The 55,618-nt window shown below is 67.5% G+C and carries 53 protein-coding genes (1 of these 53 cut by a window edge); 22 read left to right on the forward strand and 31 right to left on the reverse strand.

The window, feature by feature from the left end; all coding sequences use genetic code 11:
* Window positions 1-366: 366 nt before the first annotated feature.
* Genes HWX03_RS36135 through phnS form a run of 7 tightly spaced genes read right to left on the reverse strand, consistent with a single transcriptional unit; the run spans window position 367 to window position 7,658 of the window.
* Window positions 367-921, reverse strand: a complete 555-nt coding sequence (locus tag HWX03_RS36135) for a phosphonate degradation HD-domain oxygenase (protein ID WP_175874606.1) — start codon at window positions 919-921, stop codon at window positions 367-369.
* A 4-nt stretch (window positions 922-925) separates the two neighbouring features.
* Complete coding sequence (gene phnY, locus HWX03_RS36140) at window positions 926-2,380, reverse strand: phosphonoacetaldehyde dehydrogenase (protein WP_175874607.1); 1,455 nt, start codon at window positions 2,378-2,380, stop codon at window positions 926-928.
* Window positions 2,377-3,684 carry a phosphonoacetate hydrolase gene (gene phnA, locus HWX03_RS36145; RefSeq protein ID WP_175874608.1) on the reverse strand — a complete coding sequence of 436 codons (1,308 nt, stop codon included), beginning with the start codon at window positions 3,682-3,684 and terminating at the stop codon, window positions 2,377-2,379. Before phnA ends, phnY begins: the two co-directional genes overlap by 4 nt.
* Entirely contained in the window at window positions 3,681-4,541 is an 861-nt protein-coding gene (gene phnV / locus HWX03_RS36150; protein WP_175874609.1) for a 2-aminoethylphosphonate ABC transport system, membrane component PhnV, read from the reverse strand. Before phnV ends, phnA begins: the two co-directional genes overlap by 4 nt.
* The gene (phnU, locus tag HWX03_RS36155) at window positions 4,531-5,451 is read right to left on the reverse strand and encodes a 2-aminoethylphosphonate ABC transporter permease subunit (RefSeq protein ID WP_027806028.1); all 921 of its coding nucleotides are present in this window, start codon (window positions 5,449-5,451) and stop codon (window positions 4,531-4,533) included. Before phnU ends, phnV begins: the two co-directional genes overlap by 11 nt.
* Window positions 5,429-6,532 carry a 2-aminoethylphosphonate ABC transport system ATP-binding subunit PhnT gene (gene phnT / locus HWX03_RS36160; protein ID WP_174390955.1) on the reverse strand — a complete coding sequence of 368 codons (1,104 nt, stop codon included), beginning with the start codon at window positions 6,530-6,532 and terminating at the stop codon, window positions 5,429-5,431. Before phnT ends, phnU begins: the two co-directional genes overlap by 23 nt.
* 34 nt (window positions 6,533-6,566) lie before the next feature.
* Window positions 6,567-7,658: a 2-aminoethylphosphonate ABC transporter substrate-binding protein gene (gene phnS, locus HWX03_RS36165; protein ID WP_175823456.1), complete on the reverse strand. Its 1,092-nt coding sequence runs from the start codon at window positions 7,656-7,658 to the stop codon at window positions 6,567-6,569.
* A gap of 261 nt (window positions 7,659-7,919) precedes the next feature.
* On the opposite strand from phnS, the gene HWX03_RS36170 reads away from it, so the two are divergent.
* On the forward strand, window positions 7,920-9,029 hold the full coding sequence (locus HWX03_RS36170; protein ID WP_175874610.1) for a 2-aminoethylphosphonate--pyruvate transaminase: 1,110 nt from the start codon (window positions 7,920-7,922) through the stop codon (window positions 9,027-9,029).
* A 102-nt stretch (window positions 9,030-9,131) separates the two neighbouring features.
* Here the strand turns inward: HWX03_RS36170 and HWX03_RS36175 are convergent, their stop codons facing one another.
* The 3 genes from HWX03_RS36175 to aroQ are packed head-to-tail and all read right to left on the reverse strand — an operon-like array spanning window position 9,132 to window position 11,819.
* Window positions 9,132-10,475 (reverse strand): MFS transporter, encoded by a 1,344-nt coding sequence (locus HWX03_RS36175; RefSeq protein ID WP_175874611.1) that lies wholly within the window; start codon window positions 10,473-10,475, stop codon window positions 9,132-9,134.
* 37 nt (window positions 10,476-10,512) lie between these two features.
* Window positions 10,513-11,367: a shikimate dehydrogenase gene (locus HWX03_RS36180; protein WP_175874612.1), complete on the reverse strand. Its 855-nt coding sequence runs from the start codon at window positions 11,365-11,367 to the stop codon at window positions 10,513-10,515.
* A complete protein-coding gene (gene aroQ, locus HWX03_RS36185) occupies window positions 11,364-11,819 on the reverse strand; it encodes a type II 3-dehydroquinate dehydratase (RefSeq protein WP_175874613.1) in 456 nt (151 codons plus the stop codon). The genes HWX03_RS36180 and aroQ overlap by 4 nt, the downstream gene beginning before the upstream one ends.
* 257 nt (window positions 11,820-12,076) lie before the next feature.
* Here aroQ and HWX03_RS36190 point away from each other — a divergent pair, with 257 nt between their 5' ends.
* Together HWX03_RS36190 and HWX03_RS36195 are read left to right on the forward strand one after the other, a co-directional pair.
* Window positions 12,077-13,969 carry a sugar phosphate isomerase/epimerase and 4-hydroxyphenylpyruvate domain-containing protein gene (locus tag HWX03_RS36190; protein ID WP_175874614.1) on the forward strand — a complete coding sequence of 631 codons (1,893 nt, stop codon included), beginning with the start codon at window positions 12,077-12,079 and terminating at the stop codon, window positions 13,967-13,969.
* Between the two features lie 286 nt (window positions 13,970-14,255).
* The gene (locus HWX03_RS36195; protein ID WP_089470656.1) at window positions 14,256-14,519 is read left to right on the forward strand and encodes a hypothetical protein; all 264 of its coding nucleotides are present in this window, start codon (window positions 14,256-14,258) and stop codon (window positions 14,517-14,519) included.
* Between the two features lie 86 nt (window positions 14,520-14,605).
* Here HWX03_RS36195 and HWX03_RS36200 read toward each other — a convergent pair whose 3' ends face one another.
* Entirely contained in the window at window positions 14,606-15,400 is a 795-nt protein-coding gene (locus HWX03_RS36200; protein WP_175823463.1) for an AraC family transcriptional regulator, read from the reverse strand.
* Window positions 15,401-15,697: 297 nt separating this feature from the next.
* On the opposite strand from HWX03_RS36200, the gene HWX03_RS36205 reads away from it, so the two are divergent.
* From HWX03_RS36205 to HWX03_RS36215, 3 genes are all read left to right on the forward strand, one after another.
* Window positions 15,698-16,018: a hypothetical protein gene (locus HWX03_RS36205; RefSeq protein ID WP_175874615.1), complete on the forward strand. Its 321-nt coding sequence runs from the start codon at window positions 15,698-15,700 to the stop codon at window positions 16,016-16,018.
* A 2-nt stretch (window positions 16,019-16,020) separates the two neighbouring features.
* Entirely contained in the window at window positions 16,021-17,157 is a 1,137-nt protein-coding gene (locus HWX03_RS36210; protein ID WP_175874616.1) for a branched-chain amino acid ABC transporter substrate-binding protein, read from the forward strand.
* A 317-nt stretch (window positions 17,158-17,474) separates the two neighbouring features.
* The gene (locus HWX03_RS36215; protein ID WP_175874617.1) at window positions 17,475-18,785 is read left to right on the forward strand and encodes an MFS transporter; all 1,311 of its coding nucleotides are present in this window, start codon (window positions 17,475-17,477) and stop codon (window positions 18,783-18,785) included.
* A 107-nt stretch (window positions 18,786-18,892) separates the two neighbouring features.
* Here the strand turns inward: HWX03_RS36215 and HWX03_RS36220 are convergent, their stop codons facing one another.
* From HWX03_RS36220 to garD, 4 genes are all read right to left on the reverse strand, one after another.
* The gene (locus HWX03_RS36220; protein WP_027781508.1) at window positions 18,893-19,330 is read right to left on the reverse strand and encodes a DoxX family protein; all 438 of its coding nucleotides are present in this window, start codon (window positions 19,328-19,330) and stop codon (window positions 18,893-18,895) included.
* A gap of 180 nt (window positions 19,331-19,510) precedes the next feature.
* Window positions 19,511-19,966 (reverse strand): RbsD/FucU family protein, encoded by a 456-nt coding sequence (locus HWX03_RS36225; RefSeq protein WP_174434526.1) that lies wholly within the window; start codon window positions 19,964-19,966, stop codon window positions 19,511-19,513.
* A 79-nt stretch (window positions 19,967-20,045) separates the two neighbouring features.
* The gene (locus tag HWX03_RS36230) at window positions 20,046-20,438 is read right to left on the reverse strand and encodes a nuclear transport factor 2 family protein (RefSeq protein WP_175823467.1); all 393 of its coding nucleotides are present in this window, start codon (window positions 20,436-20,438) and stop codon (window positions 20,046-20,048) included.
* 219 nt (window positions 20,439-20,657) lie between these two features.
* Complete coding sequence (gene garD, locus HWX03_RS36235; RefSeq protein WP_175874618.1) at window positions 20,658-22,211, reverse strand: galactarate dehydratase; 1,554 nt, start codon at window positions 22,209-22,211, stop codon at window positions 20,658-20,660.
* Window positions 22,212-22,439: 228 nt separating this feature from the next.
* Here garD and kdgD point away from each other — a divergent pair, with 228 nt between their 5' ends.
* A complete protein-coding gene (gene kdgD / locus HWX03_RS36240) occupies window positions 22,440-23,354 on the forward strand; it encodes a 5-dehydro-4-deoxyglucarate dehydratase (RefSeq protein ID WP_175823469.1) in 915 nt (304 codons plus the stop codon).
* Between the two features lie 98 nt (window positions 23,355-23,452).
* On the opposite strand, the gene HWX03_RS36245 is transcribed toward kdgD, so the two are convergent.
* Window positions 23,453-24,007, reverse strand: a complete 555-nt coding sequence (locus tag HWX03_RS36245; protein ID WP_175874619.1) for a hypothetical protein — start codon at window positions 24,005-24,007, stop codon at window positions 23,453-23,455.
* 541 nt (window positions 24,008-24,548) lie between these two features.
* On the opposite strand from HWX03_RS36245, the gene HWX03_RS36250 reads away from it, so the two are divergent.
* The 8 genes from HWX03_RS36250 (at window position 24,549) to HWX03_RS36285 (ending at window position 30,982) form a co-directional block, all read left to right on the forward strand.
* The gene (locus tag HWX03_RS36250) at window positions 24,549-25,058 is read left to right on the forward strand and encodes a DUF1269 domain-containing protein (protein ID WP_174391129.1); all 510 of its coding nucleotides are present in this window, start codon (window positions 24,549-24,551) and stop codon (window positions 25,056-25,058) included.
* A gap of 105 nt (window positions 25,059-25,163) precedes the next feature.
* Window positions 25,164-25,676, forward strand: coding sequence for a hypothetical protein (locus HWX03_RS36255; RefSeq protein ID WP_175823471.1), 513 nt, complete (start codon window positions 25,164-25,166; stop codon window positions 25,674-25,676).
* Window positions 25,677-25,983: 307 nt separating this feature from the next.
* Entirely contained in the window at window positions 25,984-27,138 is a 1,155-nt protein-coding gene (locus tag HWX03_RS36260; protein ID WP_175874620.1) for a c-type cytochrome, read from the forward strand.
* A gap of 13 nt (window positions 27,139-27,151) precedes the next feature.
* Window positions 27,152-28,906 carry a cytochrome c oxidase subunit I gene (gene ctaD, locus HWX03_RS36265; RefSeq protein ID WP_175874621.1) on the forward strand — a complete coding sequence of 585 codons (1,755 nt, stop codon included), beginning with the start codon at window positions 27,152-27,154 and terminating at the stop codon, window positions 28,904-28,906.
* Window positions 28,903-29,514, forward strand: a complete 612-nt coding sequence (locus tag HWX03_RS36270; protein WP_175823474.1) for a cytochrome c oxidase subunit 3 — start codon at window positions 28,903-28,905, stop codon at window positions 29,512-29,514. The genes ctaD and HWX03_RS36270 overlap by 4 nt, the downstream gene beginning before the upstream one ends.
* Complete coding sequence (locus HWX03_RS36275) at window positions 29,511-30,218, forward strand: heme-copper oxidase subunit III family protein (RefSeq protein WP_175823475.1); 708 nt, start codon at window positions 29,511-29,513, stop codon at window positions 30,216-30,218. Before HWX03_RS36270 ends, HWX03_RS36275 begins: the two co-directional genes overlap by 4 nt.
* Window positions 30,219-30,226: 8 nt before the next feature.
* Window positions 30,227-30,568: a cytochrome C oxidase subunit IV family protein gene (locus tag HWX03_RS36280; protein WP_175874622.1), complete on the forward strand. Its 342-nt coding sequence runs from the start codon at window positions 30,227-30,229 to the stop codon at window positions 30,566-30,568.
* Window positions 30,569-30,667: 99 nt separating this feature from the next.
* A complete protein-coding gene (locus HWX03_RS36285) occupies window positions 30,668-30,982 on the forward strand; it encodes a high-potential iron-sulfur protein (protein WP_175874623.1) in 315 nt (104 codons plus the stop codon).
* Window positions 30,983-31,045: 63 nt separating this feature from the next.
* Here the strand turns inward: HWX03_RS36285 and HWX03_RS36290 are convergent, their stop codons facing one another.
* Window positions 31,046-32,623: an aldehyde dehydrogenase (NADP(+)) gene (locus HWX03_RS36290; protein WP_175874624.1), complete on the reverse strand. Its 1,578-nt coding sequence runs from the start codon at window positions 32,621-32,623 to the stop codon at window positions 31,046-31,048.
* Between the two features lie 247 nt (window positions 32,624-32,870).
* Between HWX03_RS36290 and HWX03_RS36295 the strand changes: the two genes are divergently transcribed.
* Window positions 32,871-34,262 carry an MFS transporter gene (locus HWX03_RS36295; RefSeq protein ID WP_175874625.1) on the forward strand — a complete coding sequence of 464 codons (1,392 nt, stop codon included), beginning with the start codon at window positions 32,871-32,873 and terminating at the stop codon, window positions 34,260-34,262.
* A gap of 64 nt (window positions 34,263-34,326) precedes the next feature.
* Here HWX03_RS36295 and HWX03_RS36300 read toward each other — a convergent pair whose 3' ends face one another.
* On the reverse strand, window positions 34,327-35,052 hold the full coding sequence (locus HWX03_RS36300; protein ID WP_175874626.1) for a site-2 protease family protein: 726 nt from the start codon (window positions 35,050-35,052) through the stop codon (window positions 34,327-34,329).
* The gene (locus HWX03_RS36305; protein ID WP_175874627.1) at window positions 35,049-36,002 is read right to left on the reverse strand and encodes a DUF2167 domain-containing protein; all 954 of its coding nucleotides are present in this window, start codon (window positions 36,000-36,002) and stop codon (window positions 35,049-35,051) included. Before HWX03_RS36305 ends, HWX03_RS36300 begins: the two co-directional genes overlap by 4 nt.
* A gap of 255 nt (window positions 36,003-36,257) precedes the next feature.
* On the opposite strand from HWX03_RS36305, the gene HWX03_RS36310 reads away from it, so the two are divergent.
* Both HWX03_RS36310 and HWX03_RS36315 read left to right on the forward strand, forming a co-directional pair.
* Window positions 36,258-37,106, forward strand: a complete 849-nt coding sequence (locus tag HWX03_RS36310; protein WP_175874628.1) for a helix-turn-helix transcriptional regulator — start codon at window positions 36,258-36,260, stop codon at window positions 37,104-37,106.
* Window positions 37,107-37,312: 206 nt separating this feature from the next.
* Entirely contained in the window at window positions 37,313-38,341 is a 1,029-nt protein-coding gene (locus HWX03_RS36315; RefSeq protein ID WP_175874629.1) for a hypothetical protein, read from the forward strand.
* Between the two features lie 33 nt (window positions 38,342-38,374).
* On the opposite strand, the gene HWX03_RS36320 is transcribed toward HWX03_RS36315, so the two are convergent.
* The 11 genes from HWX03_RS36320 to HWX03_RS36370 form a co-directional block, all read right to left on the reverse strand.
* Window positions 38,375-39,751, reverse strand: a complete 1,377-nt coding sequence (locus HWX03_RS36320) for a dihydroorotase (protein WP_175874630.1) — start codon at window positions 39,749-39,751, stop codon at window positions 38,375-38,377.
* Between the two features lie 3 nt (window positions 39,752-39,754).
* A complete protein-coding gene (locus tag HWX03_RS36325) occupies window positions 39,755-40,315 on the reverse strand; it encodes a carbonate dehydratase (RefSeq protein WP_175874631.1) in 561 nt (186 codons plus the stop codon).
* Complete coding sequence (locus tag HWX03_RS36330; protein WP_175874632.1) at window positions 40,312-40,893, reverse strand: 6-carboxytetrahydropterin synthase; 582 nt, start codon at window positions 40,891-40,893, stop codon at window positions 40,312-40,314. Before HWX03_RS36330 ends, HWX03_RS36325 begins: the two co-directional genes overlap by 4 nt.
* Complete coding sequence (folE2, locus tag HWX03_RS36335; protein WP_175874633.1) at window positions 40,887-41,807, reverse strand: GTP cyclohydrolase FolE2; 921 nt, start codon at window positions 41,805-41,807, stop codon at window positions 40,887-40,889. Before folE2 ends, HWX03_RS36330 begins: the two co-directional genes overlap by 7 nt.
* A 60-nt stretch (window positions 41,808-41,867) precedes the next feature.
* Window positions 41,868-43,076, reverse strand: coding sequence for a zinc metallochaperone GTPase ZigA (gene zigA, locus HWX03_RS36340; protein WP_175874634.1), 1,209 nt, complete (start codon window positions 43,074-43,076; stop codon window positions 41,868-41,870).
* A gap of 154 nt (window positions 43,077-43,230) precedes the next feature.
* Window positions 43,231-44,442 carry an acyl-CoA dehydrogenase family protein gene (locus HWX03_RS36345; RefSeq protein WP_175874635.1) on the reverse strand — a complete coding sequence of 404 codons (1,212 nt, stop codon included), beginning with the start codon at window positions 44,440-44,442 and terminating at the stop codon, window positions 43,231-43,233.
* Window positions 44,439-45,281, reverse strand: a complete 843-nt coding sequence (locus HWX03_RS36350; protein WP_175874636.1) for a hypothetical protein — start codon at window positions 45,279-45,281, stop codon at window positions 44,439-44,441. Before HWX03_RS36350 ends, HWX03_RS36345 begins: the two co-directional genes overlap by 4 nt.
* Before the next feature lie 53 nt (window positions 45,282-45,334).
* Window positions 45,335-45,991, reverse strand: a complete 657-nt coding sequence (locus HWX03_RS36355; RefSeq protein ID WP_175823490.1) for a methionine ABC transporter permease — start codon at window positions 45,989-45,991, stop codon at window positions 45,335-45,337.
* Window positions 45,984-47,168: an ATP-binding cassette domain-containing protein gene (locus HWX03_RS36360; protein WP_175874637.1), complete on the reverse strand. Its 1,185-nt coding sequence runs from the start codon at window positions 47,166-47,168 to the stop codon at window positions 45,984-45,986. Before HWX03_RS36360 ends, HWX03_RS36355 begins: the two co-directional genes overlap by 8 nt.
* Before the next feature lie 18 nt (window positions 47,169-47,186).
* Window positions 47,187-48,599 (reverse strand): LLM class flavin-dependent oxidoreductase, encoded by a 1,413-nt coding sequence (locus tag HWX03_RS36365; protein WP_175874638.1) that lies wholly within the window; start codon window positions 48,597-48,599, stop codon window positions 47,187-47,189.
* A gap of 11 nt (window positions 48,600-48,610) precedes the next feature.
* Window positions 48,611-49,450: a MetQ/NlpA family ABC transporter substrate-binding protein gene (locus tag HWX03_RS36370; protein WP_175874639.1), complete on the reverse strand. Its 840-nt coding sequence runs from the start codon at window positions 49,448-49,450 to the stop codon at window positions 48,611-48,613.
* Window positions 49,451-49,872: 422 nt separating this feature from the next.
* On the opposite strand from HWX03_RS36370, the gene HWX03_RS36375 reads away from it, so the two are divergent.
* The 4 genes from HWX03_RS36375 (at window position 49,873) to HWX03_RS36390 (ending at window position 54,972) form a co-directional block, all read left to right on the forward strand.
* A complete protein-coding gene (locus tag HWX03_RS36375; protein ID WP_175823494.1) occupies window positions 49,873-51,237 on the forward strand; it encodes a 2-hydroxycarboxylate transporter family protein in 1,365 nt (454 codons plus the stop codon).
* A gap of 121 nt (window positions 51,238-51,358) precedes the next feature.
* Window positions 51,359-53,254 (forward strand): ATP-binding protein, encoded by a 1,896-nt coding sequence (locus HWX03_RS36380; RefSeq protein ID WP_175874640.1) that lies wholly within the window; start codon window positions 51,359-51,361, stop codon window positions 53,252-53,254.
* Complete coding sequence (locus HWX03_RS36385) at window positions 53,244-54,605, forward strand: sigma-54 dependent transcriptional regulator (protein WP_175874641.1); 1,362 nt, start codon at window positions 53,244-53,246, stop codon at window positions 54,603-54,605. The genes HWX03_RS36380 and HWX03_RS36385 overlap by 11 nt, the downstream gene beginning before the upstream one ends.
* 25 nt (window positions 54,606-54,630) lie before the next feature.
* Window positions 54,631-54,972, forward strand: a complete 342-nt coding sequence (locus HWX03_RS36390) for a DUF3579 domain-containing protein (RefSeq protein ID WP_175874642.1) — start codon at window positions 54,631-54,633, stop codon at window positions 54,970-54,972.
* 20 nt (window positions 54,973-54,992) lie between these two features.
* Here HWX03_RS36390 and HWX03_RS36395 read toward each other — a convergent pair whose 3' ends face one another.
* Window positions 54,993-55,618: the 3' portion of a GSU2403 family nucleotidyltransferase fold protein gene (locus HWX03_RS36395; RefSeq protein ID WP_175874643.1), read on the reverse strand. The gene runs 220 nt beyond the window's last position; only the last 626 of its 846 coding nucleotides appear in the window; the start codon falls outside the window, past its right edge — the gene reads right to left on this strand; it ends in the stop codon at window positions 54,993-54,995.

Genomic DNA, 55,618 nt, shown 5'->3' on the forward strand with positions numbered 1-55,618 from the left:
TCCATCAAGCGCCCACACTTATCGGCTGTTAATTTTTAAAGAGCATTTCTGCGAGGAACCTGAAGTTTCTCAGCAGCGCTGCGTTTTCAGCAGCAGAGAAGCGAGATTATGAACCGTGTTTCGCAGTTCGTCAACAACTTTTTACCTGCTTCGTTGCGACTGCGGGGCTCAACTTCCGTACCGCCAAGGCTCGCTACATCCCGAACCTCAACAGCACCGCTTCCCTTCCTTCCGCGCCGCGTTTCCGTTAGCGCGAAAGAGGCGTGATTCTATGCATCCCCCGGCAATCGCGCAAGGGGTTTCGCAAAAAATATAAGGCGCCGCACGCTGCCGCGTGCGGCGCCTTATATAGGAGCAGCCGAACCGTCAGGAAGCCGCGCGCACCTGGCGCGCGACGATCTCCATATAGTGATCGAGATCCGGCGTCACCTTGCCCTCCTCCTTCGCCGTGTCGTCCCAGCGGCGCAGGCGCAGCGCGTCCTCCGCGAACGGGCGCTGCAGGAACGCTGCCGTCTCCTCTTCACTGAACATGCCGCCCTGCAACGCCAGACTGCGCACCGAGTCTGGCGACAGGCTCTCGAAGTAGCCGGCGTCCGTGCGGCACAGGCAGCGCTTCGCGTCGACGTGCAGCCGGATCGGCTCCAGCACCGCTTCGGAAAACAGCGGCCGCAGGAACGGCAGCACGTAATACTGATGCAGATCGTCGATCCCGCGCGCGCTCGGCGTCTCGCCCTGGCGATTCAGCAGATGGCCGAGGTCGTGCAGGAACGCCGCCGCGACCAGCGCTTCGTCCGCCCCCGATTCCTCGGCCAGCAATCCGCTCTGCAACGCATGCTCGAGCTGCGTGACCGGTTCGCCGCTATAGGCCACATGGCCATGCTCGCGATACAGCCCGTGGATCTCTTCCACCGTCAGCGCCATTCGTTTACTCCCAAGGCAGCGAAAACGTCTTCAGGTTCGTGAAGCTCTTCATCGCCTCCTGGACGCCTTCCTTGTAACCGAGCCCCGAATCCTTGATCCCGCCGAACGGCGACAGTTCGATCCGGTATCCCGGCACTTCCCACACGTTCACCGTGCCGACGTTCAGCTCGTTCACGAACCGCACGACCGCCGCGGTGCTGTCCGTACAGACGCCCGACGACAGCCCGAATGCCGTACCGTTGCTGATCCGGATCGCGTCGTCGATCGTGTCGAACGCGATGACCGGCGAGACGGGGCCGAACGTCTCGTCGCGCACGATCGTCATCGACGGATCGACATTGTCGAGCACGGTCGGTGCATACAGCGCACCGCGCCGCACATTGCCGGTCAGCAGACGCGCGCCCTGCGCGACCGCTTCGTTCACGCGCGCCTCGAACAGCCGCGCCGCCGCTTCGTCGATCACCGTGCCCATTTCGTTCGCGGGATCGAACGGATCGCCGTATTTCCATGCGCGCGTCTTCTCGACGAGCAATTCGGTGAACGCGGGCGCGATCGAGCGCTGCACCAGCATCCGCTTGACGGCCGTACAGCGCTGGCCCGAATTCCGGTACGAGCCGAGCACCGCCAGCGACGCCGCGCGATCGAGATCGGCATCGGCGAGGACGATCAGCGGATCGTTGCCGCCCAGCTCCAGCACGATGCGCCGGTAGCCGGCCCGTGCAGCAATCGCCTTGCCGATCGCGACGCCGCCCGTAAAGGTGATCAGCGACGCATGCGGATGCGTGACGAGTTCGTCTGCGATCTCGGCCGGGTTGCCGGTCAGCACCTGCAGCATCGGCTCCGGCAGCCCGGCTTCGACCAGCAGATCGGCCAGATAGAACGCCGACAGCGGCACCTTCTCCGATGGCTTCACGATCACGCGGTTGTTGGTCGCGATCGCCGGCGCGATCTTGTGCGCGACCTGGTTCATCGGATGATTGAACGGCGTGATCGCGACGATCACGCCGTCGAGCGGCTGGCGCTGCGAGAACACGCGCCGCGCCTTGCCGTGAGGCGTCAGGTCGCACGAGAAACTCTGCGCGTCGTCGCGCAGCGCCTCGACCGCCGCGAACTTCAGCACGTCGGCCACCCGGCCGATCTCGTAGCGTGAATCCTGTTTCGACAGCCCCGACTCGAGCGTGATCAGGTCGGACGCTTCCTCGGTGCGCTCGCGCAGCAGCGCGGCCGCACGTTCGAGGATCTGCGAACGCTCGTAGCGCGTGAGCGTCGGCCGGTAGGCCATCGCGTAATCGAACGCCGCGCGCACGTCGTCGACGCTGGCAAGCGGCGCGGTGCCGACGCGTGTGCCCGTGTACGGATCCGTGACGTCGAGCGTGCGTTCGCGCATCGCGCGCGTGCCGCACCAGCGCAACGCTTCGGCACGAAACGACGGATGATCTTGCCGCGGATGAGCCATCATGTCGCGATCCGGTTCAACACGAAATCGAACACGTCGAAGTTGCGCGGGCGACGTGCGGGATCGTCCCGCTCGATACGGCGATTGAACAGCAGCGGCACTTCCTGCTCGGACACGCCGCCATGCGAACGCAACGGCACCGTGAGGCCCGACAGGTCGTGTTCGCGCTCGCGGGTGCCGAGCGTCATGTCGCGGCGGCCGATCACGACGAGATCGCCGATCCGGTCGGCCGGCAGCTCGAAGCGGGCGGCGGCTTCCGCGTTGTCGAGCACGAGTTCGACGCCGTCGAGCTCGCCGACGCGCCACATCGCGTCGGCCCGGTCGACGCCCGGCGCCAGGTAGATCGTCGCAAACGAACCGAGCGCACCGTGGTGCACGACGTACGGATCGGTAATCGGCAGGATCACGCGCGCAGCCTGCGCGCCGTACCAGCCGTCGAAGGCATCCTGCAGATAGATCACGTTCGGCCGGCCCGTCGTCGGGTCGTGCTTCGCGTTCATCCCGTGGTCGGCCGTGAGGCCGATCGCCCAGCCGAGCGCATCGAGCTGCGCGAGGTAGCCGTCCATCATCGCGTAGAACGCGTTCGCGCCGGCACTGCCCGGCTCGCACTTGTGCTGCACGTAGTCGGTGGTGGACAGGTACATCAGGTCGACCTGCCGCGTCTGCGCGAGCCGCACGCCGGCCGCGAACACGAATTCGGACAGCGCCGCGCTGTACACGTCGGGCGACGGCAGACCGACCCAGTCGAGCACGTCGACGATCCCGTTTTCCGCGAGATTGGCCTGTGCAGCCTTCTCGGCTGAAAAGCAGATGCCGTTCAGCCGCCAGCCGAGCAGCCGGCGCAGCTTGTCCTTCGCGGTCACGACGGCCACCCGCGCGCCGGCGTCGGACGCCGCCGCGAGCAGCGTGCCGGCCCGCAGGTAGGCCGGGTCGTTCATCATGACTTCGGCGCCGCGCCCGCCGTCGGCGGCCGGGTCCCAGAAATAGTTGCCGCAGATGCCATGGACCGACGGCGGCACGCCGCAGACGATCGACAGGTTGTTCGGGTTGGTGAAGGTCGGCACGACGCAATCCGCGCGCCACGCCGTGCCTTCCGCGATCATCCGGCCGATGAACGGCGCGACGCCCGCTTCCACCGCCCGTTCGAGATAGTCGTACTCACAGCCGTCGACACAGACGACGACGGTCGGCTCGACCGGCAGCCGGTAGCGCCGGCCGTTGACGTCGATCGAGCGTCCGGCGAGACCGGTCGACGCGCCGGCGGGCGACGCATCACCGGGATGGCGCAACGCGAACGCGGCGTTCATGATGCCGCCCGCTTGCCGCGCGGCACACGCGCGGCGATCAGCAGCAGCGCCGCGAGCGACGCGCCGAGCATCAGCAGCGACAGCGCCGATGCCGGCAGGTAATAGCCGCGCTCCACCTGCCCGATCACGACGATCGGCACGGTCGCGAAGCCGGGCGGATACACCGTGAGCGTCGCGCCGAGTTCGCCGAGCGACAGCGCAAAGCCGAGCGCGAGGCTCGCACGCAGCGCCGGCACGAGCTGCGGCAGCAGCACGCGGCGCAGCACCATCGCGGGCGGCGCACCGAGGCTCGCCGCGGCTTCGCGCAGCACGGTCAGCTCCGGACGCAGCGCGGCGGCTGCGCAGCGATAGCAGAACGGCAGAATCAGCGCGAGCTGCACGAGCACGACGATCGCCGCCGAGCTCGACAGGTCGAGCGGCTTCTGGTGATACGCGATCAGCACCGCGAGCCCGAGCACGACGCTCGGTACTCCGTTCGGCACCATCACGAGCGCGTCGACGACCGCGCCGAGGCCGCGCCGGTCGCGCCCTTCGAGCGCGAGCGCCAGCCACAGCCCGAGGATCGTGCCGAGCGCCGAGACGCCGAAGCCGATTTCGAGGCTCGTCAGCAGCGCGTCGTATTCCGGCGAGCCGAGCCGCCCGAACCAGCGCAGGCTGTAGCCGGCCGGCAAAATCGTGCCCGACCATTGCGTCGACACGCTCGACAGCGCGACGACGATCACCGGCAGCACGAACAGCCAGAAGCACGCGAATGCGGCCAGCGCGAGCGCCGCGCGCGACGCATGCTTGAGCAGTGTGTCGGTCCAGCCGATCTGGTGGCGCGGCACGGCCTGCCCGATACGGAATTCAGCGGACATCGTTTCCTCCCGTCGCACGCCGGTTCACCCGGCGATAAACCGCATACAGCGCCAGCGACAGCGACAACATCACGACCGCGCCGGCCGACGCGGTCGGCAGGTCGAGATCGACGGTCGCGCTGCTGTAGATCGCGACCGGCAGCGTCACGAGCCGCGCGCTGCCGAGCACGAGCAGGATGCCGAACTCGTTCAGCGTCAGCAGGAAGCACAGCACGGTGCCGGCGGCGATGCCCGGCCACGCGATCGGCAGCACGACGCGGCGCGCGAGCATCCAGCCGGGCGCGCCGAGGCTGCGCGCGGCTTCGATCAGCCGCAGGTCGAGCGTCGCGAACGACGCGAGCGTCGGCCGCACGACGAACGGCGTGTAGAACACGGTCTGCGCAAGGATCACGCCGCCGATCCCGAACAGGAAGTCGAGCGGCGGATTCTCGAGATGGAACAGGTGCTGCAGCGCGATGCTGATCGAGCCTTGCGAGCCGTACAGGAAGATCAGCGTGAACGCGACGAGGAACGACGGAAACGCGACGTACAGCTCCAGGAAGCGCGTGACGAGCGACGCCCCCGGGAACGGCCTGAAGAACAGCAGCGCAGCCAGCAGCACGCCGAGCACCGACGCGGTACCGGCGCTCGCGAACAGCACGCCGAGCGTGGTCAACAGCACGTTGCGCGTGTCGGGATTGCCGAAGAAGGTCCGGTACGCGGCGAAACTGAGCCCGTGATCGCCCGACACGCTCAGCAGCACGAGCCGCACCAGCGGATAGACGACGAGCGGGCCGAGCACGACGATCGCGAGCGCGGCCAGGTGCAGGTCGCCCATGCGCCTGCGGCGCCGCGCGGCGGCGGCATGCGCGGCGGCCGACGCGAGCACGTGCGGCGGCAGGCCGGCTTCAGGGCTCGATAAGGACGACATCGTCTGCCTCGCAATGCAGGGACACGCGCGCACCGCGCTCGGGAGCCGCGCCGCGGCCGCGTTGCATCGTGACGCGCACGGGCTCGTCGGGCGCCGCGTCGATCACGACCGCGATCGACAGGTCCGCGCCTTGCCATTCGACCGACGACACCGTACCGTGCAGGCCGCCCGCCGCGAGCGGCATCACGGTCAGGCGCTCGGGGCGCACGCACGCGACCTTGTCGCGCACCTCGTGGCGCGGATCGCCGAGCGGGAAGATCACGCGCGGCGGCAGCAGGTTCGCCGGGCCGAGATAGCGCGCAACGTAACCGTCGCGCGGCGCGTCGTACAACTGCTGCGGCGTGCCGAGCTGCGCGATGTGGCCGTCGCGCAGCAGCAGCGCGCGGTCGGACAGCACGAGCGCGTCGTCGCGGTCGTGCGTCACGCAGACGACGGTCAGGTTCGGCAGGCGCTCGTGCAGCGCCTTCAGTTCGCTGCGCACCGACGCGCGCAGGTTGGCGTCGAGCGCCGACAGCGGCTCGTCGAGCAGCAGCACGTCCGGCTCGATCACCAGCGCGCGGGCCAGCGCGACGCGCTGCTGCATCCCGCCCGACAGTTGTGCGGGCAGATGGTGGCCGGCATCGCCGAGCTGCACGAGCTTGAGCGCATCGGCGACGCGGCGCGTCACTTCCGACGACGCCATGCCGCGTGCGCGCAGCCCGAATGCGACGTTCTCGAACACCGACAGGTGCGGGAACAGCGCGTAATTCTGGAACAGCAGACCGAGGTTGCGCTTGTGCGGCGGCGCATAGGTCAGGTCGCGTCCGGCCACGGTCAGCGTGCCGGTCAGGCCGTCGGCCTTCACGAACCCGGCGATGAAGCGCAGCAGCGTGGTCTTGCCGCAGCCGCTCTTGCCGAGCACGGTCAGAAATTCACCGGCGCCGATCGACAGCGACAGATCTTCGAGCACCGTGCGTGCGCCGTAGCGCACGCTCAGGTGTTCGATCTGCACGCCGCCCGGCGCGCCGGACCGCAGCGTCGCGTGCGGTTCGGCGGCGCCGAATGCGCCGGGATGGGTCAGGGTGGTTTCCACCGGGTTCATCCTCTTGCTCGCTGATACAGGCGGCGTGCGCCGATCACTTCGGCTTGACGACGTCGAGCTGCTTGCCCGAGCTGCCGATCACGTCCTTCTTCCAGCGCTCGATCCACACCGGCTTCTTCGCCATCACCTGGGTCCAGTCGACCGGAATCAGCTTCACGCCCGCGATCGCCTTCTTGACCGCTTCGCCGTTCTTGCCGGCCAGCGGCACGTCGGTGCGGCCCGGGATGCCGTACATGTCCGGCACCTTCGACTGCACTTCCGTCGACATCAGGTAGTCGATCAGCTTCTTGCCGACGTCCTGGTTCGGGCCGCTCTTGATCAGGCCGATGCCGTACGGGAGCTGGAACGTGGTCGGCTGGTCGCCGTCCTTCGCGGCCAGGAAGATCGGCTTGACGGACAGTGCGCCGTGTTCGGCGTCGTCGAGATCCATCTGCAGGTCGCCGTTCGCGACGCTGATCTCGTTACGCGACAGCAGCACGTTCAGGTAGCCGGTGCCCTTCGTGTGGAACTTCACGCTCTGCGACAGCTTCGCGAGGTAGTCGAACGCCTTGTCCTCGCCCATCAGCGACGTCGTCAGGATCAGCACGGCCATCCCGTCGCCGGCCGTGGCCGGGTTCGAGTACGCGACCTTGCCGGCGTAGGTCGGCGCGAGCAGGTCGGCAAACGTCTTCGGCTGGTTCTTCACGACGTCCGGGTTGATCGCGAACGAGAAGTAGTTGTTCACGAACGTCGCCCATGTGCCGTCCTCGGCCTTCGCGATGGCCGGCACGTTCTTGTAGTTCACGCTCTGGTACGGCTGCAGCAGGCCCATCTGGCCGGCTTGCTGGATGAACGGCGGCAACGTGACGATCACGTCGGCCTTCGGGGAATTCTTCTCGATGTTCGCGCGGTTCACCACCTCGCCGCTGCCCGCCGTCACGATCGCGACCTTCACGCCCTCCTTCTTCTCGAACGCCGGCAGCACATCGCGATAGAGATTCTCGAGACCGTCCGCCGTGTACAGCACGACCGCGTTCGCCGCATGCGCGGGCATCGCGGCGCCTTGCAGCAGACCGGCGGCGCAGGCGGCCAGCGCGAGCTTGCGGAACGCGCCGGCGGCGGCGCGCGAGGGTTTCTGCAGTGTCATCTCACTTCTCCGTAGGCGGAACACCAAACGGCCGGGGCACGATCCGGCTCTCCTGTTATCTCCGGGCAGGCCGCTGGACGGCCCGCCGCGCTACCGCGCTCAGGCTGGGTGTCGCGCGGCAACCGAAGGATCACAGCGTTCGATGACAAAGCCGTGACGAATGCCACAATTTCCAAAAAATGACACATTTTGCCACTATCATGCAAGTCATTCAGAAATGCCGTCCGGCGTTTCGTTCGCCCTTCGCTGGAGACAAAAGCCATGCCCGACCCGATCCTGCTCACGCCCGGCCCGCTCACCACGTCAGCCACAACACGCCACGCAATGCAACATGACTGGGGGTCGTGGGACGCCGCTTTCAACCAGTTGACGGCCAGCGTCTGCGCCGACCTCGTCGCCATCGCGGGCGGCGGCGACGCGTACGTGTGCGTGCCGATGCAGGGCAGCGGCACGTTCTCGGTCGAAGCCGCGCTCGGCACGCTGGTGCCGCGCCACGGCGTCGTGCTGGTGCCCGACAACGGCGCATATTGCGCGCGCATCCTGAAGATTCTCGGCCGGCTCGGCATCGACGCGATCGCGTTGCCGTTCGGCGAAGACGCGGCCGTCGACGCGGCGGCCGTCGAGGCCGCGTTCGCGCGCGAGCCGCGCATCACGCACGTCGCGCTCGTGCACTTGGAAACGAGCGCCGGGATCCTGAATCCGCTCGATGCGATCGCGGCCGCGTGCCGACGGCACGGCAAGCGGCTGATCGTCGATGCGATGAGTTCGTTCGGCGCGTTGCCGATCGCGCTGGCGGACAGCGGCATCGACGCGCTGATCTCGGCCAGCGGCAAATGCCTCGAAGGCGTGCCGGGAATGGGGTTCGCGATCGTGCGGCGCGACGCGCTCGACGCGAGCGAAGGCAACTCGCCGTCGCTCGCGCTCGATCTCCACGATCAGTACGCGTACCTGCGCAAGACGGGGCAATGGCGCTTCACGCCGCCGACGCACGTGATTGCCGCGCTGCGCGCCGCGCTCGACCAGTACCTCGCCGAAGGCGGCCAGCCGGCGCGCGGCGCACGCTATGCGGACAACTGCCGGACGCTGGTCGAATCGATGCGCGCGCTCGGCTTCGTGCCGTTCCTCGACGCGAGCGTGCAGGCGCCGGTGATCGTCACGTTCCACGCGCCCGACCATCCGGCCTACGATTTCCGCCGCTTCTACGACGCGGTGCGCGACGCGGGCTTCATCCTGTATCCGGGCAAGCTCACGCGGCTCGAGACGTTCCGCGTCGGCTGCATCGGCGCGATCGATGCGGGCGATATCCGGCGCGCGGTCGCCGCCATCGCGGCCGCGGTCGAATCGCTCGGCATCGCGATGCAGCACGCGTAAGGTTGCGTACATGCCGGCACGCCCACCGGCACGCGCCAATAAAAAAGCCCGGCGGCCGATTGGCCGCCGGGCGAACGCACCGAGTGTGCGGGGAACCGGTACTTACAGCTCGATCCGCTTGATGTCGCCGACGACGAAGATGTACGACAGCGCGCCGACCAGCGCGATCACGCCGATGAACACGAGCGCGCCGACGAACGAGCCGGTCGACGCGACGATGAAGCCGACGACGAGCGGCGTGATGATGCCCGCGAGGTTCGCCGCGAAGTTGAAGATGCCACCCGTCACGCCGAGCAGGCCGTCCGGCGCGATATCCGACACGAGCGTCCAGCCGAGCGCGGCCATCCCCTGCGCGAAGAACGCGACCGACATGATCGCGATCACGGCTTCGTTGCTCTGCACGTAGTTCGCGAGAATGATCGTCGATGCGAGCAGCAGGCCCGCGATGATCGGCAGCTTGCGCGCGAGGTTCGCGGACTTGCCGCGGCGCAGCAGCCAGTCGGAGAAGATCCCGCCGAACATCACGCCGACCGACGCGGCGATGAACGGCATCACCGCGAAGAAGCCGATCTTCAGCCAACCCATGTGGCGCTCGGTTGCCAGATAGGTCGGGAACCAGGTCAGGAAGAACACGAGCGTCGAGTTGCCGGCGAACTGGCCGAGGCAGATGCCCGCGAGCTGGCGCTTCTTCAGCAGTTTGCCGGCCATCGCCCAGCTGAACTTCGGCTGCGCGGCCTTGCCGCTCTTGTCGTCAGTCTTGCGCACGGCGTGCACGAGGCCGCCGCCCGCCTCGATATAGGCCAGTTCCGCCGCGTTCGCGCCCGGATGGTTGCGCGGCTCGTGGTAGAACTTCCACCAGACGAGGCCGAACGCAATGCCGACCGCGCCCACGACCCAGAACAGCGAGCGCCAGCCGAACGCACCCATCAGCGCGAACAGCACGGGGCTGAAGAACGCGAGGCCGATGTATTCGCCGACGGTATAGGTACCCGTCGCCATCGCGCGTTCGTTCTGCGGGAACCACGTCGCGACGACGCGGCTGTTGGTCGGGAAGCACGGCGCCTCGGTGACGCCGAGGCCGAGGCGGCATGCGAGCAGCGTCGCGACGCCCGGCACGAAGCCTTGCAGCAACGTGCACAGCGACCACAGCGTCATCGACCAGTAGTAGGTGATCTTGCTGCCGAAGCGGTCGAGGAACAGGCCGCCGGGCACCTGCATCGCCACGTACGTCCACGAAAACGCGGAGAACATGATGCCCATCACGGCCGCATTGATGCCGAGCTCCTTGGTGAGCTGCGGCGCAGCCACGCCCAGCACGGTGCGGTCGAGATAGTTGATCATCGTGCCGATCGCGAGCAGCGCGAGGATCTTGTAGCGCGCCGATGTGCGCCGGACCGTGCCGGCCGCCTGCGCCGGCGCGGCGCTCGTGTGGGTGGTGTGCTGCATGGTCGTCTCCTGGTCTCTTTCTGTGTCTGTAAGGGGGTCAGCGCGCGACGAGCGACTGAAAATGACTGAGCATTCGCTCGGCGTCGGGCGTGCGCCCGGTGAAGATCTCGAACGCGTCGACAGCCTGGTACACGGCCATCCCGCCGCCCGGCAGCGTTGCGCAACCGGCCGCGCGCGCGGCGTGGATCAGCTCGGTTTCGAGCGGGAAATACACGATGTCGGCCACCCACATGCCCGCATGCAGCAGCTCGGCCGGCAGCGGCAGGCCCGGATGCTTGGCCATGCCGGTCGGCGTGCAGTGGATCAGGCCGGTCGCGGCGCGCATCGCGGCCGCCAGATCACTGCCCGGCGTGACCCGGGCTGCGGGGAAGCGTTGCTGCAATTCACCCGCCAGCGCGGTGGCGCGCGTGCCGTCGACGTCGAAAATCGTCAGTTCGGCCGCGCCCATCTGCAGCGCCGCATGCGCGACAGCCGCGCCCGCGCCGCCCGCGCCGAGCTGGACGACGCGTTCGAGCGACGCGCCGGGCAGCCCGCGGCTAAACGATTTCGCGAAGCCCGACCAGTCGGTGTTGTGGCCGATCCGCTTGCCGTCCTGGAACAGCACGGTGTTCACCGCGCCGAGCGCACGCGCGTCGTCCGACAGCGCGTCGAGGTGCTCGATCACGCGCTGCTTGCACGGGTGCGTGATGTTCAGCCCGTTGAAGCCCATCTGCTGCGCGGCCTTGAGCAGTTGCGGCAGCGCGTCGACGCTCAGGCCGAGCGCGTCGAGATCGATGCGCCGGTACACGTAGCCGAAGCCCTGGTGGAACCCTTCTTCCTCGTGCATCGCGGGCGACAGCGAACCGCCGATGCCCTGGCCGATCAGGCCGATCAGAAACGACGGGCGGCTCATCGTGCGGCTCCCTGCGCGAACAGCGTCGCCAGGCGCTGCAGCGCGAACACGTAGCCTTCGGTGCCGCAGCCGCAGATCACGGCTTCGGCGATCGCCGATATATACGAATGGTGGCGGAACGCCTCGCGGCGATGGACGTTCGAGATATGCACTTCGATCACCGGCTTCGCGATCGCGGAAAGCGCGTCGGCCAGCGCCACCGACGTATGCGTATAGGCGGCCGGGTTGATCACGATGCCGTGCGTGTCGTGACGCGCGGCATGCAGCCAGTCGATCAGCTGATGCTCGGCGTTCGACTGACGAAAGTCGATTTCCAATCCGAGCCCTTCCGCCGCCGTGCGGCAGCGCTGCTCGAGATCGGCGAGCGTTTCCGCGCCGTAGATATGGGGCTCGCGGGTGCCCAACAGATTCAGGTTCGGGCCGTTCAACACCAGCACTTTGTGCTTGCTCATCGCGTTTCTGCTCCTGAAACAGGGGCGGACCACGATCGGCGCCGCCCCGAAGACATCGGAATTTGGCGCTAGTGTGCGCCCGTGCAAGCGGGCTGTCTTTTCGGGTTTTCGCTAATTTGTACCACCTAGTTAGTTTGTACAATACGCATTACTAGCCCAGTAAATTCGGGATATGGCGCGCGCGCCGAACTCAACGACTGGTTCATTCAGGGTCGGTTCGCCCTGCGCCATGCCCCGCTCATCCGCAGGAATCGCCCATGCAGCGCTCGATCGCCACCGTATCCCTGTCCGGCACGCTCGCCGAGAAGCTCGCCGCCGTCCAGGCCGCGGGTTTCGACGGCGTCGAAATCTTCGAAAACGACCTCGTCTACTTCGACGGATCGCCGGCCGACGTCCGGCGCATGGCCGCCGATCTCGGCCTCGACATCGTGCTGTTCCAGCCGTTTCGCGACTTCGAGGGCGTGAGCGCGGCCCAGCTCGCGCGCAATCTCGACCGGATCAAACGCAAGTTCGACGTGATGCATGCGCTCGGCACCGACCGCATCCTCGTCTGCAGCAGCGTGTCGGCCGATACGATCGCCGACGACGGGCTGCTCGTCGACCAGCTCGGCGCGCTCGCCGAGGCCGCGCGGCAGGCCGGCGTGGTGGCCGCGTACGAAGCGCTCGCGTGGGGCCGCGTCGTGAAGCGGTACGGCCACGCGTGGAAGCTCGTGAACGCGGTGAACAGCCCGCACCTCGGCCTCGCGCTCGACAGCTTCCACACGCTGTCGCTCGACGATTCGCCGGATGCGATCGCCGACATCCCCGGCGACCGGATCGCCTTCGTGCAGATCGCCGACGCGCCGAAGCTCGTGATGGACGTGCTCGAATGGAGCCGCCACTACCGCTCGTTCCCGGGCCAGGGCGACTTCGACCTGGCGCGCTTCACCGCACGCGTGATCGAGTCGGGTTATACGGGGCCGCTGTCGCTCGAGATCTTCAACGACGGCTTCCGCGCGGCGCCGACCGCGCTCACGGCCGCGGACGGCCATCGCTCGCTGCTCTATCTGGAAGACCTGACCCGCGCGCGGCTCGCACGAGACGGCCGCGCGCCGGCCGCCGGCCAGCCGCTGTTCGCGCCGCCCGCGCCGCCCGCGCACGTCGGGTTCCAGTTCATCGAATTCGCGGTCGACGCGCAGGCGGCAGCGACCGTCGGCGAATGGCTCGGCCGGATGCGCTTCCGGCTCGCCGGCCGGCATCGCTCGAAGGACGTGACGCTGTTCCAGCACGGCGCCGCATCGATCGTGCTGAACGCCGAGCGCGACTCGTTCGCCGATGCGTTCTTCCAGCAGCACGGGCTGTCGCTGTGCGCGTCCGCGTTCCGCGTCGACGACGCCAAAGTGGCGTTCGAACGCGCGGCCGGCTTCGGCTACGCGCCGTTCTCCGGCCGGGTCGGGCCGAACGAGCGCGTGCTGCCGAGCGTGAAGGCGCCGGACGGCAGCCTCGAATATTTCGTCGACGAAGCGCCGGATGCGCCGACGCTGTATGAATCGGACTTCGTGCTGACCGACATCGACGGCCCGAGCGAAGTCGGCCCGCTGACGGGCATCGACCATGTGTGCCTCGCGCTGCCGGCCGACGCGCTCGACACGTGGATCCTGTTCTTCAAGACGGCATTCGGCTTCGAGGCCGAGCGCAGCTGGCTCGTGCCCGATCCGTACGGGCTGATGCGCAGCCGCGCGGTGCGCAGCGCCGACGGCTCGGTGCGGATCGCGCTGAACGCGTCGGTCGACCGTCACACGGCCGTCGCCGAATCGCTCGACCGCTACCACGGCACCGGGCTGAACCACGTCGCGTTCCGCACCGACGACATCGTGAAGACGGTCGCCGCGTTCGCGGCCGATGGCGTGCCGTTCCTGCGCATTCCGGCCAACTACTACGACGATCTCGCCGCGCGCTACGCGCTGCCGGACGAACTGATCGACACGCTTAGCGCGCACCACCTGCTCTACGACCGCGACGAGGACGGCGGCGAATTCCTGCATGCGTATACGGAACTGGTCGACAACCGCTTCTCGCTCGAGATCGTCGAGCGGCGCGGCGGCTACGACGGCTACGGCGCGGCGAATGCGGCCGTGCGGCTCGCCGCGCAGGCGCAGCGCAGGAAATAAGGAAGGGCGCGAGCCGGAGTTTGGGGCCGGACCGCGCTCGCGATTCGGCGATCATTGGACGGGGCCTATCTCGCCCGCGCCATCGTGGTGAATTGCGCCGCCAAGGACCGGCCCGCGCGGCCGGCCGCGGTCGTGCCGGACGCCGCGCATCGTCTGACGTTACATCCCGTAACTCGTAGTGCAGTGCAGCATTGCCTCGCCCACCCCGGTTTTAAGAATCGCTTAAGTCTTCGACGGCACCATCCGCAACCAGTACCCGATGGTTATCTCGAAAAGGAGGAAAGCGATGAGCGCCGTAGAAGCACCCGCGGGCCGCCCGGCCGCGCCCCCTGCAAAGAAGACGATGCTGCGCCGCCTGCTCAGTCATCATGAAATCGCGACGTTGCTCGTGCTGCTGCATGCACCGATCGGCGCGAACGCCAAACCCGAATTGCCCGCGCTGCAGGAAGCCGGCCTCGTCGAAATGGTCAAGCTCGACCCCGATACGGCCCCGAGCTTCCGGCTGACCGAAGACGGCACGGCCATCCTGAAAGGGCTCGGCTACCGCTGAGCCGCCGCTTTCACCCGCTTTACCCTTTCCCGCTTCCCCGCCCGACCCCGATCGCTGCGACGCGCCGGCCACGCCGGCGAGTGGCGTCACCCTGCCCGCTCCTGCAGCATCAACCGGTATTCCGTCGGCGTCACGCCGACCGTCGCCTTGAACTGGCGCGTGAACGCGCTGTGATCCGTGTAGCCGCATAGCGCGGCGACGTCGGTCACCTTGTCGTGCGTGACGAGCAGCGCGGTGGCCGCGTCGAGCCGCGTCTTCAGCAGCACCTGGCGCGGCGTCAGGTGGAACACCTTGTGGAAGTAGCGTTCGAGCTGGGCGACCGACATCCCGGCCATCTGCGCGAGCTGCTTCAGGTTCAGTGGCTGCACGTAGTGATCCTGGATGTGCTGGACTACGTCGGCGAGCCGGCTGTACGCCGGGTGCGATCCCTCGTGCGCCTTCAGGTCACGCGAGATGCCCGCGAGGCCGACCACCCGGCCCGCGGCGTCGCGCAGCGGCTCCTTGCAGGTCAGGCACCAGCCCGGCTGGCGGCCCGGATACAGGTGCAGCTCGAGCTGGTCCATCAACTGCTGGCCGGCGTTGATCGTCGCCATGTCCTGTTCGAAGTAACTGCGGCCGAAGCGGCGCGGAAACACCTCGTCGGCCGTCTTGCCGAGCAGGTCGCGCTTGTCCTTGTAGCCGCAGCGCATCGCCAGCGTGCGGTTGACGATCGCGTAGCGGCCGCTCGCATCCTTCACGAAGAACGCGACGTCCGGCAGCGCATCCAACACCGGTTCGAGCAGGCGGAAATGCGCGAGCATCGCGCCGAAATCGGCGTTGTCGGGCTGGTAGCGCAACGTGTCGGGCAGGCTCATGGGCGGTACGGCAAGCAAGGTCGTCATCCCGGCAACCGCGAAGCGAGTGGCAGATGGCGTCGATTATAGGAGCGCCCCTTCGATCGCGTCGCGCCGAGCGCGGGGCAGGCAAGACGGCGGCCGGTTGCATCGTGTGTCCCGGCTGGCTCCATCGGTCGACGGGACAGGTTGCGCACGCAACCACTACGCGGCACGTGCGCGGCCGGCGACCGTTCCGCTTCCGCCGCTGCCGCTGCCGCGCATCGACACGCCGGCACCCCGCATCCGCATCCGTCATCCTAGAAATGCAGACGACCCGCGTCTTGGCGGGTTTGCGCATTCGTCATGACGATTTCGGCATATATCAGGGTTATCGACGATATGCCGATATCGTCGCCGGCCACGCATCGAACGCGCAAGACGCACGCATTTTCGCTACCTAGACTTCGCTTCACGGTCACGAGACGACATCCCGCCGCTGCTGCAATCGACACGCACGGCCCGCCGCATCCGCCGTCGCGCACGCCGATTCCGGCACAGCGCGCGCAGCACGCGGCAAGCACGCATGGCCTGCGCATCGGCCTGCGGATCGATACGTCTCGCCCGGTTTACCGGCGCCGGCCCGCATGCCGGCGGCGGCCCAACCACGCCATCAAGGGGAAGTGAAAGTGAAGCTGAAGGTATCGCACGTCGCGCTGGCCGCCGCCTGCGCACTGTCGGGCGCGCACGCCGTCGCCGCCGACGTCGTCAAGATCGGTTTCGCCGCACCGCTGACCGGCCCGCAGTCGAATTACGGCACGGACATGCAGAAGGGCGTGCAGCTCGCGATCGCCGATTTCAACGCGACGCATCCGACGATCGGCGGCAAGCCCGTCACGTTCCAGCTCGACGCGCAGGACGACCAGGCCGACCCGCGCACCGGCACGACCGTCGCGCAGCGTCTGATCGACGACAACGTCCGCGGGATCATCGGCCACTTCAACTCGGGCACCAGCATTCCCGCGTCCGACCTGTACGATCGCGCGGGGCTGCCGCAGATCTCGATGGCGACGTCGCCGCAATACACGGCACGCGGCTACAAGACGACCTACCGGCTGCTGACGAGCGACGCGCAGGCCGGCCGCATCGTCGGCACGTATGCGGTGAAGACGCTGCGCTTCAAGCGCATCGCGATCATCGACGACCGCACGGCCTACGGCCAGGGCATCGCCGACGAATTCGCGAAGGCCGTGGAAGCGGCGGGCGGCACGATCGTCAAGCGCGACTTCACGAACGACAAGGCGCTCGATTTTTCGGCGATCCTGACCAACCTGAAGGGCGTGAATCCGGACGCGGTCTTCTACGGCGGCGGCGACGCGCAATCGTCGCCGATGATCCGCAAAATGCGCCAGCTCGGGATGAAGTCGGCGTTCGTGACGGGCGAGATGTCGCGCTCGCCGACGTTCCTGAAGGTCGGCGGCGACGCGGCCGAAGGCGCGATCGTCTACATGGGCGGGCTGCCGAAGGAAAAGATGCCGGGCTTCTCCGGCTACGCGGCCCGCTACAAGGCGCGCTTCAACGAAGACGTGATCACCTACTCGCCGTACTCGTACGACGGCACGATCGCGCTGCTCACCGCGATGAAGGACGCGAACTCGACCGATCCGAAGGTGTACACGCCGTATCTCGGCAAGGTGTCGATCAAAGGCGTGTCGGCGCCCAGCATCACGTACGACGCGAAGGGCGACCTGAAGGATGCGCCGGTGACGATCTACAAGGTCGAGCGCGGCGCGTTCAAGCCGGTCGACACGATCGCCGGCAACTGATACGCGGGCCGCTGCCTCGCGCGGCGCGCCGGCGGCTCACCGGCCGCCCGCGCCGCGCATGCTTCGACTGCATGGTCCGAAGCCGTTCTCGGCGCGCGCCCGCGTGCAGGCATTTCGCGCTCCTGTAGAATCCCCCCACCCGCTTTGACGCTTCGTCTCCGCCGTGCCCCATCCCGGTGCGGCGGCGCGTGTTTCGTGCCTCACCCGGCACGCGGCACGCTTCGACGACGCAAGCCGCGCCTTGTCAGTCCATGCCGAAAAGCGGGCCCTGGAGACGCAGCACCGACAACTACATTCGAAAACCGATCGTCCTGACCATGCAAGCTTCCGAATTGAGCGGCGTGCCTCGCGCCGCCGAACGCGCGCTCACGCGCAGCGACTACAAGACCCTTGGCCTTGCCGCACTCGGCGGCGCCCTCGAGTTCTACGACTTCATCATCTTCGTGTTCTTCGCACCGGCGATAGGACAACTGTTCTTCCCGCACGACATTCCCGACTGGCTGCGCCAGTTGCAGACGTTCGGCATCTTCGCGGCCGGCTATCTCGCGCGCCCGCTCGGCGGCGTGATCATGGCGCACTTCGGCGACCTGTTCGGCCGCAAGCGGATGTTCACGCTGAGCGTGCTGATGATGTCGGTGCCGACGCTGCTGATGGGCATGCTGCCGACCTACGACACGATCGGCATCCTCGCGCCGGTGTTGCTGCTGCTGTTCCGCGTGCTGCAGGGCGCGGCGGTCGGCGGCGAAGTGCCGGGCGCGTGGGTGTTCGTGTCCGAGCACGTGCCGTCGCGCCATATCGGCTACGCATGCGGCACGCTGACCGCGGGCCTGACGGCCGGCATCCTGCTCGGCTCGCTCGTCGCGGCGGGCATCAACAGCCGCTACTCGACGGCCGAAGTCGGCGCGTTCGCGTGGCGGATCCCGTTCCTGCTCGGCGGCGTGTTCGGGCTGTTCTCCGTGTACCTGCGCCGCTGGCTGCATGAAACGCCGGTGTTCGCCGAGATGAAGGCGAAGAAGGCGCTCGCGGCCGAGATTCCGCTGAAGGCGGTGTTGCGCGACCACGGCCGCGCGGTGATCGTGTCGATGCTGCTCACGTGGATGCTGTCGGCCGCGATCGTCGTCGTGATCCTGATGACGCCCGCGCTGCTGCAGAAGCAGTTCCACCTGGCGCCCGCAACCACGCTGTTCGCGAACAGCATTGCGACGCTGTGCCTGACGGCCGGCTGCATCACCGCGGGTTCGCTCGCGGGCCGCATCGGCGCGAAGCGCGTGCTCGGCATCGGCGGCATCGGGCTGGCCGCGTGCTACTACCTGCTGTTCGTGCAGGTCGCGGCCGATGCGTCGACGCTGCCGCTCTACTACGGGATCGCGGGCTTCATGGTCGGCACGATCGGCGCGGTGCCGTTCGTGATGGTCAGGAGCTTCCCGGCCGTCGTGCGCTTCTCGGGCATCTCGTTCTCGTACAACGTCGCGTATGCGATCTTCGGCGGCCTCACGCCGGTGATCGTGTCGCTGATGATGAAGTCGAATCCGCTCGCGCCGGTCGTGTACGTCGCGGCGATCTGCGTGCTCGGCGCGATCGCCGTGCAGTTCTCGAAGGATGCGAAGGACGTGAAGGACGCGCACTGAACGTCGGCGCGCACGCGCTGGCCGGATGAACGAAGGGCCGAATCCCGCGGCATGCGGGATTCGGCCCTTTTGTTTTGCGTCGGCCTGGTGGCGCGAGTCTGGTCAGTTCAACGCAACACGCCGTACGACGAACTCGGCCGGCGCAGCGCGTCGATGCTCGCGCCGCCGGCGCCGGTGACGAACAGCAGCAGGAACCCGCCGGCGATCGCGACGTTCTTCCAGAAGTGAATCACCATGTCGTGCTGGACAGCCGCGTTGGTCGCGTCCCAGAAATTGTGCCCGACCATCGCGGTCGCGATCGTGTAGACCGCCATCAGCAACGCGAGCGGCCGTACCTTGTAGCCGACGATCAACAGCAAGCCGCCCAGCCCCTCGATCGCGACGACGATCGGCGCGACGACCTGTTGATAGGGCACGTTCATCGTGTGCAGATACGCGACGAAGTCGCTGTAGCCGAGCAGCTTCATGATGCCGCCCCACAAGAACAACGCCGCCAGCGCCAGGCGTGCGAAAAAAATGACGCCGGAATCGACGGTACGCGTCATGCCTCTCTCCTCATATGCAATTCGGCCGCCCGCTGCGGGCACGCCCGTGCGGTTCGGCGCCGCGCGGCCCGGGAGGGCGCGCGGCAAATGGGCCAGCATAGAGGGTCTTTTCGCCGTGTCCAAGAAAAAGGTTGTAGCAAATCTTTACACTGCGGCGGCCCGACGGGCAGAAAGACGCGTTTAGCCCGCGTCGCTCAACAGCACGCCCTTCTTGAAGATGAAGCAGCCGTAGCCGCGCGTTTCGCCGGTGACGATCACCGCATACGCCTGCTGCGCACGCTCGTAGAACGCGAAACGTTCGACGCCGGTCAGCGGCACCGTGCGCCCTTCTGCGCGGTCGATCTCGGCCTGCACTTCGCGCTGCACGGGCGGCACCGCGGCCGCGTCGCCGACGACTTCCATCCGCCACGCGGGCGTGTCGACGAACGTATCGAGCGGCAGCACGGACAGCACCGCGCGCACGACGCGTGCCGAATCGGCGCCGTCGATCCGCAGCGCGCGGCCGACCACCGTGTGCTCCGCGACGGATTCCGCCGGGAAATTCGCATCGCAGATCGCGATTTCGTCACCGTGGCCCATCGCGCGCAGCGTGTGCAGGATGTCGGCGTGCAGCAGCGGGTCGAGATTCTTCAACATGTGGGCGAGTCTCCGGGTTCAGGAATGAATCGCATAACGTTACCCGATCCCGGCGGCCATTGCGCATGTGCCGTTCGCGTCACGACGCCGCGGCCGGCATTTCGTCGATGAAACCCGTGACCGACGCGAGGCGGCCCGATGCGTCGACAGTGCCGAAGTCCGAGCCCTTCACGATCGCCGCGCCGTCGGGCGACACGAGCGCCCACGAGAATCGCAGGTGCTGGCCGAACGCGTCGACGTCGGTCGTGCGGCGAAAGCGGTACGCGGGGAAACGTTGCTGCACGGCCGCGATCATCGTGTCGATGCCCGCGTGGCCGTCGCCGGCCATCAGCGGATCGCGATAGGCCGCGTCGCTCGCGTACGTCGCGTCGATCAGCGCGCGGCGGCGCGCGACGTCGGGCTCGTTCCAGGCGGCGAAGTAGCGGTCGATCAGGTCGGCGTGAACGGACGAGGCGGATTGAGCGGTGTTCATGGCGAGGCTCCTTGTGTCGGTGACGGACGATGTCGCGGACGTTTCGGGTCCGCGTGCCGCTATCGTCGCCGGGCTCGCGCGGGCGGTCGATTACGTACGAGGTAAGGAAATCGCGCCGGCCACGAGCGGCATGCCCGCGCCGAATCGCGAGCGCGCGCATCGCAACGAAAACAGGCGCCCGAAGGCGCCCGCATCGTCTTGCCGCAACCACCGCGCGCGTCAGGTCACCGGCGCCGGATTGAACAGCGTCAGCGCATTCGCAAGCTTCCATTGCTCGGCCCACGTGCGGCGCTTGCCGCTGGCGACGTCGAGCATCAGCCGGAACAGTGCCCAGCCCGTGTCCTCGATCGTCGCCGCGCCGGTCGCGATCTGCCCCGCGTCGAGATCCATCAGGTCGTACCAGCGGCGCGCGAGATCGCTGCGCGTCGCGACCTTGATCACCGGCACCTGCGCGAGCCCGTACGGCGTGCCGCGGCCGGTCGTGAAAATATGCAGGTTCATCCCCGCCGCGAGCTGCAGCGTGCCGCAGATGAAATCGCTCGCGGGCGTGGCCGCATACAGCAGCCCCTTCTGCCGCGCGCGATCGCCGGGGCGCACGACGCCGGCGATCGGCGCGCTGCCCGACTTCACGATCGAGCCCATCGCCTTCTCGACGATGTTCGACAGCCCGCCCTTCTTGTTGCCGGGCGTCGTGTTCGCGCTGCGGTCGACGCGGCCGCGCTCCAGGTAGCGGTCGTACCAGTCCATCTCGCGGATGATCTCGCGGGCAACGTCCTCGTTCGCCGCGCGCGACGTGAGCTGCGCGACGCCGTCGCGCACTTCGGTCACCTCCGAGAACATGATCGTCGCGCCCACCCGCACCAGCAGGTCGGCCGCGAAGCCGACGGCCGGGTTCGCGGTGAGTCCCGAGAATGCGTCGCTGCCGCCGCACTGCACGCCGACGACGAGATCCGACGCGGGGCAGGTTTCGCGGCGGCGGCGGTTCAGCCGCTCGAGATGCGATTCGGCCATCTTCATGATCGAGTCGATCATCGAGTTGAAGCCGACGTGCGCGGCGTCCTGCAGGCATACGACGCCGCCGTTGTCGGTCGCGCCGTCGGCCGTCACCGGAATCGCGCCCGGCGGCAGCAGGCGCTCGGGCTGCAGCTTCTCGCAGCCGAGGCTCACGGTCATCACCTCGCCGCCGAAGTTCGGATTCAGGCTGATGTTGCGCAGCGTGCGGATCGGGATGTCGGCGTCAGGCGCATCGATCGCGACGCCGCAGCCGTACGTATGTTCGAGCCCGACCACGTCGTCGACGTTCGGGTAGCGCGGCAGCAGTTCGTCCTTGATCCGCTTGACCGCATGCTCGACGACGCCCGACACGCACTGCACGGTCGTCGTGATCGCGAGGATGTTGCGCGTGCCGACCGAGCCGTCGGCATTGCGGAAGCCCTCGAACGTATAGCCTTCGAGCGGCTCGAGCGGCGGCGCGGCACGCGTGGCGAGCGGCAGATCGTCGAGGCCCGGCGGCTCGGGCATGCGCATCGTGCGCTCGTTGACCCAGCTGCCGCGGCGCAGGTCGGTCAGCGCATAGCCGATCACCACGTTGTAGCGAATAACCGGGTCGCCGGCCGCGAGGTCGACGAGCGCGACCTTGTGCCCTTGCGGCACGCCTTCGCACAGCGTCAGCCCGTCGGCGAACGTCGCGCCTTCGGGCAAACCGCCGTCATTGACGACGATCGCGACGTTGTCGTCCGGATGCACGCGGATGTAGAGAGGGGAAGCAGTCATCGGAATTCCTGGAAGCACGCTGCGATATCGTTAGTCATCATACGACATTCAACCTCAATCAACGATGCTGCGTAAACCCTTATCCGGAAAGACCCTACCCTTGACCCGCCAGCAAACAGCTTGCGCCGCTCTTTCTTGCGTTGTACGATGACATACAACGACATCGCCAATATGGCTCGGATGCCGTACCGACGAACCCCGCACTCGCGCTAGACGGACGACCCAACCATGACTTCACCGCAAGAACTCAAACAGATCATCTCCCACGGCCTGCTGTCGTTTCCGCTGACGGATTTCGACGCCGACGGCAGCTTCCGCCCGACCACCTATGCCGAGCGCCTCGAATGGCTGGCGCCGTATGGCGCGAGCGCGCTGTTCGCGGCCGGCGGCACCGGCGAATTCTTCTCGCTCACGCAGCGCGAGTATTCGGACGTGATTCGCGTCGCGACGGAAACCTGCAAGGGCAAGGTGCCGATTCTCGCCGGCGCGGGCGGCGCGACGCGCGTCGCGATCGAATATGCGCAGGAAGCCGAGCGCCTCGGCGCGAGCGGCGTGCTGCTGATGCCGCACTACCTGACCGAAGCGAGCCAGGAAGGGATCGCCGACCACGTCGAGCAAGTGTGCCGCGCGCTGAAGATCGGCGTCGTGGTGTACAACCGCGCGAATTCGAAGCTGAATGCGGACATGCTCGAACGTCTCGCCGACCGTTGCCCGAACCTGATCGGCTTCAAGGACGGCGTCGGCGAAATCGAGAGCATGGTCACGATCCGCCGCCGCCTCGGCGATCGTTTTGCGTACCTCGGCGGCCTGCCGACGGCTGAAGTCTATGCAGCCGCGTACAAGGCGCTCGGCGTGCCGGTGTACTCGTCGGCGGTGTTCAACTTCATCCCGAAGACGGCGATGGAATTCTACGAAGCGATCGCGAAGGACGACCACGCGACGGTCGGCCGCCTGATCGACGAGTTCTTCCTGCCGTACCTGAATATCCGCAATCGCCGCGCGGGCTATGCGGTCAGCATCGTGAAGGCGGGCGCGAAGCTCGTCGGCCACGACGCGGGCCCGGTGCGCGCACCGCTCGTCGATCTCACTGAAGCCGAAGCGGCCGAGCTCGACGTGCTGATCAAGAAGATGGGCCCGCAGTAAGCAGTAGGCGGGTTCGCCGGCGGCGCGGGCCTTCATCGGCGTCGCGGCCGCCCCCCCACTCCGTATCCGCATCACGCGATGGCCGCGCGGCGCGGCCGTCACATCTGTGCGATCGCGCCGATGATCCGCTGGCGCACACCGGTGAGCGTGCGCTGCGTCTCGTCGATCCCCTTGCGTGCCGCGACCGGCCGGCCGCGCATCGGCGACTCGGCGCCCACGATCTGTTCCAGCACATCGCGGTCGACCACCGCATCGAAGAACCGCCCGACCGTGAATATTGCGTACTGCTTCGCGGTCGCGAGATGCGTGTTGGCCTGCGTGAGCGCTTCGGCGCGCTGCGCGCCGTCGGGCGCGTCGATGCTGCGGCGGTGCTTCAGCGCGAACACCACCGCCTCCATGTCGAGCTTGAAGCGCCGGACGGCCGAGCCGAAGATCACCGAATGCGCATCGGCGCCCGCGACGGGCCGCCCCTGGTTGATCGTCACGTCGAATTCGCCGCCGCCCAGCTCGCGCTGCAGTTCGAACAGCGCGTCGGCCAGCACGCGCCCTTCGCTGTATTCGCCGATCTGGGTACGGACCGATTTCGCGACGTCGCCGATCGCTTTCCACAACCCGGCCGCGAACAGGTGGTCGCCACGCTTGCTGATATTCATCGGATGGTTCCTTGTTGGTCTTGTGCGTCTCTCAGGCTCGCCTGCGAGCCGGACGGCCCGAGGCTTCGCTACTGTAGGAGAAAATCGGGTCGCCGGGAAGGCACGGGCGACGATGCGCGTCGCAAACATCGGCACGGGCCAGAGAGGTGCTGCGTGCGCCGATTGCGCGCGAAAGTGTGCGGCGACTCGCCGGCTCGACGCCACTGAACCCGGTATCGGGACCGTTCCGCGCGCTCGATTCGAGGCGGGATGGCTCTTGTCGGTGCTTCCGTTTGCATCGGACACCGGCGGACCTGGAGCGTGGCGCAAAGGCTAGACGCACTGGACGACTTCACGCCGTCGTCTTGCCACAAAAGTTCTTCACACGATTCAGTGCACGTCGCCTACCGCCGCTCTTCAAACACGCATGCCACGCGTGTCGAACGACTGCACCGGGGCGGTAAAAGCACCTACGCATGCATGCACGTACCGCGCGGCCGATGCTGACATAGAATAAAAAATACTTCCGTCAGAATGAGTTGACGGCAAAAAGGAGGCTGGCATGAGACGCCTTTATTTCCTCGTACCCGATACTCAGATGGCGAAGGCGATCGTCGATGACTTGCTGCGCGCACGCATCATCTGGCGCCACATCCACGTCCTCGCCGATCACAGCGTCACACTTGATCAGTTGCCCGAAGCGTCATTGCTGCAAAGCAGCGATGTCGTGCACGCGCTCGAGCGCGGCGTTGCACTCGGTGGTGCGACGGGCGCGCTTATCGGCCTCGTCGCGCTTGTATTCCCCCCTGCGGAGCTCGTGATTGCGGGCGGCGCCGTCGTCGCATTGACGGTGGCGGGAGCCGGCTTCGGAGCGTGGACGGCCGGGATGATCGGCATCTCCGAGCCGAACGCGCGACTCCAGCGATTTCGAGAAGCGATACGGGAAGGCCAGATTCTGATCATGGCCGATGTGCCGGCATTACGAGAGCAGGAAATCGAGCAGATGATCGCCGAGCATTTTCCGAAGGCGGATCTGGAAGGCGCCGATCCTACGACACCGGCCTTCCCCTGACACTCTAAAACCGGCATGCACGGCACCTGAGGCTGTCTCTACATCGAGCGTGCTGCGTCGGGCCAGTGTGAAATTGGCACCCGTCCACGCAGGAGAGGAGGTCGTATGGAACTGCACATTCAATCACACCATTGGCAGCGGCGCACGCCGGACTGGCTCGCTGCCGCCGTGGCCGGTCTCGCGGGTGGCGCCCTGGTGATCGTGCTCGAATTCTTCTGGTCGACCATGGTGCTCGACGAAAGTCCGTGGCAACCGACCCACAAGATCGCGGCAATGGTGATGGGCCGCAGTGCACTCGAACACATGTCGGTTTTCAGCTTTGGCATCGTGGGAACGGCGCTGGTATTGCACTACGTGTTCGGCACCATCATGGGGATGATTCTCGCTGCGATCATGGCCCCGTTCCGCTTCGATTCGAGTGTGGGCATGGAGGCCGTCATCGGGCTGGCCTTCGGGATCGTCGCGTATGTGTGGAACTTCCATGTGATGACGGCCGTGTTCCCATGGTTCGTCTCGGAGCGAGGTTCCGGACCCTTGTTGGCCAACCTGCTGTTCGGTGTGGTCACCGCCGTCGTCTACGGCATCCTTGAACGACGCAAGCAGAGCGAGATGCACTGACACGCCGCTTCTTCCCGCCGCGCGAGACGGCCGCCTCGACAACCATGCCGGAGGCGGCTGTTTTGCATTTTCATCGCGGCAAGCGACGCGTCCATTCGAGCGATGCGCATAGGGGGGGGCTTCCCCTCACTGCCTTGCACGATGCAGAGGAGAGGACTACCTTTTCTTAAGAGCCGCTCGCGACGCTCGGCCAATCGGTCCTGGCAGACTGCCGGCAAAAAAACAAGACGAAGTACGGCACGGCGGCACAAAGACGCCAGGAGCGCTTGTCGGCGACCCCGGCGAGTGACATGCGGCGAGGCGGCTTATGGCGCTTGCGATTGCCCTGGTCCTGATCGTCATAGTGGCGGTGGGGTTCCACTTTGCCAGTCCCTGGTGGATCACGCCGATCGCGTCGAACTGGGTACGCATGGACGACATGCTGACGATCACGATCGTCATTACCGGCGCGCTCTTCATCGTGATCAACCTGTTCGTCGTGCTCGCACTGGTGCGCTACCGCCACCGCGGCGGGCATCGCGCGGCCTACGAGCCCCACAACAGGCGGCTGGAATGGTGGCTGATCGGCCTGACCGCCGCCGGCGTGGCGGCGTTGCTGGCACCGGGCCTCTTCGTCTATGCGGACTACATCCAGCCGCCGCGCAACGTGCTGCGGATGGAGGTGGTCGGCCAGCAATGGCAATGGCGCTTCCGCTTCGCCGGCCCCGGCGGCAAGCTGGGCACGACGGACGTGCGCTACATCAGCAACGACAACCCCTTCGGCCTGAACCCCGCCGACCCCAACGGCCGTGACAATTACCTGATCGAGACGCCCGAGGTACACCTGCCGCTCAACCGGCCGATCCAGGTCCTGGCACGCTCGCGCGACGTGCTGCACGACTTCTATGTCCCGCCGTTCCGTGCGCGCATGAACATGGTGCCCGGCATGGTGACCACTTTCTGGTTCACGCCGACCAAGGCGGGGCGTTACGACATCCTGTGCGCGCAGCTTTGCGGTATCGGGCACGCCAGCATGCGCGGCGTGGTGGTGGTGGAAGACGAGGCATCGTTCTCGCGCTGGCTGGCGCAGCAGAGCACGTTCGCGCAGCGGCAGCAGGCCAGGGTGCAGGCCGCGGCGGCCACGGCAGGCGGCAGCGCGCAGGCGCTGGCTGACCAGGGCAAGGCGCTCGCGGCGGCCAAGGGCTGTTTCGCCTGCCATACCGTGGACGGCAGTCCGCGCGTCGGCCCGACCTGGAAAGGCCTGTACGGCAAGACCGAAACGATGGCCGACGGCAGCACCGCAAAGGTGGACGAAGCCTATCTGCGCGCCTTCATCCGCAACCCGACGGTCCGCGTCGTGAAGGGCTATTCACCCATCATGCCGCGTTTCGACCTGAGCGAGCAGGAGCTGACCGCGCTGGTGACCTACATCGAATCGCAAGGCGGCCCGGCTGCCAGCAGCGCGGCCAACCCCCAGCCCTAGCGGAGCAGACGCCATGACCTACGCGCACACCGATCACGCCCCGCACAGCTTCTGGACCCGCTATGTCTGGAGCCAGGACCACAAGGTCATCGCCGTGCAGTATTCGCTGACGGCCATCGCCATCGGCCTGGTCGGCCTCGTATTGTCGGACCTGATGCGGTTGCAGCTCGGCTTTCCCGGCAAGTTCAGTTTCATCGACGCCAACCATTACTACCAGTTCGTCACCATGCACGGGATGATCATGGTGATCTACCTGCTGACGGCGCTGTTTCTGGGCGGCTTCGGCAACTACCTGATCCCGCTGATGCTGGGCGCGCGCGACATGGTGTTCCCGTTTCTCAACATGCTGAGCTTCTGGGTCTACCTGCTGGCCGTGCTGGTGCTGGTGGCGAGCTTCTTCGTGCCGGGCGGGCCGACCGGCGCGGGCTGGACGCTGTATCCGCCGCAGGCCATCCTGCCGGGCACGCCGGGCGTGGAATGGGGCATCGTGCTGATGCTGGTGTCGCTGGCGATCTTCATCGTCGCGGCCACGATGGGCGGCCTGAATTACGTCACCACCACGCTGCAGGCGCGCACGCGCGGCATGACGCTCATGCGCATGCCGCTCACGGTGTGGGGCATCTTCGTCGCGACCATCCTGGCGCTGCTGGCGTTTCCGGCGCTGTTCGTGTCGGCGGTGATGATGCTGCTCGACAGGACGCTCGGCACCAGCTTCTTCATGCCGGCCATGGTGTCGATGGGGCAGACGCTCAAGCATGCCGGCGGCAGCCCGCTGCTGTTCCAGCACCTGTTCTGGTTCTTCGGGCATCCGGAGGTCTACATCGTCGCGCTGCCGGCCTTCGGCATCGTGTCGGACCTCATCAGCACGCACGCGCGCAAGAACATCTTCGGCTACAGGATGATGGTATGGGCCATCGTCATCATCGGCGTACTGAGCTTCGTGGTCTGGGCGCACCACATGTTCATCTCCGGCATGAATCCGTACTTCGGCTTTTTCTTCGCCACCACCACGCTCGTCATCGCCGTGCCGACCGCCCTCAAGGTCTACAACTGGGTGCTGACGCTGTGGCGCGGCGATATCCACCTTACCGTGCCGATGCTGTTCGCGATCGGCTTCATCAGCACCTTCGTGCTGGGCGGGCTGACCGGCCTCTACCTCGGCAACGTGAGCGTGGACATTCCGCTGTCGAATACGTACTTCGTGGTGGCGCACTTCCATATGGTGATGGCCGTCTCGCCGATCCTGGTGGTGTTCGGCGGCATCTACCACTGGTATCCGAAGGTAACGGGCCGGATGCTCGACGACAGGCTCGGGCGCGCGCACTTCTGGGCCACCTTCGTCGGCACCTATGCGATCTACTTCCCGATGCACTATCTCGGCCTCATGGGCATGCCGCGGCGGTATTACGCGTATGAGGGCTACAGCTTCATTCCGCATTCGGCGCAAACCCTCAACGCATTCATCACCGTCGTTGCGCTGATCGTCGCGGTCGCGCAGTTGCTGTTCCTGTACAACCTGGCGTGGAGCCTCGTGCGCGGCAAGCGTGCCGACGGCAACCCGTGGCGGGCCACCACGCTGGAATGGCAGACGCCGCAAACGCCGCCCGCGCACGGCAACTGGGGCGCCGAGCTGCCCGTCGTCTATCGCTGGGCATACGAATACAGCCCGCCGGGGCGCAAGGAAGACTTCGTCCCGCAAAACGAGCCGCCCGAGACGGCGCCTGAATCGGCCCACCCGACGCTGCAACCCGGCGAGGTGCGCGAATGACCACGCTGCCACGCCCCTTCGTTCCCGACCCGCGCCCGGTCTTGCCGAATGCGAGCCGCATCGGCCTGTTCGTCTTCATGGCGGTGGCGACGGCGTTGTTTTCATTGCTGCTGCTCGCCTATGGCATGCGCATGCGCGAGCCCGACTGGCAGCCGATCCCGCATCCGGCGCTGCTGTGGTGGAACACCGGCGCGCTGGTGCTGGCAAGCATCGCCATGCAGCGTGCGCGGCAGATGACCTTGCACCGCGCGGCGTGGCTGGTGTCCGGCGGCGTGCTGGCGGCCGTGTTCGTGATCGGGCAGCTGATCGCGTGGCGCATGCTGGCGGCGGCCGGGCAGACCGTCGCCGTCAATCCTTCCAATAGCTTCCTCTACCTGCTCACCGGCCTGCACGGCGTGCACGTGCTGGGCGGGCTCGCGGCCTGGGCGTTGACGATCGCGCAGCTCCGGCGCGCGGACCCGTTCCGGGCCCAGCGCGCCATCGCGCTGTGCGCGATGTACTGGCATTTCCTGCTGGCTGTCTGGCTCGTGCTGCTGGCGGCGATGTCGTGGCTCACCCCCGGGATCGTCGCCGCCATCTGCGGGCCGTTGTATGGAGCCGCGCCATGACCTCGCCCACGCTCCCCCCCGAGTCCGCCGCGCCCGCGGCCGCCGATGCCGGACCCGACGGCTGGCGCGGCATCGTCACCGACTGGTCGGCCGACCGCGCCGCCTTCAAGGTGCCGTGGGGCAAGGCGATGATGTGGATCTTCCTGCTGTCGGACACCTTCGTCTTCAGCAGCTTCCTGATCGGCTATATGACGGTGCGCATGTCGACCACGGTGCCGTGGCCCGATCCTTCCAGGGTGTTCGGGCTCACCGTGGGCGGCGTGGAAGTGCCGCTGCTGCTGATCGCGATCATGACCTTCACGCTGATCACCAGCAGCGGCACCATGGCGATGGCCGTCAATTTCGGCTACCGGCGCGACGCAAGGCGCGCAGCCGCCCTGTTGCTGGCGACCGCGCTGCTGGGCGCGACCTTCGTGTCAATGCAGGCCTTCGAATGGACCAAGCTGATCGCCCATGAAGGCATCCGCCCGTGGGGCAACCCGCTCGGCGCCGCGCAGTTCGGCGCGTGCTTCTTCATGATCACCGGATTCCACGGCTTTCACGTGACCTGCGGCGTGATCTACCTGCTGCTGATCGCGCGCAAGATCCTTCGGCCGGGGTTCATCGAGCACGGCAACTTCCAGATCGTCGAGATTGCCGGCCTGTACTGGCACTTCGTCGACCTGGTGTGGGTGTTCATCTTTGCGCTGTTCTATTTGTGGTGAGGCAGATCATGGACCACACCGATTCCGCCCCTCGACCCGACGCCGCGCACGGCCAGCAGCATCCGATCGGCCTCTACCTGAAGATCTGGGGCCTGCTGTTCGTGCTGAGCACGATGTCGTACCTGGTGGATTACTTCCATGTGCACGGCCTGCTGCGCTGGACGCTGATCGTCGTGTTCATGATCGCCAAGGCCGGGCTGATCGTGTCGATTTTCATGCACATGATGTGGGAGCGGCTGGCGCTGGTGTACGCGATCCTGATACCGCCTCTGTGCCTGCTGGTGCTCATGGCGCTGATGGCCGCCGAAGCGCATCACACCTTCGGCATGCGAACGCTCTTCTTCCACTGATCCCTTCGCCGCCCGCTTCCTCCGGCGACGAAGGCGTCGCATCACGATGGGCCGGATGACGTCGGGCAATCCGTTCACGCAACCATGAAGGAGAACGCCATGAAGTTTTCACGCCGACGTTTTATTGCGGCCACCACCGTGCTGGCATCCGCGCTGTCCCTGGGACGCCGCGCGGCGTCGGCAGAGGCCGGCGCCGTTCAGGAATCCGATGCAAACGCCCAGGCCCTCGGTTACAAGACGGACGCAAGCCGGGTCGACCATGCGAAGTTCCCGCAATTTCAGGCGGGCCAGGCCTGTGCGAACTGCCAGTTCTTCCAGGGCAAGCCCGGCGCCGCGATGGCACCGTGCACCATTTTCAGCGGCAAGCAGGTCAATGCAAAAGGCTGGTGCAGCGCCTATGCGAAAAAGGCGTAGCGGGGACGGCGTGGCGGCCGCCCCTTCAGCCGCCGAAACGATACGTTCAGCCGTCCCGCCCCATCACTCCGCCTTGCCGTCCCGCAGCCGCGGAATCGAGAGCGGATTGCCCTCCTGCAGCCCTTCGGGCAGCAGGTCGTCCGGGAAGTCCTGATAGCACACGGGCCGCAGGAAACGCTCGATCGCGGTCGCGCCAACCGACGTGACGGCCGGGTTCGACGTCGCCGGGAACGGCCCGCCGTGCACCATCGCGTCGCACACCTCGACGCCGGTCGGGTAGCCGTTGACGAGCAGGCGCCCGGCCTTGCGTTCGAGAATCGGCAGCAGGCGGCGCGCGAGCGGTTTGTCGTCGGCATCCATCTGCAGCGTGGCCGTCAACTGGCCTTCGAGCGCGTCGAGCACGCGGGCGACTTCGTCGAGATCGCGGCAGCGCACGATCAGCGACGCCGGCCCGAACACCTCGTGGCTGAACACCGGCTCGGCCAGGAACGCCTGCGCGCCGACTTCGTACAGCGCGCCGCCCGCCTGGCATTCCGTTTGCGCGGCTTCGCCCGCGCCGATTTCGCGCACGCCCGGCAGCTCGGCCAGCTTGCCGCGACCGTTGCGATACGCGTCGGCGATGCCGTGCGTCAGCATCACGCCGGCCGGCTTCTTCGCGAGCGCCTGCGCGGCGACCGTCTCGAAGCGGTCGAGATCGGGACCGTCGATCGCGAGCACGAGGCCCGGATTGGTACAGAACTGGCCGACGCCGAGCGTCAGCGAATCGACGAAGCCGGTCGCGATCGCGTCGCCGCGCGCGGCCAGCGCGGCAGGGAACAGCACGACCGGGTTGATGCTGCTCATTTCCGCGTAGACGGGAATCGGTTGCGGGCGCGCGTTCGCGTGCTGCACGAGCGCCATGCCGCCCTGCCGCGACCCGGTGAAGCCGACGGCCTGGATCGCCGGATGGCCGACGAGCGCCGCGCCGATCACACGGCCGGGGCCGACCAGCAGCGAGAACACGCCGGCCGGCATCCCGCATTTCGCGACCGCCGCGCGGATCGCACGGCCGACCAGTTCGGACGTGCCGAGGTGCGCCTCGTGCGCCTTCACGATCACCGGGCAGCCGGCCGCCAGTGCCGACGCGGTGTCGCCGCCGGCCACCGAGAACGCGAGCGGGAAGTTGCTCGCGCCGAACACGGCGACGGGCCCGAGCCCGACCTTCTGCAGCCGCAGGTCCGAACGCGGCAGCGGCGTGCGTGCCGGCTGTGCCGGATCGATCGACGCGGCGAGGAAGCGCCCGTCGCGCACGACGCGCGCGAACAGCCGGAGCTGCCCGACGGTGCGGCCGCGCTCGCCCTGCAGCCGCGCGACCGGCAGGCCCGTTTCGGCATGCGCGCGCTCGATCAGCGCGTCGCCGAGCGCGACGATTTCATCGGCAATCGCTTCGAGAAACGCCGCGCGGTCCGCGAGCGGCTGCGTACGGTACGCATCGAACGCGTCGCGTGCGAGTTCGCACGCGCGGTCGACGTCGGCCTGCGTCGCGACGCCGAACGCCGGGACGTCGATCGGCGCGCCCTTCGTCGGATCGAACGCGTGCAAGATTCCGGCCGAGCCGGCCACCGTTTCGGCGCCGATCAGCATCTCTCCTGTCAGTTGCATGGGGTGTGCTCCGTGGTTCGGGAATGGATTGCTCATTGTAGCTCAACAGATACGATGTCTGCCGACGGCATCGCGTGATTCGCGCCGCCTGCGAGGGCGTCGACGATACATGCGAAAGCCTTGTCCGGCCAGAAAATCCCGACTTTCCCACACTGTGACGCGGGTCTCCAAAGGGAAAACCCGAGGTTTCTGAATTCGAACAATCTCAATAAACTTCCGCCATGTCATACGACGACGTACATTTAAAGTGAGCAATCAGACCTCCTCTCGCGATCTTCCACTCGACCTCGCGCGCACCGCGCGCCGAACCGCCGTGCGCTACTGGATCCTGGCGATGCTGTTCGTCGTCACGACGCTCAACTATGCGGACCGCGCGACGCTGTCGATCACCGGCACGCCGATCCGCCAGGCGTTCGGCATCGACCCGGTGACGATGGGCTACATCTTCTCGGCGTTCAGCTGGGCGTACGTGCTCGCGCAACTGCCGAGCGGCTGGCTGCTCGACCGCTTCGGCGCGCGGCGCGTGTATGCGGCGAGCATCTTCCTGTGGTCGGCATTCACGCTGCTGCAAAGCACGATCGGCCTCGGCGGCAGCGCCGCGTTCGCGGTCGCCGCGCTGTTCGCGATGCGCTTCGCGGTCGGCATCGCGGAGGCGCCCGCATTCCCGGCGAACGCGAAGGTCGTCGCGAGCTGGTTCCCGACCGCCGAGCGCGGCACCGCGTCGGCGATCTTCAACGCCGCGCAGTATTTCGCGGCGGTGGTGTTCTCACCGCTGATGGCGTGGCTCACGCACGCGTACGGCTGGCACCACGTGTACCTGTGGCTCGGCCTGGCCGGCATCGCACTCGCGTTCCTGTGGCTGCGCGTGATGAAGGATCCGGTCGACCATCCGCGTGTGAACCGCGCGGAGCTCGAGCATATCGAACAGGGCGGCGGCCTGGTGCGGTCGACGGGCCGGCCGACCGGCGCGCGCGCTAGCGGCGGCGCTTCCGAAGGCAGCCGCGTGGCCGGTTGGTACTACGTACGCCAGCTACTGTCGAACCGGATGCTGCTCGGCGTCTATCTCGGCCAGTACTGCGTGAACGTGCTGACGTACTTCTTCCTCACGTGGTTCCCGATCTATCTCGTGCAGGCGCGCGGGATGTCGCTGCTGAAGGCCGGCTTCATGACGTCGCTGCCGGCGATCTGCGGGTTCCTCGGCGGCGTGCTCGGCGGGATGCTGTCGGACATGCTGATCCGCCGCGGCGTGTCGCTGACGCTCGCGCGCAAGATTCCGATCGTCGGCGGGATGGTGCTGTCGATGGCGATCATCGGCTGCAACTACGTCGACAGCGAAGCGCTGGTCATCACGCTGATGGCCGTGTCGTTCTTCGGCAAGGGGATCGGCTCGCTCGGCTGGGCCGTCGTCGCGGATACCGCGCCGAAGGAAGCGATCGGCCTGTCGGGCAGCCTGTTCAACATGTTCGGCAACACGGCGGGCATCGTCGCGCCGATCGCGATCGGCTACCTCGTCGGCGCGAGCGGCTCGTTCAACGGCGCGCTCGTGTTCGTCGGGCTGAACGCGCTCGTCACCGTGTTCAGCTATCTCGTGATCGTGAAGGACATCAAGCGCGTCGAACTGCGTCATCGCGACGCGTGAAGTTCGACCATTGAAAACGGTGGCCGATTTTTACGCGGCCGCCGTTTTTTGCATCGGATCGACGTCAGGTCGACGCATGCACGACGCGCAGCATGTCGTGCACGCCGGACGTCATCAGCGCAAGGAACGCGAGCAGGCCGACGTAGCAGAGTGCGTACGCCGTCTTCGTCTCGATCGACGTCGCGTAGTACACGCGGTTCTCCGGCGCGTCGGGATCGTAACGCCACGCACGCTTCAACTGCGGCAGCGCGAGGATCGCCATCACGATCAGCAGCGGGCTCGGCCGATACACGAACAGCGCGATCAGCACCGGCACGCCCGCGAACCAGATGCGCGGCGACAGCACCGCGGTGATCCGGCCGCCGTCGAACGGCGACAGCGGAATCATGTTGAACAAGTTCAGGAAGAAACCCGTGTACGACAGCGCGAGCAGCAGGTTGCTGTCGTAGTGGCGCGCGGCCGCGTAGCAGGCCAGCGCGCCGAGCGTACCGACGAACGGCCCGGCGAGCCCGACGTACGCCTCCGTTTCCGCATCGTGCGGCATTTCCTTCAACTGGATCCATGCGCCGACGAACGGGATGAAGGTCGGCAGCCCGACGTCGAGCCCGCGCCGCTGCGCGGCGACGTAGTGGCCGGCTTCGTGCACCAGCAGCAGCGCGACGAAACCGGCCGCGAAGCGCCAGCCGTAGAACACGGCATAGACCGCGATCGACGCGAGCATCGTGCCGGCCGACAAGAGCACCTTGCCGAGCTTCAGGCCGCCGAAGATCAGCAGCAGCAGCTTCGTCATTCCTTGCGCTCCGTGGCGGCGGCGTCGGATGCATCGGCGACGGCCGGCACCGCGGCCGCCTTCGGCTTGCGCCCAAAGAAGCGCTTGAGCGCCGCGCCGCCGGCCAGCAGCGCGAGCGCGCCGATCTTGAAGAACTTCACCGCGAACGCGCCGATCAGCGCGAGCAGGCCGAGCTTTTTTGCGCCGACGCCGACGATCAGCGCCGCGAGCCCGTACTCGGCGACGTGGTCGGTCGACTTGTTGAAATCGGCATAGCGCTTGCCGTCGTTGAAACTGATGTTCGACAGCAGCGCGTCGGCCGATGGCTTGTACTTCGGCAGGTCGGCGAGCGTCGACGCCATCGTCAGCGACAGGTAGCCGTCGCGGCCGAGCACGAGCGTCCGGTAGTTCACGCCGTCGCCCCCGGCATTCGGCGCCGCGCCCTTGTCGCGGATGATCGCTGACCACACGAGCCGGTGCGTGGCCGCGTCGTAGGCGGGCGCCTTCGCCCAGCCGACCACTTCGGTTTCGGGCAGGCCTCGCTCCTTGCGCGCCGGGTTGTTTTCCTCGGTGCCGGCCTGCAGGCTTTTCAGCAGCTCGTCGGGCTTCCAGTCCTTCGCATCGTCGTCGCGGATGTAGCCGCTCGGCTCGAACGACACGACCGAGATCCAGTCGGCGTCGGGGTCATCGGGCAGCACGAGGCCGACCAGCTTCGATTCGTCGATCGCGTTGCCCATCGAGCGCAGGTAGCGGCCGGCTTCGGCGGCCGGCACGAACGATTCGCCGGCCTTCAGCTTCAGCACGGCTTCGTGTTTCACGTCGATGTCGGTCGGCCCCTTCACGACCGCTTCGTTGGCGGCCGCGGCGGCGGCCCTCATTTCCACCTGCGCAGCTTCGGTCTGCGCGTGGCCGCTGGTGGCGGCGAGTGCGAGCGTCGCCACGCAGGCGAGCCGGACGGCAAGTTTTTTCATTGTTGGATTCCCCTGGAATGCCTTGTTGTCAACGTGCGCGGCGACCGGCCCATGCGTTGTCGTCGCGGGTCCGGCGCCGCCTCTCAGGTGGCACGGAGGGTATGGTAACGCAGCGTCGGGGAGCGTCCGGGACGAAATGCGGGGGTGGGATGCGAACCACGGGCAGCGGCACGCGCAACCGGCGTTGTATGCCGTTCCGGAATGCTTACCTCACAGGTAATGCCCGGCACGCGAAGGATTGCCTATCATCGTCACATGAACTCGACCGCCGCCCTCCAATCGCTCCCTCCGTCCGCCGGCCGCGCGTCCGGCATCGGTCCGCTGCTGCGCACGTGGCGGCAACGCCGGCGCCTGAGCCAGATGGCGCTCGCGCTCGACGCGGAAGTCTCCGCGCGCCACCTGAGCTTCGTCGAATCGGGCCGCGCGCAGCCGAGCCGCGAGATGGTGCTGCATCTCGCCGAACGCCTCGACGTGCCGCTGCGCGAACGCAATGCGCTACTCGTCGCGGCCGGCTTCGCGCCGCTGTTTCGCGAACGGCCGTTTTCGGACCCGCAACTGGATGCCGCGCGTCATGCGGTCGAAGCCGTGCTGCGCGGGCACGAGCCCTATCCAGCGCTCGCGGTGGACCGCCACTGGACGCTGCTCGCGGCGAACCGGATGCTCGGCGCGCTGGTCGCGCAGGCCGATCCGGCGCTGCTGCAGCCGCCCGTCAACGTGCTGCGGCTGAGCCTGAATCCGGACGGTCTCGCATCGCAGATCGTCAACTGGCACGAATGGCGCGCGCACATCCTGCATCGGCTGCAGCGGCAGATCGATGCGAGCGGGGACCGCACGCTGCATGCGCTGCGCGACGAACTCGCCGCGTATCCGGCGCCGGCCGGCCAGCCCGACGATGCGCACGCGCGCATCGATTTCGCCGATATCGCCGTGCCGCTGCGGCTACGCACGGCGAGCGGCGAGCTGACGTTCTTCAGTACGACGACGGTGTTCGGCACGCCGGTCGACGTGACGCTGTCGGAACTCGCGATCGAGGCGTTCTTTCCGGCGAACCCGGAAACGGTGGAGGCGATGCGGGCGTTGGCGGACGCGTTGCCGCCGGAGTGACGCCGGCAGGCGTGCCGGCACTCACGCCCCGCTCTCGTCAGACGATTGCTTTTGCACACTACAATGAGCGCCATCCGCGCCGGACCTTGCCATGTCGTGTGCCACGGGGCCGGACGGCCCGTGTCAACCTTCAGTTGACGATGCCGGCATGCCCCGGGTTTGCCGGGGCAAGACCATCATGATCCGCTCAGGCACTCGCCGTTCCCATGATTCCTGCTCCGATATTCTCCGGCGCCTTCCTCGTCGTTCTCGGCATTTCGTTTCTGGCGACCGTCGCCGTGCTGCTTTGGGCCGGCACGCTGGCGTTGTCTCCCCATGCCCGGCGATCGTTTGGCGCGCGCTGGATACGCAAGTCCGTCCTGCTCGGCGTGCTCTGCTGGATGAGCAGTTTCTTTGTCATATTGGCCATTGCCTATCTGAAGATCGACCTGGCGGCACAAAGGAAAGACGCCGCGGAGCATCCCACGCTGGAAAAGACCACCCGGCTGATGGGTATCGACATGCCGCCCGGCACCCAACTGTCGCTCGCGACCGGCGGTGACATGAATTCGCTCGACGCAGCCACGTTTCCGCACGAAGTCGATGTCTATGGCATTCCCGCCAGGGCAGTGGAGGTCCGGTCGGAATTCGACGACGAAGCGCCGTGGAACGACCAGGCCCCCGTCAGACTCACTGCGCTGGGGCTGACCGTCACCGGCCCCCGCTCGCTCGACGGGTGGGAGTGCGATGCCGGCCAACCGATGGAGATCGTCTTGCGCAAAGACGCCCGAACCAAGTCGCTGTGGTGGTGCCGTCTGGCCAACGGCAATCGGGTAGCCGACTCCGTCGTTCCGGCCGGGTCGGATTTGATCCGCGACACGACCACCTATGGCGACGGCCTGCGCGACAACGACTATTGGCGTATCGATGTTGCCCAAGGTAGCGTATTTCAACTGGCGGGGCTGGCGCTGCGCGGCGCGAGGCTGCGCCTCGACCGACAGCATCGTATCGTCGCGTTCACGTCCGCCACGCTGGTACGCGCGGTCGACGTCGGCGACATCCACTACCCCGTCGGAACCGCGGTCTCCTCCGCGTTGCGCGGGCTCCGCGAGAAGTATCCCGGCGCCTGGGTCTTCACGCCTGCGCGCGGTCAGCCGGCGGTCAGCAAAAACGATGGGCCGATCGCCGATGGCATGTCGATCGTCCAGGCACCGTCGGGAAAGACCTACGCGCTCGTGCGGGATGCGGCCTACTGAGCGGACGCTGCGCCGGGCCGCACACCGTTCGAATCAAGCCGCCGCATCCAGAAACGCGACGGGCCGCCCCGCCGGCTGCCCGCTTAACTCGCCGTCGCGCACGGCAACCTGCCCGCGCACGACCGTATGCACCGGCCAGCCCGTGACCGCGCATCCGTCGTACGGCGTCCAGCCGCTCACGCTGACAATCCATTCGTCGCGGATGATCCGCCGCGCGCGCAAGTCGACGATGCTGAAATCGGCGTCGTAGCCCACCGCAATGCGTCCCTTCCCTTCGATGCCGAAAATGCGCGCCGGCCCGGCGCTGGTCAGGTCGACCAGCCGCTCCAGGCTCAGGCGGCCGGCATGCACGTGGTCGAGCATCAGCGGCAGCAGCGTCTGCACGCCGGTCATCCCGCTCGGCGACTGCGGATACGGGCGGCGCTTTTCGTCGCGCGTATGCGGCGCATGATCGCTGCCGATCACGTCGACCACGCCGTCGCGGACGGCCTGCCACAGCGCGTCCCGATGATGCCGTTCGCGCACGGGCGGATTCATCTGCGCGAACGTGCCGAGCCGCTCGTAGCAATCCGGCGCATACAGGCTCAGGTGATGCGGCGTGACTTCGACCGTCACGCGCCGCCGGTGCCGCGCGAGAAACGCCATTTCGTCCGCCGTGGACACGTGCAGCACATGCAGCCGGCGCCCCGCTTCCACGGCCAGCCCGACGATGCGCCGCGTCGCGGCCAGCGCGCTTTCCGCGTCGCGCCAGCGCGGATGATCGCGCACGTCGCCGCTCGCTTCCGCGATCGCCTTGCGTTCGCGCAGCCGCGCCTCGTCCTCCGCATGCACGGCCAAGCGTCGCCGGCCGTTGCGCAGGATTCGGCGCAACACGGTTTCGTCGTCGGCCAGCAGATCGCCGAACGAACTGCCCATGAACACCTTCACCCCCGCGCAGCCGGGCAACCGCTCGAGCGCCGGCAGCCGTTCGGCATTCACGGCCGAGCCGCCGATGTAGAACGCGTAGTCGCACCACGCGCGGCCGTGCGCAAGATCCCGCTTCGCCTGCAGATCCTGCTCGCCCAGCGTCAGCGGATGCGTATTGGGCATCTCGAAGATCGTCGTGACGCCGCCGAGCACCGCGCCGCGCGTGCCGGCCTCGATGGTCTCCTTGTGCGTGAGCCCCGGTTCGCGGAAATGCACCTGGCTGTCGACCACGCCCGGCAGCACGTGCAATCCGCGCGCATCGAGCAGTACGTCGGCGCTCCACGTACCGTGCAACGCGCCCAGCGCAACGACGCGGCCATCCGTGCACGCGACGTCGATCCGCTCGGCGCCGTTGGGCGTCATCACCGTGCCGCCGTGCACCAGCAGATCGACGTGGCGTCGTTCCGGCTGGTCGGCCCCTTCGCGTCGCATCGGCTCGCCCACGACTCAGAACTCGTTCTGGATGTGCTTGTAACCGAGTACCAGCGCATTGTTCGTCCGCGCGACGTCCTCGGAGAAATCGCTCGCATCGGCCGTCACCTGCGGCAACGCGGCGAGGTCGGTTTCCGGCCCGAGGCGTTCGGTCGAGCGCACGTAGAAGCCCGGCGGCAGGTGGCAGCCGTCGACGACCGCGTTGTAGCGCACCACGCAGCCGTCGTCGATCGTGCAGTTGAACAGCACGCTGTTGAACCCGACGAACACGCCGTCGCCGACCTTGCACGGCCCGTGGACGATCGCGCGATGCGCGATCGACGTGTGCCGGCCGATCGTCACGCTCGCGCCCGATTTCGAATGGATCACGACGCCGTCCTGGATGTTCGAATGCGCACCGATCACGATCGGCGCGATCCGGCCGTCCGCATCCGTTTCGTCGGCGCGGATCACCGCGTACGGGCCGATGAACACGTTCTCCTCGACGATCACGCGCCCGCACAGGATGGCGGTCGGGTCGACGAACGCGTTCGGATGAATCTGCGGCAGGTCGCCGCGCGGGTTCTTTCTGATCATGAGGATGCCTGCCGGGAAAGGACATGGCCGCGCTTGAGCCGCTCGAACAGGCCCGGGTCGCGCCACTGCGCGACGATGGCGGGCGCGAATACGATCGCGTCGAGCTCGATGCGGCCCATGCGCGGGTTGAATGCGTCGTCGCGGAAGCACTGCGCGTAGCCTGTCTCGGTCTCGTGAACGATCACCGAATGCAGCCGCACGTCGGCTTCGCCGTTCGACATGCGCGTACCGCACAGCGCCGCGTCGACGAGGCGAAAGAACACACGCGAGAACTGCTCGGCGCTCGGCGACACCGGCAGCCGCACCCAGCGCTCCGAATGCCGGCGCATGCTTTCGACGTAGCACGGATCGTCGTCCGACCACAGCGTCACCGCATGGTCGAATGCATCGATCAGGTCGCGCACGTCGCCCTTGAGCAATCCGAAGTCGTAGATCATCTGCCCGTGATCCAGCGCATGCGCTTCGAGCAGCAGCTCGACACGGTACGAATGGCCATGGATCGAATGCGAGCAGCGCCGCGTGCTGCAACCGCGCACGACGTGTGCATTCTCGAACCGGAACAGCTTGCGGATCAGCATGCGTCGCCCCCATCGCACAGCGGAGCAGCCCACGCCACCGCATCGTGCGGATGCAAGCTTTCGAGATGGCGTACGCGCACGCGCGGGCTCGCATGACGACCTTCCAGCGCGGCCTGCACGCGGCGCGCGGCATCCTCGACGAACATCAGGTTCCCGCCGTTCAGCACCGCGAACGCCTGCTCGTCCGCACGCTTGACCGCCGTCTGCACCGGCGTGCCGAGCGCACGCTCGACGCGATCGATCAGGTCGATCAGCCCCAGCGTCGCGCCATCGGCGGGCAGCGCCACGCTGACGACGGCTTCGCTGCGCTGGCTGTGCGGCGTGGCGGCCGTCGCATGCTGTTTCAGCCAGGCGGCGACCGCCGCCGGCTCCACGCGATCCTCGCGGCCGAACGCCGTCAGGAACGCCTGTTCGACCCAGTGCCTCGACAGCGCGGCCGAGCACGGGCACGTCGACGAATAGACGACCGTCGCCTGCGCGCGCAGTTCGAATGCGTCGCCGGTCAGCGTCGCGTCGATCCGCACCGGATAGGCCTTCCAGCCCGCCAGCCGCTCGGTCACGAGCGCCGTGCGGCGGGCCAGCAGGTCGAAGCGCAGCCGCACGCGTGCGCTGCGCGTGTCGCAGTCGCGGTGGCTGTCGACCATCGCGCGCAGCATGCGCTGCAAGCCGGCCGGCGACAGCGCTTCGCCATCGGCCAGCCGGTCGAGCAGCCCGTACAGCCGCGACATGTGGATGCCTTTCACCCGCGGCGCAGGCAGATCGACCTGGATGTCGGCACGCGCATGCACGTCGCGCCGGCAGCCGGGCTCCGCGACGACGACGGGCACGTCGATGCCCTGCATGCCGACCCATTCGAGCGGGCGGTGGCCCGGTGCGGCATCGGTCAGGGAAATATCGGGAAGCGCTGCATTCATGCTTGAAATCCGGTGGAGCGCCTGCTCCATCCGGATCGATGCAGGCAGCGCGCGTTCAGGTCAGGGCCAGTCGCGAAACGGGTTGTCCCACGTGGTCCAGTGTTCGGGGCCGGTCGCCATCTCGGCATCGGTCAGCAGACACGCGTCGAAGCGCGCGCGCAGCGCCGGCTCGTCCATGTCCATGCCGATCAGCACGAGTTCCTGCCGTGCGTCGCCGACGTGCTCGTCCCAGCGTGCGCGGATCTGCGCGACGGCTTCCGCGTCCTGCGGCCAGCGCTCGGGCGGCACGGCCGCCCACCAGTGGCCGGCCGGCCCGTGCCGCGCGACCGCGCCGGCCTGCGACCACGAACCGGCGACGGTCGGATGCGTGGCCAGCCAGAAGAACCCCTTCGAGCGGACGACGCCCGGCCATTCGCTTTCGACGAGATCGAAGAAACGCCGCGGATGGAACGGCCGACGCGCGCGATAGACGAAGCTGCGGATCCCGTATTCGTCGGTCTCCGGCGTGTGCGTGCCGCGCAGCTCCTGCAGCCAGCCCGGCGCGCGCGACGCCTCATCGAAGTCGAACAGGCCGGTGTCGAGCACGCGCTCGAGCGGCACCTTGCCGAATTCGGCGATCTCGATCCGCGCACGCGGGTTCAGCCCGCGCAGCAACGCGATCAGCCGCTCACGCGCGCTGCCGTCGATCAGGTCGATCTTGTTGATCACGAGCACGTCGCAGAACTCGATCTGGTCGATCAGCAGATCGACGACCGTGCGCGCATCCTCGTCGCCCATCGATTCGCCGCGCGATTGCAGGCTGTCGCGCGACGCGTAATCGCGCAGGAAATTGAACGCGTCGACCACCGTCACCATCGTGTCGAGCCGCGCGACTTCGCCGAGGCTGCGGCCGTCCTCGCCTTCGAACGTGAACGTCTCGGCCACCGGCAGCGGCTCCGAGATGCCGGTCGATTCGATCACGAGCTGATCGAAGCGCCCTTCGCGCGCGAGCCGGTCGACCTCGATCAGCAGATCCTCGCGCAGCGTGCAGCAGATGCAGCCGTTGCTCATCTCGACCAGCTTCTCGTCGGTGCGCGACAGCCCGGCGCCGCCGTCGCGCACGAGCGCCGCATCGATGTTGACCTCCGACATGTCGTTGACGATGACCGCGACGCGCCGGCCCTCGCGATTGTTGAGGATGTGGTTCAGCAGCGTGGTCTTGCCGGCGCCGAGAAAGCCGGACAGGACGGTCACGGGAAGCCGCGTGGACGGATGAAGGGCGGGGCTCATCGGGCGATTCCGGAACAGGACGTTGAGGATGAAATGATATATTGTATCGATACGATATATCATTTCATTCCGGACGTCCAGCAGGCCGGCTCATCGATGTGCCGACAGCGAAGGCAGCAGTACGCGGCGCGTGCCGGTACTGCCCCGCTGCGTATTACGTATAGAGCGACGCCGGCGGCAATTCCGCGGTGAGCGCGAACCGGCCCACGTCGCGCAGCCGGTAGTCGAGCGGATCGTGCAGCGTATGCGTGCGCGCGTTCCGCCAGAAGCGGTCGAGGCCGAGCGACGCGGCCGTCGCGCGCGCGCCGCATGCGTCGAACAGCGCCTCGCCGTTGTCGAGCGCCGCGCGCTGCGCGACGATCTTCGCTTCCGATACCGCGAGCGCGACTTCGGCGCGTTCGTCGGCCGTCAACGCATCCTGCCGCGCCCACGCGTGCTGCAACGCGCCGGCCGCGCGATCGGCCAGCGCCGCCGCGGCAATCGCGCGCACGCGCATGTCGCCGAAGCGCTGAAGCGTGTACGGATCGTCTTCGGCCCGCTCGACGTCCGAGTGAATCCATGGGCGGCCATGCTGCCGCACGTAGTCGCGCGCCTCGGCCAGCGCGCCTTCCGCCAGGCCGACGAACAGGTTCGTCAGCACGAGCTGCGACACGAGCGTGCGCAGTGTCGCGCGCGGCGTCGGCGGGGTTTCGGAACGATGCAGCACCTCGTCCGCCGCGAGCGTCACACCGTCGAAGCGCACGCTGCCGCTGTCGGTCTGACGCTGGCCGATCGGGTCCCAATCCTCGTTGACGGTAATTCCTTCACGATCGGTCGGCACCACGCCGAACACGGTGCGGCCGGTGGCCGGATCGTGCGCGGACACCGTCATCCGCTGCGAGCCGCGCGTGCCGGAACAGAAGCCCTTCACGCCGTCGAGCCGGTAGCCGCCGTCGGGCGTCGCCGTGGCCACGAGCCGCGTGTCGAGCGGATTGACCGCGTTGCCCCACCACCAGCGCCCGTCGACCGTGCCGCGCAGGTAGCGCTCGCGCTGCGCGGCGCTGCCCCACACGTCGACGCTCACCACTTGCAGGCACTGGAAGCCGACCAGGTGCGCGAGCGCACTGTCGACCCGCGCGACCTGCCGGATGACGTCGTAGATCGCGGGCCACGCCGCTTCCTGGCCGCCGAACGCACGCGGCACCGCGAGCGTCAGCAGGCCCGCATCGGCGAGCCACTGCTTCTCCTGCGCCGCATGACCGCCCGCGCGGTCGCGCTCGGCGGCGCTCACGCGCAGCGCGTCGATCGCGCGTGCCAGCGCAGCGCGGTCGACGGCCGCTGTCTCGGTATCCGGCGCGAGGGTCGCCGGGCCGCGTGGATCGTTCATGCGACAGCTTCCTGTTCAACGGTTTCGCCCGACAGCGGGACGAGCGCGCCGAGCCGGCGGCCGGTCAGCCGCGACAGGATCTCGCGCCGCCAGTCGTCGTAGATCGCACGATATTCGGCGATATCCGCGCCGAACACCAGCGCGGTGTGCGCGTACTCGTCGTGCAGGTAGCCGTCGAGCCGCGCCTGGGTTTCCTCGTCGGCCGCGATCACGCGATCGATCAGCGCGTCGCGCTCGGCGTCCGGCAGCGCCTGCAGCGTGTCGAACCACCACTGGACGATCTGCACGCGATGCCACTCCTCGTCCGGCCGGATCCGGTTCTCGCCGTGCTCGCGCATCGCACTGTCGCCGATGCGGCCGGTCTTGCGCTGGATCCACAGCTTCGCGAGGATGTGCAGCTCGTAATGCCATTCGAACGCGAGAAAGCCCGCGACGTCGCGCACCGCGATGTCGCCGATGCGCGCCCAGTGCGCGGCGACGAGCCGGTCGACTTCCGGCAGCGGATCGCGCCCGGTGAGTGCGGTCACGCGCTCACGGCCGATCACCGCGTGCGCGCCGTCGTCGCCGAGCTGGCGCGACAGGATCAACTGGAAATGCGGATCGTCGCGGAACAGCGTGTCGATCGCCTTCGCGACGACCTGCACGATGAACAGATCGTGCGACGCCATCTTCGTGTAGTAGTCGGCGATGGCGGCCAGCTCGTCGCCGTTGCGCGGCTCGCGCGGCGGCGTCGCCAGCTTGTCGGGGAAGTCCGGACGATGGCGTCGCGCCACGTCGAGAAACAGCGCTTCCTCGAATTGTCCGTTCCATTCGCGCGGCGCGCCGAGGGGTAAGGTCATGGGTATCGTTCTCTAAGGGTCTTCGATGAAAAGAGCCGCGCTTGTGGCGCCGCTCAAGTACGCCGGGTCACGTGTCGGACCAGGCGGTCGCCGGTGATTTGCACGGCTGAAACGAGGGCGATCAGGATCACGATCACGGTCGCCATCACAGTGGTGTCGAAACGCTGGTAGCCGTAGCGGATCGCGAGATCGCCGAGCCCGCCCGCGCCGACGGCGCCCGCCATCGCGGTCGAGCCGATCAGCGCGACGACGGTGATCGTGAAGCCGCCGAGCATGCCGGGCAGCGCTTCGGGCAGCAGCACGTGCCACACGATGTGGCGGCGCTTCGCGCCCATCGCGAGCGCGGCCTCGATCAGCCCGCGATCGACTTCGCGCAGGCTCACTTCGGCGATCCGCGCGAAGAACGGGATCGCGGCGATCGACAGCGGCACGACGGCCGCCCACACGCCGATCGTCGTGCCGATCAGCACGCGCGTGAACGGCAGCAGCGCAACGAGCAGGATGATGAACGGCGTCGAGCGGAACACATTGACGAGCGCGCCGAGCACCGCGTTCACGCCGCGCCGCGCGTAGATGCCGCCGGGCGCGGTGGTCACGAGGATCACCGCGAGCGGGATGCCGATCAGCGCGGCGATCGCGGCCGACGCGGCGACCATCGACAGCGTGTCGCGGATCGCGTCGAGCAGTTCGGGCCACCAGAGCTCAAACATAGCCGAGCACCTCCGCATGATTCGCATGGCGGCGCGCGCGTTCGAGCAGCGCGGCGACCGCACCGCCGCGCGCCGCCGACGGGCCGGCGTCATCCGCACGCGGCGTCGCGGCGATCACGAGCCGCCCCTGCGCATGCCCCTGGATGCTTTCGATGCCGCCGTGCAGGAACCGCACGGAGCCGCCGAGCGCCGCCGCGAGCGCGCCGACGTCCGGCTCGCCGCCGCTCTCGCCCGTATAGCGGACGTCGAGCACGATCTGTGCGCCGTCGGGCAGCGCGGCCTGCTCGGGCAGCGGCCGCACGCGCGCGGCCAGCTCGGGCGGCAAGTCATGCTGAAGCGTGCTCAGCAGCGCACGCGTCGCGCCGTGGCGCGGATCGCCGAACACGCGCCACACCGGGCCCGTTTCGACGACTTCACCCTGTTCGATCACCGCGACCGTGTCGCACACCGCACGGATCACTTCCATCTCGTGCGTGATCAGCACGATCGTGAGCCCGAGACGGCGGTTGATGTCGGCGAGCAGCGCGAGGATCGATTGCGTCGTCTCCGGATCGAGCGCCGACGTCGCTTCGTCGCACAGCAGCACCTCGGGATCGTGCACCAGCGCACGCGCGATGCCGACACGCTGCTTCTGCCCGCCCGACAGGCTCGCCGGATACGCATCGCGCTTCGCGGCGAGCCCGACGAGATCGAGCAGCGCCTCGACCTTGCGCACGCGCTCGGTCTTCGGCACGCCGGCGATCTTCAGCGGCAGCGCGACGTTCTCGAACACCGTCTTCGCGGACAGCAGGTTGAAATGCTGGAACACCATGCCGGTGCGACGCCGCAACGCGACGAGGCCGTCCTCGTCGAGCGCGCCGACGTCGACGCCCTGCACGCACACGCGGCCCGAGCTCGGCCGTTCGAGGCCGTTCACGAGCCGCAGCAGCGTCGACTTCCCGGCGCCGCTGCGACCGATGATCCCGAATACCTCGCCGCGCCGCACGTCGAGCGTCACGTCGCGCAGCGCGGCGGCCTGGCCGCGCTGCGTCGCGAACACCTTGCCGACCTGCTCCAGCGACACGGCCGCGCCGCCGGCCGGCGTCACGACTTCCTCATGCGCCGTTGCACCGGCACCGGCGCCGGCACGCACGGCCGATGCCTCGATGAAACCCAGCGTATCGAATAATTGCGTCATCGCTTCGCTCCGTCACGTTCAGGCATGCGCGGGATGCGCGGGTTCGGCTATGGCGCCCGGCCGGTGCTGCGCGCCGGTGTGCCAGGCGGGCAGGCGCGATCCCGCGCCGAACAGCTTCTCGCGCAGCGTCGGCGCGGGATCGTAGTCTTCCTTGTAGACGCCGCGGTTCTGCAGCTCGGGCACGACCCAGTCGACGAAATCCTCGAACGACTCGGGCATCACGGTGCGCGTCAGGTTGAAGCCGTCGATGCCGGTCTCGTCGATCCACGACTGCAGCTCGTCCGCGACCTGCGACGGCGAACCGACGATCGGCGCATAGCGGCCGCCGAGCGACATCTGTTCGAGCATGCGGCGCACCGTCCACGTGCCGGTCGTGCTCTTGCGCGAGATCGCGTCGACCGCCGACTGGATCGAATCGGTCTTCACGTACGAGATCGGCTCGTCGAGGCCGTACTTCGCGAAGTCGATGCCGGTCGAGCTCGCGAAATGTGCGAGGCCGGCTTCCGGGCTCGCATAGCGCCGGTATTCGTCGAATTTTTCGCGGGCGAGCAATTCGGTCTCGGCGGTCACGACGCTCACGCCGGCAAAGATCTTGATCGACGCGGGGTCGCGGCCCTGCCGCGCGGCGGCCGCGCGGATGTCGAGCACCGCCGCGCGCGCCGCGGCCTTGCTCTGCCCGTTCACGAACACGCATTCCGCGTGACGGCCCGCGAACTCGACGCCGCGCGCGGACGAGCCGGCCTGGTACAGCACCGGCGTGCGTTGCAGCGACGGTTCGCTCAGATGAATCGCATCGATCGAATAGAACGGCCCATCGTGCTTCACGCGCCGCACCTTGCCCGGCTGCGCGAACACGCGCGCCTGCGCGTCGCGGATCACCGCATCGTCGTCCCAGCTCTGTTCCCACAGCTTGTAGACGACGTCCATGTAATCGTCGGCGCGCTCGTAGCGGTCGTCGTGGCCGATCTGCTGCGCGAGGCCCATCCCGCGCGCGGCGCTGTCGAGGTAGCCGGTGACGATGTTCCAGCCCACCCGCCCTTTGGTCAGATGATCGAGCGTCGACATGCGGCGCGCGAACAGGTACGGCGGCTCGTAGGTCAGGTTCGCGGTCACGCCGAAGCCGAGATGCCGCGTGACCTGCGCCATCGCCGGCACGAGCAGCAGCGGGTCGTTGACGGGCACCTGCACCGATTCGCGCAGCGCGGCGTCAGGCCCGCCGCCGAACACGTCGTACACGCCGACGATGTCCGCGAGAAAGATCCCGTCGAACTTGCCGCGTTCGAGCGTCCTGGCGAGATCGGCCCAGTAGTCGAGATCGGTGTAGTGCGCGGAGCGGTCGCGCGGATGCGTCCACAGCCCGTGGTTGATGTGCCCGACGCAGTTCATGTTGAACGCGTTGAGCAGGATCTTCTTGCGGTTCGCCGTCGTCATGTCTGGCTCCGTCACCATGCGATCGCGTACAGCGAGCCGAACGCGTTGTCGAGCGCTTTACGCACGGCCGGCGAGTGCTGGTAGATCGAGATGAACTTGCGGATGCGCGGATCGTTCGCGCTCTCGGGCCGCACGACCCACTGGATCGCGAAGTTCTTGTTCTCGGTGCCGTCGAACAGCAGCGCGCTGTTCGGATCGGTCGTGCCGGCGAGCTTGATGAAGCTCGGGTAGCCCTGCGCGAGATCGACGTCGTCGAGCGAACGCGCGAGTTGCGACGCTTCGAGCGGGATGATCTTCAGGTGCTTCGGGTTGGCGACGATGTCATGCGTCGTCGCTCGGTAGTCGGTGCCCGGCTTCAGCGTGATGAGCCCCGCGCGCTGCAGCAGCAACAGCCCGCGCCCGCCGTTCACCGGATCGTTCGCGATCGCGACGCGCGCACCGTCCTTCAGCTCGGCGAAGCTTTTCACCTTCTTCGAATAGAGGCCGATCTTCATGATCGTGCCGGGCGCGATCGAGATGAAGTTGTAGCCGCCCTGCTTCTTAGCGTTCTCGAGAAACGGGATGTGCTGGAAGTAGTTGACGTCGATGTCCTTGTTCGCGAGCGCCGCGTTCGGCGTATTCCAGTCGGTGAATTCGACGATCTTCACGTCGAGGCCCTGCTCCTTCGCCTCCTTCGCGGCGATCTTCAGCGCCTCGATCTGGGGGCTGGTCGAGATGCCGACCTTCAGCGGCGCGGTGTCGGCGCGTGCGCCGTTCAGCAGCACAACGCCGAGCAGCGCGGCCGTCAGCAGGCGGGCCAGGCTGGCCACGCGGCCGGCGGAAAGGCGGGCGGAAAAAACGGGATGCAGCATGGGAACCACTCTCCTGTCCAAAGACGGTATCGACGGATGAGCGACGCCGCGGCGAACGCGCGGGCGTTCTCCGGACGGTCGTCATCGCATCGGAAAAGGATCAGCCGATGATAGAGAGCGGCGGGAGGGCGGTCTACGAAGCGATTGTGCGAAGAAAATCGCGCGCGGCGATATGGCGGGCGTCGGGCCCGGCCGGCTGCCCGGGCCGCCATCAGGCCGAAATCTCGGCCTGGCCGCCGCGCCGATTCCGAAATCTCGGCCATCACACCTGGAAAACTCTTTCCGCAGACGAAACAAATCCCTTATGAATCAATGCATTGAAAATATTCCGGCGGGCTGAAATTCTGGCACGGGGGTTGCGTAATAGACGGCACACGATGCCGCGAAGCAATGCAGGCATTCCAAACATCAGGAGACACGTCTTGCAGACCTCTATCCAAACCCCGTCCCATCCGGAGCCGATTGCCGCAGCCGGTCCCGCCACGCGCGAACGCTTCTGGCCGGCAGGCTGGTGGAAGCTGATGGAAATCCGCATCGGCATCATCCCGCTGCCGGTCTACGTGATCCTGTTCGGGCTGATCGTCGGCTTCGTCGTGACGGGCAAGGTGCCCGGCGAAATCTCGATGGCGATCGCCGTGCTCGCGTTCTTCGGCTTCACCTGCGCGGAACTCGGCAAGCGCCTGCCGCTCTTGCGCAACATCGGCGCGGCCGCGATCTTCGCGACCTTCGTGCCGTCGGCGCTCACCTACTACCACGTGCTGCCGAAGCCGGTGCTGAACCTGACGGTCGAATTCACGAAGTCGACCAACTTCCTGTACCTGTTCATCGCGTCGATCATCGTCGGCAGCATCCTGAGCATGGATCGCCGCGTGCTGATCCAGGGCTTCGTGAAGATCTTCGTCCCGCTCGCCGTCGGTTCGATCGCGGCCGCGATCGTCGGCACGGCGGTCGGCACCGCGCTCGGCCTCGGCGCGCGCCACACGCTGCTGTACATCGTCGTGCCGATCATGGCCGGCGGCGTCGGCGAAGGCGCGATTCCGCTGTCGATCGGCTATTCGGAACTGATGCACCTGCCGCAGGGCGAGATGTTCGCGATGGTGCTGCCGTCGGTGATGCTCGGCAGCCTGACCGCGATCATCCTGTCGGGCGCGCTCGACATGCTCGGCAAGCGCCTGCCGCACCTGACCGGCAACGGTCGCCTGCAAGTCGGCGAAAGCGGCGACATGACGCCGGAAAACGAGGAAATCCGCGGCCACGTCGACGTCACGCATATCGCGGGCGCCGGCATCACCGCGATCACGCTGTACCTCGTCGGCCTGATGGCGCACAAGCTGTTCGGCCTGCCCGCACCGGTCGCGATGCTGTTCCTCGCGGTGCTGGTGAAGCTCGCGCGCGCGGTGTCGCCGCCGCTGCAGGAAGGCGCGTTCGTCGTCTACAAGTTCTTCTCGACCGCCGTCACGTATCCGCTGCTGTTCGCGATCGGCGTCGCGATGACGCCGTGGGACAAGCTGACCGCCGCCTTCACGATCGTCAACGTCGTCACGATCGTGTCGACCGTCGCGACGCTGATGGGCACCGGTTTCGTGGTCGGCCGCCTGCTGAAGATGTACCCTATCGACACCGCAATCGTGAACGCCTGCCACAGTGGGCAAGGCGGCACCGGCGACGTCGCGATCCTGACCGCCGCGAACCGGATGCAGCTGATGCCGTTCGCGCAGATCGCCACGCGGATCGGCGGCGCGATCGTCGTCACGGTGACGCTGATCCTGGTCGCGCACTTCGGATAACGCGCGGTCGCGCGCACCGTCGCGCCGGCTGCTTCGCACGCGCCGCCGCCGGCCTTGGCCGGCGTGCGGCGCGCGTCGTTGCGGAGGGCCGGTTATGGACGGCCGGCGGTTGCGGGCTTCGATGAGGGCGAACGTGCAGAAGAGCTTCAAGGGCATCCCGTGGTGGGGCTGGGCATCGGCCGCGGTGCTGTATGTCGGCGTGGCCGGCGCGGCCGTCGATTTCGCGTGGGAACGCGCGATCGACGCGCTCGAGGAGGCCGGCGCGCACCGGCTCGACCTGTATGCATCGAGCCTGAAAAGCGAACTCGGCCGCTTCGAGATCCTGCCCGGCCTGGTCGCGCGGCAGGACGGCGTGCGCGCGATGCTGAAAGCCGCGCCGAACGATGCGCCCGAACTCGTGCATGCGGTGAACACCTACCTCGAAGCCGTGAATCGCGACGCGGGCAGCGGCGCGGTCGACGTGATCGATCTGCAAGGCGACGTGATCGCCGCCAGCAACTGGAACGAGACGATCAGCTTCGTCGGCACCAACGTGTCGTACCGGCCGTACTTCAAGGACGCGCTCGCGCGCGGCAGCGGCCGCTTCTTCGGCATCGGCACCAACACCGGCGTGCCGGGCGTCTACTTCGCGAGCGCGGTGCGCAGCGACGGCGCACCGATCGGCGTCGCCGCCGTGAAGATCAGCGTCGACCCGCTCGAATCGGCGTGGCGCGCGCCGGGCGTCGCCGCGCTGGTCGTCGACAGCAACGGCGTGGTCGTGATCTCGACCGAGCCCGCGTGGAAATTCACCGCGCTGCGCCCGATCACCGCGCAGCAACAACGCGACATCCAGGCGTCGCGCCAGTACGCGGGCCGCACCGTCGACGCGCTGCCCTATCGCCGCATCGGCGACCGCAGCTCGGCCGCCTGGTTCGGCACCTTCCCCGATCCGCACCACGCCGGCCGCACCACGCGCTATCTCGTGATGTCGCGCCCCGCGCCGCAAGCCGGCGATTCGCTGATGGTGCTGCTCGACATCGCGGGCGCGCGGCGCCAGCAGCAGACGGCGTTCGTGTTCGTCACCGGCGCGTTCCTGATCGTCGCGCTGCTGGTCGGCTATGCGATCCAGCGCCGCCGGGCGATCCTCGCGCGGCTGAGCGCGCAGGACGCGCTGCGCCGCGCGAACGACCGGCTCGAACTGACGGTCGCGCAGCGCACGGCCGCGCTGACGGCCGCGAACGAGCGGATGCAGCGCGAGATCGTCGAGCGCGAACGCACCGAACAGCGGCTGCGCGCGTCGCAGCAGGAAGTCGTGCACGCGGGCAAGCTCGCGGTGCTCGGGCAGATGGCCGCCGGCCTCACGCACGAGCTGAACCAGCCGCTCGTCGCGATCCGCACGCTGTGCGACAACGCGCGCACGTTCTTCGAGCGCGGCCAGCCGGCGCCGGCGCTCGCGAATCTCGAACGGGTCGGCAAGCTGGTCGACGGCATGGCCGTGCTCACCGGCGAGTTGAAGACCTTCGCGCGCAAGCCCGACGTCGAGCGTGTCGCGGTGTCGTTGAACGAGGCCGTCGCGCATGCGCGGCTCATCTACGATGCGCGCATTCGCGACGAAGGCGTGCGGCTCGACGTGAACATCGCGCCCGGCACGACGGTATCGGCCGAATCGAGCCAGTTGCAGCAGGTGATCGTGAACCTGCTCGGCAACGCGCTCGACGCGGTGCACGACGCGCCGGTGCGCCGCATCGTCATCGAGGCGGCCGAAGTGGACGATGCGGACGACGCCGGCCGCGTGCGCTTCACGGTGGCCGACAGCGGCGCCGGCATCGCGCCCGACGTGCTGCCGCACCTGTTCGAGCCGTTCGTCACGACCAAGCCGCGCGGCCAGGGCCTCGGGCTCGGCCTCGCGATCACGTCGCGCATCGTCGAGGCATTCGGAGCGAGGATCACCGCGACGAACCGCGACGAAGGCGGCGCGCAGTTCACCATCGAATTCGCGGCGGCGACGCCGCAACAAAGGACAGAGCATGGAAGATGAGATTCGGGTGCTGGTCGTCGAGGACGATGAAAACGTCCGGATCGGCGTCGAGCAGGCCGTCGCGCTCGCCGGGTTCCCGGTCGACGCGTTCGCGTCGGCCGCCGACGCGCTCGCCCACGTCGCGCCCGGCGCGCCGGTGGTGATCGTGTCGGACGTGCGGATGCCGGGCATCGACGGGCTGCAGCTGCTCGACCGCGTGATGGCCATCGATGCGCAGATCCCGGTCGTGCTGATCAGCGGCCACGCGGACATCTCGACGGCCGTCGGCGCGATGCAGGTCGGTGCGTACGACTTCATCGAGAAGCCGTTCTCGTCGGACCTGATCGCCGGCCGCGTGGCACGCGCGGTCGAGAAGCGCCGCCTGACGCTCGAGGTGCAGGGGCTGCGCGCGGCGCTGAACAACTGGCAGGGCATCGAGGCGTTCGTGCTCGGCAAGTCGCCCGCGATGGCCGACGTGCGCAAGAAGATCCTGCGCCTCGCCGATACGTCGGTGTCGGTGCTGATCACCGGCGAGACCGGCACCGGCAAGGAGCTGATCGCGCGCAGCCTGCACGACTTCGGCGGCCGGCGCGACGCGCATTTCGTCGCGCTGAACTGCGGCGGCCTGCCCGAGCAGATTTTCGAAAGCGAGCTGTTCGGCCATGAGGCCGGCGCGTTCACCGGCGCGATCAAGAAGCGCATCGGCAAGATCGAATGGGCGGATGGCGGCACGCTGTTCCTCGACGAGATCGAGACGATGCCGATCGCGCTGCAGATCAAGATGCTGCGCGTGCTGCAGGAGCGCGTGGTCGAGCGGCTCGGCGCGAACGACCTGATTCCGGTCGACTGCCGCGTGGTGGCCGCGTCGAAGGCCGATCTCGCCGAACTCGCGGCCGACGGGCGCTTTCGTGCGGATCTGCTGTATCGCCTCAACGTCGCGCAGATCGAGTTGCCGCCGCTGCGCGAGCGGCGCGAGGACGTGCCGCTGCTGTTCGAGCATTTCGTGCTCGCGGCCGCGCGGCGCTTCGGGCAGCCGGCGCCGGTCGTCACGGCTGCGCAGGTATCCGAACTGATGACGCACGCGTGGCCCGGCAACGTGCGCGAGCTGCAGAACGTGGCCGACCGCTTCGTGCTCGGGCTGACCGGCGACAGCCTGCTGTCGTCCGGCGAAACGCCGGCCGTGGGCAGCACGCTCGCGGAACAACTCGCGTATTTCGAGCGGATGCTGATCGAGGACATGCTGCGGCGTCACAACGGCAACGTCGCGGACGCGAGCGAGGCGCTCGGCATGCCGAAGAAAACGCTCTATCACAAGCTGCGCAACCTGCGGATTCCCGCGCGCGGCGACGCGGCGGCCGACGGCGGCGAATGACGCGAACGAAGAAACGCAAAACAGCATGGATCGCATCGAAGTCACCGAACACGGCCGCGTCATCGGTCAACCCCACGGCCACCTGATCCGCGGCGTCACCCGCGCGCAGAAAACCTTCCGCCCGAGCGACTGGCCCGAACGCCTCGCCGGCGTCATCACGCTGTTCGTCGGCGAACGGCGGCCCGGCTATCCGTGCGCGCTGTCGCGGCTCGCGATGCCGGTCGTCGACGGCGGCGTCAAATGCCTGGTCGTGTCGGACGAATTGCGCGCCGTGTGCGCCGATGCGTTCGACTTCGCGATGCAGTTCGCGGCCGACAATGATTTGCCCGTCGAGTTTCAGACCGCGCCCGCATTGACGGTGCGCTGACGGGCGACCGGGGCCGCACCTTAGGGCACTTCGCCGAAGAGCGCTTCGAAACCGTTCTTGCACAGCCCGAGTAAATCCTCGGGCTCGATCTGTCGGTCGGGCCGCGGGATGTCCGCCGCTGCACGAATGGTGTCGTTCACTTCAGTGAAAAATGCACCGACGCCCGCATCGATGGACCTCCGCTGAGCCTCCGACAACGTGGGTTCGAGGCGCTTCCAGACCGGGACAAGCTCGTCCTCGATCGCGCCGCCAAAAAGAAGCATCGCATCGTGGATGTAAAGCACATCCTGAGCACGCTTTTCCGGAATCCTGTCGTCACGAATCAGCAGCTTCTGGACCATGAAGCTCACCGGATTGGGGATACGCAGGTCGACCAGTGCATCGCCCCACCCTGACTCCTCGGCGGGAATCGTCACGAGCCAAGGTTCGTGCAGCAGTATCTCGAGATGGCGCAGCTTCTGTGCAACAACGCCTGCATTCGCCTCCGTTGCGTCCTGCTCCATCCGCCTAGTGACCTTGTTGCGCCGCAAGGGGCTACCTGTCAGCGGTGTGAGAAATTCCGCGTAAAACCCGTTGGCTTGCTTGCCGAGGGTGTAACGCATCGCCGGCGGCTTGAACCCGCCGGCGAAATTCGGTTCCTCCGTGA

The organism is Burkholderia sp. BCC0397 (assembly GCF_902832865.1).
Taxonomy (GTDB): Bacteria; Pseudomonadota; Gammaproteobacteria; order Burkholderiales; family Burkholderiaceae; genus Burkholderia.

What these genes read in the sequence shown, in the direction of transcription:
- HWX03_RS36135 (WP_175874606.1), bottom strand. Translation starts at nt 921, where the DNA reads ATGGCGCTGACGGTGGAAGAGATCCACGGGCTGTATCGCGAGCATGGC.
- phnY (WP_175874607.1), bottom strand. Translation starts at nt 2,380, where the DNA reads ATGATGGCTCATCCGCGGCAAGATCATCCGTCGTTTCGTGCCGAAGCG.
- phnA (WP_175874608.1), bottom strand. Translation starts at nt 3,684, where the DNA reads ATGAACGCCGCGTTCGCGTTGCGCCATCCCGGTGATGCGTCGCCCGCC.
- phnV (WP_175874609.1), bottom strand. Translation starts at nt 4,541, where the DNA reads ATGTCCGCTGAATTCCGTATCGGGCAGGCCGTGCCGCGCCACCAGATC.
- phnU (WP_027806028.1), bottom strand. Translation starts at nt 5,451, where the DNA reads ATGTCGTCCTTATCGAGCCCTGAAGCCGGCCTGCCGCCGCACGTGCTC.
- phnT (WP_174390955.1), bottom strand. Translation starts at nt 6,532, where the DNA reads ATGAACCCGGTGGAAACCACCCTGACCCATCCCGGCGCATTCGGCGCC.
- phnS (WP_175823456.1), bottom strand. Translation starts at nt 7,658, where the DNA reads ATGACACTGCAGAAACCCTCGCGCGCCGCCGCCGGCGCGTTCCGCAAG.
- HWX03_RS36170 (WP_175874610.1), top strand. Translation starts at nt 7,920, where the DNA reads ATGCCCGACCCGATCCTGCTCACGCCCGGCCCGCTCACCACGTCAGCC.
- HWX03_RS36175 (WP_175874611.1), bottom strand. Translation starts at nt 10,475, where the DNA reads ATGCAGCACACCACCCACACGAGCGCCGCGCCGGCGCAGGCGGCCGGC.
- HWX03_RS36180 (WP_175874612.1), bottom strand. Translation starts at nt 11,367, where the DNA reads ATGAGCCGCCCGTCGTTTCTGATCGGCCTGATCGGCCAGGGCATCGGC.
- aroQ (WP_175874613.1), bottom strand. Translation starts at nt 11,819, where the DNA reads ATGAGCAAGCACAAAGTGCTGGTGTTGAACGGCCCGAACCTGAATCTG.
- HWX03_RS36190 (WP_175874614.1), top strand. Translation starts at nt 12,077, where the DNA reads ATGCAGCGCTCGATCGCCACCGTATCCCTGTCCGGCACGCTCGCCGAG.
- HWX03_RS36195 (WP_089470656.1), top strand. Translation starts at nt 14,256, where the DNA reads ATGAGCGCCGTAGAAGCACCCGCGGGCCGCCCGGCCGCGCCCCCTGCA.
- HWX03_RS36200 (WP_175823463.1), bottom strand. Translation starts at nt 15,400, where the DNA reads ATGACGACCTTGCTTGCCGTACCGCCCATGAGCCTGCCCGACACGTTG.
- HWX03_RS36205 (WP_175874615.1), top strand. Translation starts at nt 15,698, where the DNA reads ATGACGATTTCGGCATATATCAGGGTTATCGACGATATGCCGATATCG.
- HWX03_RS36215 (WP_175874617.1), top strand. Translation starts at nt 17,475, where the DNA reads ATGCAAGCTTCCGAATTGAGCGGCGTGCCTCGCGCCGCCGAACGCGCG.
- HWX03_RS36220 (WP_027781508.1), bottom strand. Translation starts at nt 19,330, where the DNA reads ATGACGCGTACCGTCGATTCCGGCGTCATTTTTTTCGCACGCCTGGCG.
- HWX03_RS36225 (WP_174434526.1), bottom strand. Translation starts at nt 19,966, where the DNA reads ATGTTGAAGAATCTCGACCCGCTGCTGCACGCCGACATCCTGCACACG.
- HWX03_RS36230 (WP_175823467.1), bottom strand. Translation starts at nt 20,438, where the DNA reads ATGAACACCGCTCAATCCGCCTCGTCCGTTCACGCCGACCTGATCGAC.
- garD (WP_175874618.1), bottom strand. Translation starts at nt 22,211, where the DNA reads ATGACTGCTTCCCCTCTCTACATCCGCGTGCATCCGGACGACAACGTC.
- kdgD (WP_175823469.1), top strand. Translation starts at nt 22,440, where the DNA reads ATGACTTCACCGCAAGAACTCAAACAGATCATCTCCCACGGCCTGCTG.
- HWX03_RS36245 (WP_175874619.1), bottom strand. Translation starts at nt 24,007, where the DNA reads ATGAATATCAGCAAGCGTGGCGACCACCTGTTCGCGGCCGGGTTGTGG.
- HWX03_RS36250 (WP_174391129.1), top strand. Translation starts at nt 24,549, where the DNA reads ATGAGACGCCTTTATTTCCTCGTACCCGATACTCAGATGGCGAAGGCG.
- HWX03_RS36255 (WP_175823471.1), top strand. Translation starts at nt 25,164, where the DNA reads ATGGAACTGCACATTCAATCACACCATTGGCAGCGGCGCACGCCGGAC.
- HWX03_RS36260 (WP_175874620.1), top strand. Translation starts at nt 25,984, where the DNA reads ATGGCGCTTGCGATTGCCCTGGTCCTGATCGTCATAGTGGCGGTGGGG.
- ctaD (WP_175874621.1), top strand. Translation starts at nt 27,152, where the DNA reads ATGACCTACGCGCACACCGATCACGCCCCGCACAGCTTCTGGACCCGC.
- HWX03_RS36270 (WP_175823474.1), top strand. Translation starts at nt 28,903, where the DNA reads ATGACCACGCTGCCACGCCCCTTCGTTCCCGACCCGCGCCCGGTCTTG.
- HWX03_RS36275 (WP_175823475.1), top strand. Translation starts at nt 29,511, where the DNA reads ATGACCTCGCCCACGCTCCCCCCCGAGTCCGCCGCGCCCGCGGCCGCC.
- HWX03_RS36280 (WP_175874622.1), top strand. Translation starts at nt 30,227, where the DNA reads ATGGACCACACCGATTCCGCCCCTCGACCCGACGCCGCGCACGGCCAG.
- HWX03_RS36285 (WP_175874623.1), top strand. Translation starts at nt 30,668, where the DNA reads ATGAAGTTTTCACGCCGACGTTTTATTGCGGCCACCACCGTGCTGGCA.
- HWX03_RS36290 (WP_175874624.1), bottom strand. Translation starts at nt 32,623, where the DNA reads ATGCAACTGACAGGAGAGATGCTGATCGGCGCCGAAACGGTGGCCGGC.
- HWX03_RS36300 (WP_175874626.1), bottom strand. Translation starts at nt 35,052, where the DNA reads ATGACGAAGCTGCTGCTGCTGATCTTCGGCGGCCTGAAGCTCGGCAAG.
- HWX03_RS36305 (WP_175874627.1), bottom strand. Translation starts at nt 36,002, where the DNA reads ATGAAAAAACTTGCCGTCCGGCTCGCCTGCGTGGCGACGCTCGCACTC.
- HWX03_RS36310 (WP_175874628.1), top strand. Translation starts at nt 36,258, where the DNA reads ATGAACTCGACCGCCGCCCTCCAATCGCTCCCTCCGTCCGCCGGCCGC.
- HWX03_RS36315 (WP_175874629.1), top strand. Translation starts at nt 37,313, where the DNA reads ATGATTCCTGCTCCGATATTCTCCGGCGCCTTCCTCGTCGTTCTCGGC.
- HWX03_RS36325 (WP_175874631.1), bottom strand. Translation starts at nt 40,315, where the DNA reads ATGATCAGAAAGAACCCGCGCGGCGACCTGCCGCAGATTCATCCGAAC.
- HWX03_RS36330 (WP_175874632.1), bottom strand. Translation starts at nt 40,893, where the DNA reads ATGCTGATCCGCAAGCTGTTCCGGTTCGAGAATGCACACGTCGTGCGC.
- folE2 (WP_175874633.1), bottom strand. Translation starts at nt 41,807, where the DNA reads ATGAATGCAGCGCTTCCCGATATTTCCCTGACCGATGCCGCACCGGGC.
- zigA (WP_175874634.1), bottom strand. Translation starts at nt 43,076, where the DNA reads ATGAGCCCCGCCCTTCATCCGTCCACGCGGCTTCCCGTGACCGTCCTG.
- HWX03_RS36345 (WP_175874635.1), bottom strand. Translation starts at nt 44,442, where the DNA reads ATGAACGATCCACGCGGCCCGGCGACCCTCGCGCCGGATACCGAGACA.
- HWX03_RS36350 (WP_175874636.1), bottom strand. Translation starts at nt 45,281, where the DNA reads ATGACCTTACCCCTCGGCGCGCCGCGCGAATGGAACGGACAATTCGAG.
- HWX03_RS36355 (WP_175823490.1), bottom strand. Translation starts at nt 45,991, where the DNA reads ATGTTTGAGCTCTGGTGGCCCGAACTGCTCGACGCGATCCGCGACACG.
- HWX03_RS36360 (WP_175874637.1), bottom strand. Translation starts at nt 47,168, where the DNA reads ATGACGCAATTATTCGATACGCTGGGTTTCATCGAGGCATCGGCCGTG.
- HWX03_RS36365 (WP_175874638.1), bottom strand. Translation starts at nt 48,599, where the DNA reads ATGACGACGGCGAACCGCAAGAAGATCCTGCTCAACGCGTTCAACATG.
- HWX03_RS36370 (WP_175874639.1), bottom strand. Translation starts at nt 49,450, where the DNA reads ATGCTGCATCCCGTTTTTTCCGCCCGCCTTTCCGCCGGCCGCGTGGCC.
- HWX03_RS36380 (WP_175874640.1), top strand. Translation starts at nt 51,359, where the DNA reads ATGAGGGCGAACGTGCAGAAGAGCTTCAAGGGCATCCCGTGGTGGGGC.
- HWX03_RS36385 (WP_175874641.1), top strand. Translation starts at nt 53,244, where the DNA reads ATGGAAGATGAGATTCGGGTGCTGGTCGTCGAGGACGATGAAAACGTC.
- HWX03_RS36390 (WP_175874642.1), top strand. Translation starts at nt 54,631, where the DNA reads ATGGATCGCATCGAAGTCACCGAACACGGCCGCGTCATCGGTCAACCC.